The following is a 56,577-nucleotide window of genomic DNA, read 5'->3' as shown; positions in this document are numbered from 1 at the left end:
CACGGATCCCGGTCGTACTGGTCACGGACATTTATGCGAGCGCGGCGCTGCTCGGCGCGGTGTTCGTCGTGTCGTGCAGGCGGCTCGGGTGTCCACCGGTCATCGCGGCCGTGCTGGGCGGCGTCGCCTGCTTTGCGTTGCGGATGGCGGCGGTGCGCTTCGGCTGGCAATTGCCGAAAATTGCCACGGGCGCGTGAGCGTTCGGCTCACGCCCCCTTCGTCGCCGCCGGCACGTCGAATACGCGATCGAACGCCCACTGGAACACGAACGCGTAGCAGAAGAAGAACGCGAACAGTCCGATATCGACGACGAAAGCGTCGAACCACGAGATTCGGAGCCACCACGACACGACGGGCACGAGGATGAAGATCAGCCCGCCTTCGAATCCGGTCGCATGCAGGATCCGCCGCCCGAGCGTGCGCGCCGGCTGCCGCCGCGACGCTTCCCAGCGCTCGAACAGCGCGTTGAAGATCATGTTCCACAGCATCGCGATCGCCGACATCATCGCCGACAGTGCCCCCGAATAGACGAGATCCTGCTTGAAGATCGCGGCGATCACGGGCGAGATGCAGGAAATGGCGATCGCTTCGTAGAGCACCGCCTGCGTAATCCGGCGCGGTAGGCCTTGCACGTTGTTTCTCCGGGTCGACGACACGCGCCGCGGCACCGTGCCGCGACGTCCCGCAAGGCTATCCGCGTTGCACGCCCGCTTCAATTCACCTAATCTCACCCCGATTGAATCGAATTCAACCCGGCCGCATCCGGCCCGCGAGGCCCCGTGTTCTCGAAAATCCCCCTGACCGCATTGCGTGTATTCGAGTCTTCGGCGCGGCTCGGCGCGTTCAAGGCCGCCGCGGACGAACTGTCCGTGACGCCGGCCGCCGTGTCGCACCAGATCAAGTCGCTCGAAAGCCGGCTCGGCGTGCTGCTGTTCGAGCGCGGCGCGAGCGGCGTGCGGCTCACGGACGAAGGCGAGCGCCTGTTTCGCGCGAGTCACGATGCGCTGCTCGCGTTGAGCCGCGGGCTCGATGCGGTGCGGCCCGAAGCGACCGGCGAGCGCACGCTCGTGCTGACCACCACGCCCGCCTTTGCCGCGATGTGGCTGATTCCGCGCCTCGGCCGGTTTCGTCACGTCGATCCGCACCTGCACATCAAGGTCGAAACCGGCAACACGCTCGCCGATCTTGAACGCGATGCGCGGATCGATCTGGCGATTCGCGCGACGTCGCGCACGTTTCCGGCGCTGAACGAGATTGCGCTGATCGACGAGTATTTCGGCGCGTATGCGGCGGCCGGATTCGACGCGCATCGCACGGACGAGCCGCTCGACCTGATCGAGACCGTGTGGGATACGCCGCTGCCGGTGTCGGTTGACTGGGCGTCGTGGTGTGGCGCAGCCGGTCGCGAATCGTGGCTTGAACGCGCGGTGTTTCGCCACTACGACGACGAGCATTACGCGTTGCAGGCGGTGCTGCACGGGCAGGGTATCGCGCTGCTCAGCTCCGTGCTGGCGGCCGAGCATGTCGCACACGGGGCATTGACGCCGATCGAGCCGTCGGTGCGGCTCGACGGCGCGCGCTTCGTCGCGCTGTGCCGGCCGGGGCGGGAACGGGAGCCGCAGGTCAGGTCGTTTCTCGACTGGCTCGAAGCGGAAATTGCGCAGACGCGGCAAGCGGTGGCGCGGATGGCGAGAGGGGGCTGAGCGGGAACGCATGGCCGCACCGCTCGTCATGCGCGGGCGGGTGTGCCGCTCCGGTCATTGCCCGGGGCGTATCGGCTTTGCGAGCTTCGCGTCGCAACGCCAGCTTCGGTCGCGTATCGCTGCGATCTGCGCGACGGCCGGACTGCGCCATGCGTCGGGCAGCTTGCAGGTGCGACGGACGGCGCGTTTCGCGGGCGTTTCGTCGCCAGGGATCGGCGCGTCGCTGTCGTGCACGTCTCCCGTCAATGCATTGACGCTCGTATGGGATTCGCTGCTGCCGCTGCCGTCCCAGCGGAAGTCCCAACGATCCTCATCCCATCCCGCGACGATCCATTGGCCGTTGCGCGTCGTCACGCGCCAGGTTTCGCCCCAGCGCATCGAACTGCCGCCGTCATTCCGCACCAGCAGCGAACCATGGCTGATGTCGAGCGGCTGGTACGGATCGCCCATCACGCCGCCGTCGTCTGGTCCCATCGCGATCGCGTCGTTCGTGAGTACGCGCTTGCCGTCGACGAAGATGCGCAGGCGTCGCGGGCCGTCGGGCTGCCCGCGCAGCACGTCGATGCAGGCGGTGACCGGCTGGGTCGAGCCGAACGCGCCGCGGATGCTGTCGTCGAGTGTGTAGCCGGTGTCGACTTTGCCGCATGGAGCGTCGGTCGTGTTGGTCAGCACAGCGCCATGGGCGGTGGAGGCGGCGAGGGCGGTGAGCGCAAGCAGCGCGCGCAGGCGGTGCGGCGCAGCGGCGAAACGCTCGGGAAACGACCGGAGAAATCGCATGGCGACGGGAGGATGAGAGGCCGGGCGTGCAGTGTAAGCGATTCGGCGGGCCGATCGGGCGGCGTGCGGAGGCGCGGTTTGCCGACGAGCGGGCCACCGCATTTTGCATCGGCTTCGACGTTCCGGAGCGGGCCGGCAACCGGCCCGTCGCCCGTCGTTACCCGAACCTGACGCAATAAACCGGCGGCAAATGCGCAGACACCAGCCGCCAGTTTTCCCCACCGTCGTCGGACGTCCATAACCCGCCCGTCGTCGACGCCATCGCGAGGCGCGTGCCCGAATCGTCCACCGCGAGCCCGTGCCGATACACGAGGTCGTACGCCGGTGCGGGCGGCAACCCGTTCGTGAACTGCTCGAAACTGCGCCCGCCGTCGCGCGTGCGCGTGACGACGAACCGGCCGTTCACCGGAATCCGGCACGCGTCTTTCACGGCCGGCACGAACCACGCGGTATCCGGCTCGCTCGGGTGTACGGCCACCGCGAAGCCGAAGCTCGAAGGCTGCGCCTCGATGCGCCGCCAGTGTTCGGCGCCATCGGTCGAGCGGAAAATTGCGCAGTGATGCTGCGTCCACAGCACGTCCGGGTTGGCCGCGCACTGCACGACGCGGTGCGGATCCTGCATGTTGGGTTCGCCGCGCCGCTCGGGCGGCATGTAGTCGGCTTCCATGCCGTCGGCGGTCACACGCCACGTCGCACCACCGTCGGCGGTCTGCCAGACGCCACCGCACGAGATGCCGATCGTCACGTGCCGGCTGTTGCGCGGATCGACCATCACCGAATGGATGCCCGGCGCATCGTATCCACCGCCGCCCCATTCGGCGCGCTCCGGGCGATCCCACAAGGCCCGGTTGAGCACCCAGGAACTGCCGCCGTCGTCGGAGCGGAACAGCCCGCCGGGAATCGTGCCGGCCCACAGCGCGCCCGGTTCGTCGGCGCCGCCGGCTTCGAGCGACCAGATCTGCTGAAGTGTCCACGTAGGCGGTGGCGGCCCGGGTGGCGCGTCGTCCGCGTCGCCGGTGCCGGCATTCACGCGGGCGCTGGCGGGTGGGGCGTCGGCAGGTTGCGGCGGATAGACGGGAACCGCGCATTCTTCCCAGTCGGCGGCGCCGGCCTGCCTGCGGTGCAGCTTGACGCCGAAATGGCCGAGGTTCAGCGCGGCATACAGCGTGCCGTCGCGCGGGTCGGCCAGCGCCATGCTGACCGGCTCGCCGGCGAAGTGCGGTTCACCGAGCGTCCAGCCGCCGTGGCGGTCGGCCTGCAGGACGAACAGGCCCTTGCGGGTGGCGACGAGCAGTCGATCGTTCATGTGCGATGTCTCCTGATGGCCCGATCTGGCGGTCGGGTGCTGGATCGGGGCGGATGCATGCGTCCCCTTATCCGCCCGTTAGCGCCTGCACGACATAGACCCGGCTGGCATCGCCGAGTACATCGGACAGATGTTGCCGGTCGCGTATCGGCTGGCCGTCGATGAATACCGACAGGTGTTTGCGCAGCGCACCCTGGTCGTCGAGGATGTAACCGCGCAGTCGCGGCTGCTTGCCGAAAACGGTGTCGAATGCTTCGCCGAGCGTGTGCGCGTCGATTTCGCGCTCGGGCGTTTCGATGTGCCGCTGGATCGAAGCGGCGAAGAAGAGGTGCGCCATGGCGGTGGCTGGCAGGAGCCGCGCGGAGGGGACGGTCTGTAGTTTAGGCGATCCTTTGGAGGCGGAAAGGTGACGTCGCGTAGTCGCGGTGCGCCGGTGCGTCGGATGCGTCCGGTCGACACGATCCGGCGATTCGGCAACAATCCTGCCCGGATCGTCATCGCAAGCCGGGTTCGGTTGCAATGCCGGTCGACGGTCGCACGCGTTCCATTTACCGATGAAGGAAACCCTTGCCATGCCGCGATTCGCGCTGTCGATCGTCAAACCCGCCGTCGACGATATCGTTGCGGGCCGCAAGCAGGTGGAAATCCGGTCGTGGGCGCCACCTGACCTGCCGCTGCGCGATCTCGTGCTGGTGCAGAACACGATCTTTCTGCGACTGGACGGGCAGGAGGACCCCGACGGTATCGCGCTCGCGTTGGTCGACGTCGTGGGGATACACGACTGGATGCCGGATGAAGCCCGCGCGCAAGGCAAGCCATGGTGCGCCGGATACGTATGCTGGGAACTGACGAATGTGCGGGCGATCGATCCGCCGTTTCCGTGTGTCGCCTGGCGCGGCATCTATGCGTTGTCGGATGGCTCCGGCAAGGTGTCCTGATGATTGCGCCTGCATTCGGGCTGCGCTGAGTTCCTTCTCGTCACAAGATAGGGCGGTCGCGAAACGAACGGTCACCCGGCGCATGCCGGTTACGTGCGCTAAACCGGAATCGACCGCCCGCGAATCCTGATCCCGAGCCGCACGACGCCGATCACGGCATTCGACAGCCACGTGAGCAGGCGCGGCATCCCGCGCCGGCGGATATCGAGCAGCAGCACGATCCGCACGGCGTCGCTGTCGTTCCACACCTCGTGCATGAACGTGTCGTCCCACAGCAGGAAACGCCCCTCATCGAGCCGGTATTCGTGGCCGTCGACCTTGAGCACGGCGGCCGGCGTGCCGTCCGCGCGCTTCGGCATCGACAGCACGAGATAGCCGCGCAGGATGCCGCGAAACGGCCCGCGATGCGGGGGAATGTGCTTGCCGGGTGCGAGGAACGACAGCGATGCGGACAGCACGTCCGGCGACGCCGCGATGATCGACGCGACGGTCGGGCAGCGCGACAGGTTACGCGGGAACGGCTGCCCGTACGCCTGCATGATGAACATCCGCCAGTCGCGTGCGTCGTTGGCCGAGATGTCGTACTGCTCGCGCATGATCTCGTGAAAGCGCGGGATGCGCGGCATGTCGCGCGCCACGGCGAATGCCTCTGTCTGGATGACGGTCCACGCCCGGACGAAACGCTCGGCGTCGGGAAACACGGCCGTGTCGAGCACTGCACCGCCGTCGATATGGCGGTCGTACAGCATGCGCAGCAGGCCGGCTGCATAGTCGTAAGCGACGGACATGGTCGATCGATGGGCGATCCGTAGGGGATGACGTCAGTCTGCCCGAAGCGCGGCGGGCGCTGCGTTACGTCAGGTTACGCCGGCTGACGAAAGAATGACAGTTTCATGAACGTCCGTCCCGAGCGCGCCCGGCGCCGGAGAAACCGCGTGGTTCGGGCCACGACGCGCGGGAATAAATGCACACGCTCCGTCGTCATACGGGTGTAGCACATCGTCTCGTTGACTTCTCAAGGAGTGGAGCATGAATACGCATTGGCTGGTGGCCGCCGCCGTGGCGGTGATTTCTCTCGCGGGTATCGCGCCGCAAGCGTCGGCACAGGCACTGACGCGCGCACAGGTCAGGCAGCAACTGATCGACGCCGAAAACAACGGGCTGCGCTTCGTGACCGATACGTCGTATCCGGACGTGAGCCCGCTGTTCCGGCGGCAGGCCGAACAGATGCCGCAGCATCAGGCCAGCACGGCGGTCGGCAGCAATCCGGCCGCCTCCTCCGAAGCAGGCAAGCCGGCGACGATGTCGCCGCGCCCAGGTTCTGCCGCGTGTGTCGGCCCCGCAAGCTTCTGCTCGATCTATTTCGGAAGCTGACGCAGCCGCCTGCGTGCGCAGGTCAGGCATTCAAGGCACTCAACAAGGTGGATCGATACGGAACATTGAAGGAGTTCATGATGAAAACATATATCGCAGTCCTGACGATGGTGGGCGTGATCGTCGGTCAGTCGGCTTTCGCGCAATCGGCAGCGCCGCTGACGCGCGCCCAGGTTCGCGACGAATTGATGCGCCTGGAGGCAGCCGGGTATGACCCGGCGAAGGGTGACGAAGGAGAGTATCCGGCGGACATCCAGGCGGCAGAGGCGAAGCTTGCCGAGCAGGACCGGGCGAGGACGGCGGCTGCCGCCGCGCAGGCGCAGGCACCGGCCCCCTATACGCCGGCGCAGACCAGCAACTAGGTGTCGCTATGGTCTTGTGTGACCTCAGGCCGTCGTGTTCGCGGCACGGCAGTACGGCAGCCCTTCGTGCCGCCCGACGCGGCAGAAGGGCGCCGGCAGCGATGCCGGTCATCGCGCGCCGCTTCGCGCGGCGTCGCGACCATCTGGCCAGCCGCGCCAGATGGGCAGGCAGGTCGATCGCGCGATGAACCGGAACGGAAGACGGTATCGGCGTCGGCGGCAACCCGGTTCATGCGCGCGATGGCATGCCGTGCCGCCAGCGTGGCGATCACCAGGGCATCATGCGCTGCACGACCTGATCGCGCAGCACGAAGCGGTGAGCCAGTGCGGCGGCCACGTGCAGGCAAATACCGCCGAACAGTGCCCAGGCGAGGATGCCGTGCACGTCGCCCATCGCGTGGCCGAATCCGGAGCCGGCCGCCGACAGCGCGGGCAACGGCACGATCCCGAGCAGCGTCACGCCCCACGCGCGCGACGACGCGTTGATCCAGCCGAGCAGCGGCACCGCGATCAGCAGCGCGTAGAGCGCGAAATGCGTGACGCCGGACAGCGCACGCATCGCGGGCGGCAGGTCGCTCGCGGGCGGGCGATGCGTCGCGCGCCACAGCACGCGGCAAGCCATCGCGGCGAGCAGCGCGGTGCCCACGAGCAGGTGCGCGGCGATCAGGCCGATAGGCTGCGTGTCGCGATGTACGTCGGGCATCGTCCAGCCGATCGCAAATTGCGCGACGATCAGCGCAACGATCAGCCAGTGAAGAAAGCGCGCAACGGTGTCATATCGGGCGGGCATGGACATGAAGACTCCTGCGGACGACGGGGACGGTATCGGTCGGGTGGATTCTACGGTGGCTTCCTTAACGAAACGTTAAGCAGGCGTCGCCACAATCGGACTCTGCTGGACTTTCGCTTGTCCTGATCGTGACCCACGCGACCTTTCGAATCTTTCAGACCGATACCGGTCGTCCGCACGGGAGACTCTTCACCATGGCATCTTCGACGATCGAGCGATGGCGCGCCCACCTGCTGATCGCCGCACTGGCCGGCATGTTCATTCAGTGTTTCGTGCTGGTGTCGCTGCTTGCGTGGCGCGTACCCGAAGCATTTTTCACCACGATGACGTTTCGCGTCTGGGTCGTCATCGCGGTCGCCACCGCGATCCTTTCGGCCCGCAAGCTTGCCGGCGTCGCGTTCCGGGCCGCGGTCGCATGCGGCTACGTGCGCGTGACAGGAATCGATCGCCGCACGGTAGTCGTGTCATCTGAATGCGCGTATCGTCGCTTGGTCGTCCTTCACATCCGGCTCCACGGGAATCGATACGGCGGCGCGCACGGGTGAACCCGCGTGCGCGCGGCGGCTCCCGGGTGTCGTGGTCGTACGGGTCACCACTGGGGAGAAGCATGGTTTTGCTGCATGTGCTGCGCGCGCTGGCCGGGGCAATGTCGATCGTCTGCGGGCTGGGCGTGTTACTGGGCATTGCATATACGGTCACGGCCAGCGTGCTGGTCGGCCGGTTCTTTTCCCGGGCGACGGCCGAGCCGCGCGATTATCCGGGCGTCACCGTCGCGAAGCCGCTGCACGGGGACGAGTGGCAGCTCGTACAGCATCTTGAAAGCTTCTTCGTACAGAATTATCCGGGGCCGGTCCAGCACCTGTTCGGCGTGCACGATGCGAACGACAAAGCCCTTGCGGCCGTCGAGACGCTGCGTGCACGCTACCCTGATGCGAACATCAAGGTCGTCGCCGATGCGCGGCTGTACGGGCCGAACCGCAAGATCGCCAATCTCGTGAACATGCTCGAACACGCGGAGTATTCGGTGCTCTGTCTCGCCGACAGCGACGTGCTGGTCGAGCGCGATTATTTGCGCGCCGTCGTCGGCGCGCTGCAGCAGCCGGATGTCGGCATCGTGACGAGCGTGTATCGCGGCATCGCATCGCCGGGCTTCTGGCCCGGTGTCGCCGTCGCGATGACGAACTACCATTTCCTGCCGGGCGTGATCACCGGGCTCTTCATCGGGCGCGCGCGTCCGTGCTTTGGCCAGACGATTGCGATCACGCGCGCGACGCTCGAACGCATCGGCGGGCTCGCGCGTTTCGCGCATCATCTGGCCGAGGATCACGCGCTGGGCGAAGCGGTGCGGCAGGTGGGCGCGCAGGTCGTCATTCCGCCGTTCGTCGTCGGGCATGCGTGCGTCGAGGAGACGTTCGCGAAGCTGTACGCACACGAATTGCGCTGGAGTTGCACGATCCGCGCGGCGGACCGGCTCGGCCATGCCGGCTCGGTGCTGATGCACCCGGTGCCGCTCGCGCTGCTGGCGCTGCTGTTCTCCGGCGGCACGACCGCCGCGTGCGGGCTGACGGCCGCCGCGCTCGCCGCACGGGCGCTGTTGATGCTGAAGACGAGCCGGGCGACCGGCGCGGGCCTGCGCGGCGCGCTCTGGCTGCCGTTCGTCGATCTCCTGCAGTTTTTCGTGTTCGTGTCGAGCTTCTTCTCGTCGCATGTCGTGTGGCGCGGCACGCGCTTTCGCGTCGACCGGGAAGGCCTGCTGTCGCCGGTGAGCGAATCATGACGATGCAGACGAACCCCGGCGCCGATGCCGCGGAGCGGAACGCCGCGCGGGGCGACGCACGGCTCCGTCATGCGGGGCAGGTGGCGGCATTGGGCGGGCTCGCGCTCGCCGTGTGGCTGATCTGGCGCGAGCATCCGCTGGAAATCCTGCATCGCCTGCAGATCGCCGGCGCGGGGCTGTTGCTCGCGGCGCTGGCGCACATCCTGCCGATGCTCGCGAACGCATGGGACTGGCGGATGCTGATCCGCGGCCCGCGCCGGCCGTCGTTCGCGACGATGCTGAAGCTCGTGTGGATCCGCGAATCGATCAACGGGTTGTTGCCGGTCGCGCGGATCGGCGGCGAGATCGTGTCGTTCGGCCTGTTGCGGCAGGCGGGCGTGCGGCCGGCAACGGTCGTGGCCAGCCTCGTCGCCGACATGCAGCTGACGCTGATCAGCCAGCTGGTGTTCGCGCTGGTCGCGATCGGCTATGTGCTCGAGCACGTGTCGTCGGATGCCGCGCGGGTGGCCGGCAACCTCGCGATCGGCATGGCCGCGCTGGTGCCGGTGCTGCTGCTGTTCGCGCTGGTGCAGCATGCGCGGCCGTTCGAACGCGCGATGCGCGTGATCAACCGCGTCACGAGCGGCAAGGTGGTGGCGCTGGTCGGCGAGTCGGCGCGCACCGATCAGTCGATCCGGATGATCTGGAGAAAGACCGGCATCGTCGTGCGTTATCTCGCGATCTGGCAGACGCTGCAGTTCGTCGGCTATGCGCTGGAAATCTGGCTCGCGCTGTATTTTCTCGGCGCGGAGCCGACTTTCGCGCAGGCGCTCGCGATCGAGGCGCTGATCCAGCTCGTGAGCAGCATCGCGTTCCTGATGCCGGGCGGCCTCGGCGTGCAGGAGGGCGGGTTCGTGCTGATCGGTGGGCTGCTCGGGTTCGACCCGCCGACATGTCTCGCGCTGGCCGGCGCACGGCGCGTACGCGATCTGCTGTTCTATCTGCCGGGCCTGCTGGCGTGGCAGTGGGCGGCCGGTTCGGCGAACCGGCCGGGCGGAACGAAACGCGCGCCGTTGCCGATTGGGGAATCCGCCCGGCCGCACTGATGCGACCGGGCAGCCGGGGCCCGCGCGGCGGGCGGCGCGATCAGCGTCGCTCGTCGGCGAGATGACTGCGGATCACGTCCGCGAACGACGTGTCGCCCTTCAGCCCGAGCGCTTCCGCGCGCGACGTATCCCAGCGGCCGGGCCAGCTGCCGACGATCTTCTCGACGCGCTCGTCCGGCACATGGCGGATCAGCTTCACGACTTCGTCGCCCGCGACTTCGCGCAGCGCCGCGATCATTTCGTCGACCGACACCGAAATGCCGGGGAGATTGATCACACGCTTGTTGCCGAGCTGCGTGCTGTCGATCTCGCAGCCCGCGACGAGCGCTTCGATCGCGCCGCGCGGCGACAGCAGCCACAGCCGCGTTGTACCGGGCACCGGGCACACGCTTTCCTCGCCGTTCAGCGGTTCGCGGATGATGCCGCTCGCGAACGACGACGCGGCCGCGTTCGGGCGCCCCGGCCGCACGCTGATCGTCGGCAACCGCAGCACGCGGCCGTCGACGAAGCCGCGCCGCGCGTAGTCGCACAGCAGCAGTTCGGCGATCGCCTTCTCGGCGCCGTACGACGATTGCGGGTTCAGCGCGGTATCGTCCTGCACGACGTCGGGCAGTGCGCCGCCATAGACCGCGACGGAGCTCGTGAACACGACGCGCGGCCGATGGCCCCGCGCGCGGCACACTTCGAGCAGCGTGCGCGACGCGTCGAGGTTGATCCGCATGCCGAGATCGAAATCGGCCTCGGCCTGCCCGCTGACGATTGCCGCGAGGTGGAAGATCGCGCCGGTTTGCGTGTCGATCGCGCTGTCGAGCACCGCGCGGTCGGCGATGTCGCCGACGATCGACGTCACGCGCGCGTCGCCGAAATCGCTGCCTGCGACGACGTCGAGCAGTACCAGCTCGTCGATCTGCTGGCTCCGGCCATCGGGGCCGGTCAGTTCGCCGCGCTCGAGCAGCTTGCGCGCAAGACGCTGGCCGAGAAAGCCGGCGCCGCCGGTGATCAGTACTTTCATTTGAGTTGCCCTCTTCGAATGCTTTGAATTACAGATAAGGCTTGAGCCAGCCGAGCCCTTCCGACGTGCCGGCCTTCGGGCGGTATTCGCAGCCGATCCAGCCGTCGTAGCCGAGCGCGTCGATCAGCGCGAACAGATACGGGTAGTTGAGTTCGCCGAGATCCGGCTCGTGACGCTCGGGCACGCCCGCGATCTGGATATGGCCGATGCCCGCGAAGTCGCGCTTCAGCTTCATCGCGAGATCGCCTTCGACGATCTGGCAGTGGTAGCAGTCGAACTGCACCTTCAGGTTCGGTGCGCCGACTTCCGCGCAGATCGCCTGCGCGTCGTCCTGGCGGCTCAGGAAATAGCCGGGCATGTCGCGCTGGTTGATCGGCTCGATCAGGATCGTGATGCCCTGCGCGGCGGCGGCCTGCGTCGCGTGCCGCAGGTTCGACAGGTAGGTGTCGCGATGGCGGGCGCGGTCGGCGCCCGGCGGCACCATGCCGGCCATCACGTGCAGCTTCTTGTTGCCGAGCACGCGCGCATAGTCGAGCGCCTGGTCGATGCCGCGGCGGAACTCGTCCTCGCGGCCCGGCAGCGACGCGGTGCCGCGTTCGCCCGCGGCCCAGTCGCCGGGCGGTGCGTTGAACAGCGCCTGTTCGAGGTTGTGCGTGTCGAGGCGCGCGCGGATGTCCTCGGCGGCGAAGTCGTACGGAAACAGGTACTCGACGGCCTTGAAGCCGTCGTAGGCGGCAGCGGCGAAGCGTTCGAGGAACGCATGCTCGGTGTACATCATCGAGAGGTTGGCGGCGAAGCGTGGCATGGCAGCGGGTCCTGTGAATGAATGGGGCGGGGCGCACGGCACCCCGCGTCGAATGGCGGCCGGTTCGGCAGATCAGCGGTTCACGAGTTTCGCGGGCGTGAGCCATACGGCGATCGCGCCGATCACGAGCATCGCGGCGAGCACGTACATGCCGGACGCCGTGCTGTGCGTGACGTCCTTCAGGTAGCCGATCACGTACGGGCTCGCGAAACCGGCGAGGTTGCCGACCGAGTTGATGATCGCGATCCCGGCCGCGGCGGCGGAGCCCGCGAGGAACGCGGTCGGCAGCGACCAGAACAGCGGGGCGCAGGTCAGCACGCCGCCGGCCGCGAGCGACAGGAACACGATCGACACCGCTGTATTGTGCGAGTACGACGCGGCGACCGCAAACCCGACCGCGCCCATCAGTGCGGGCACGATCAGGTGCCAGCGGCGTTCGCGGCGCTTGTCCGCGCTGTGGCCGAACAGGTTCATCACGACGATCGCGACGAGGAACGGAATGGCCGACAGCAGGCCGATCTGCAACGTATCGGTGATGCCGGTCGATTTGACGAGCGTCGGCATCCAGAACGTGAGGCCGTACTGGCCCGTGACGAACGCGAAGTAGATCAGCGACATCCACCACATGCGCGGGTCCGAGAACACGGCCTTCAGCGAATGACCGTGCTTCTGCTGTTCCTGCGGCTGCGCGGCGATCTCGTCCTCCAGCAGTTGCTTCTCGCGCTCGTCGAGCCACTTCGCGCTGCGGATGCTGTTGTCGAGATACAGGATCGTCGCGATGCCGACCAGCACGGCCGGCACGGCTTCGATCATGAACATCCATTGCCAGCCGTGGAAGCCCGAGCCGCCGTGGAAGCGCTCCATGATCCAGCCCGACAGCGGGTTGCCGAAGATGCCCGACACGGGAATCGCGGACATGAACACCGCGATGATCTTCGCGCGGCGATGCGACGGGAACCAGTACGTGAGATACAGGATCACGCCCGGATAGAAGCCGGCTTCCGCGAGGCCGAGCAGGAAGCGCAGCACGTAAAACTGCGTCGGCGTCTTCACGAACGCGAACAGCGCGGACAGCAGGCCCCACGTGATCATGATCCGCGCGATCCAGATGCGTGCGCCGATCCGGTGCATCAGCATATTGCTTGGCAGTTCGAAAAGAAAATAGCCAAGAAAGAAAATGCCGGCGCCGAGCCCGAACACCGTTTCGCTGAATGCGAGATCCTGCGACATCTGCAGCTTCGCGAAGCCGACGTTCACGCGGTCGAGATACGCGACCACGTAGCAGAGCATCAGGAACGGCACGATGCGCCAGAACACTTTCTTGTAGGTGCGGTCGAGTTCCGCGGCATGGGCGGGCGCGGCGGGCGAGCGGCCAGCGGCCGCGTCGAGAGCAGTCATCGTCGTCTCCAGGGTGTTGTCTGCCGGCGGCGCGACCGCCGCCGGATCATGTGTGTGCTGACGGAAGGGCCCGCGCACACGGCGGGCATGGGAATCGTTGCCGGGCGCGTCGCTACCAGCGCGCGCCGAAGCTGTTGCGCAATTCGTCGAGCGCGGCGTCGTCGAGCGGCTCGGGTTTCGGGTGCGTCATCAGCCACAGCCGCGCCGTTTCCTCGAGCTCTTCGAGCGCAAACGATGCGTGCGACACCGACGGCCCCCACATCACGGGGCCGAGGCGCTCGAGCAGCACGCCGCGTACCTGGTCGGCGAGCGCCGCGACTTCGGCCGCGACCGCCGGGTCGCCGGGGCGGCGGTAACGGATCAGCGGAACGTGGCCGACCTTCATCACGTAGTACGGCGTGATCGGCGGCAGCACGTCGGTGTCGCACCACACGCCCGCGAGCGTCAGCGCGACGAGATGCGTCGAATGCGTGTGGACGATGCCGTTCGCTTCGGCGTTGCGCGCGTAGATGCCGCGATGCAGTGCGAGCGTCTTCGACGGCTTGCCGCCAGACAAGTGCTGGCCGTCGCGGCCGACTTTCGCGATGTCGTTCGGATCGAGCCGGCCGAGGCATGCGTCGGTCGGCGTGATCAGCCAGCCGTCGGCGAGGCGCGCGCTGATGTTGCCGGCGCTGCCGACCGCGTGGCCGCGCGCATACAGGCTCGCGCCGACCACGCAGATCTCTTCGCGCAGTTTCGCTTCGTCGCTCATCGTGCGGCTCCATCCAGCGCGCGCAGCGCCTTGTCGAAAAAGTCCGTGGTGCCGAAGTTGCCGGACTTCAGCGCGAGGCCGAGCGGCTGCGCGTCGATGGTGGCCGTCGCCGGCACGCCCGGATCGATCTGCGCGCCGATCTGCAGCGACTTCACGTCGAGCGCCTGCACGACCGCGCCGGAGGTCTCGCCGCCCGCGACGACGAACTTGCGCACGCCGAGGTCGCGCAGGCCGCGCGCGATCGCCGCGAGCGTGGCTTCGACGAGATGGCCGGCCGCGTCGACGCCGAGTGCCTGCTGCACGGCCTTCACTTCGTCGGGCGTCGCGGTCGCGTAGATCAGCACGGGCTGCGGCAGGTGCGCGCGCGCGAACGCGAGCGCCTGGTCGACGACGGGTTCGCCGCGCGACGCCGCGAGCGGATCGACGCGGAAGCTCGGCCGCGTGGCGCGCCAGGCGGCGACCTGCGCGTTGGTGGCCTTCGACGCGCTGCCGGCGAGCACTGTCGAGAGCCCTTCGATGCGTGGCAGCGACGCCGCGTTGTCGCGTTCGGGCTGTTGCTCCGCGCGACGGAAATTCGCCGGCAGGCCGAGCGCGATGCCCGAGCCGCCGGTGACGAGCGGCAGGCCCGCGCACGCTTCTCCGAGCACGTAGAGGTCGCGATCCGACAGCGCGTCGGCGATCGCGAAGCGCGCACCTTCCGCGCGCAGCTGGTCGATCCGCGCCCGCACGGCGGCCGCGCCCAGCGCGATCGTGTCGTAGCGGATCAGGCCGACCGGCGACTGCGTTTGCCGCTGCAGCACGCGCACGAGGTTCGCGTCCTTCATCGGCGTGAGCGGATGGTTCTCCATCCCCGATTCGTTCAGCAGCACGTCGCCGACGAACAGGTGGCCGCGATAGATCGTGCGGCCGTTCTCGGGGAATGCCGGGCACGCGATCGTGAAGCCGCCGCCGGCCGCATCGAGCAGCGCATCGGCGACGGGGCCGATGTTGCCCGCGTCGGTCGAATCGAACGTCGAGCAGTATTTGAAGAAGAACTGCCGGCAGCCTTGCGCGCGCAGCCATTCGTAGGCGGCGAGCGATTGCGCGACGGCGTCGGCCGCGGGGATCGTGCGCGACTTCAGCGCGACGACGATCGCGTCGGCGTCGAGCGTGGTGTCGGCGGCGCCGTCGGCGGGCACGCCGATCGTCTGTACGGTGCGCATGCCGCTCTTCACGAGCATGTTCGCGAGATCGGTCGCGCCGGTGAAATCGTCGGCGATGCAGCCGAGCAGGGGACGGGAAGCGGAAGCGGTCATGGCAGGGGCGTCGGTCGAATCAGCGGGCAGGCGGCAGCGTGATGCCGGGGAACGTCTTGATCACGGCGGAATCGTCCTCGCCGCCGTGGCCGGCGCTCGACGCGCTCATGAACATCTGGTGCGCGGTGGCCGACAGCGGCAGCGGGAACTTGCTGCGTCGCGCGGTATCGAGCACGAGGCCGAGATCCTTCACGAAGATGTCGACGGCCGACAGCGGCGTGTAGTCGCCGTTCAGGATGTGCGGCACGCGGTTCTCGAACATCCACGAATTGCCGGCGCTGTGCGTGATCACGTCGTACAGCGCATCGGCATCGACGCCTTCGCGCAGGCCGAGCGCCATCGCCTCGGCCGCCGCCGCGATGTGCACGCCGGCCAGCAGCTGGTTGATGATCTTCACCTTCGAGCCGATGCCGTGCGCGTCGCCGAGGCGATAGATCTTGCCGGCGATCGCGGCGAGCACGTCCTCGCAGCCCGCGTACGCGGCGGCCGGGCCCGACGTCATCATCGTCATCTCGCCGGAGGCCGCGCGCGCGGCGCCGCCCGACACCGGCGCATCGAGCATCTGCAGGCCGGCGGCCTCGATGCGCGCGCCGAGCGCGACCGCGAATTCGGGCGCGACGGTCGCGCTGGCGATCACGACGCCACCCGGCTTCATCGCCGCGACCGCGCCGTGCTCGCCGAACAGCACCGTTTCGGTTTGCGCGGCATTGACGACGAGCGTGACGACGACGTCGCACTGCGCGCCGAGTTCGGCCGGCGTCGCACAGGCGATGCCGCCTTCGGCGGCGAACGCCTGCAGCACGGTGTCGCGCACGTCGCATGCGTGCACGCGCAGGCCGGCGCGCAGCAGCGAGCGGGCGACGCCGAGGCCCATCGCGCCGAGGCCGATGACTCCAACATTTCGTGACATGGTCAACCTTGATCGATTCGGGAGAGGGGCGGCGCTGCCGCTGCCGGGTTCAGCAGATGCCGGCTTCCGCGAGACGGCGGGCGGCGTTGTACATGTGCGTGCGTGCTGCGTTGCGTGCGGCCATCGGGTCGCGTGCGCGGATCGCGTCGGCGATCGCCGCGTGTTCCTCGCGCACCTGGCGCGAGAAGTCCTCGCGCGTCGCTTCGTTGCGCCGCGTGACCTTCACGCCGGCTTCGAGGTACTGGTTCAGGAACTGCAGCGTTTTCAGGAAATACGGGTTGCCGGTGACGGCCGCGATCGTGCGGTGGAACGCGACGTCTTCCGCGACGCCGTCGCGTCCTTCGGCTACTGCATCGTCGATCTTGCGCAGCGCGTCGTCGATGTCGGCCATGTCTTCATCGGTGTGATTCAACGCGGCTTCGGCCGCGACCTCGGCCTCGATCGCGCGGCGCACCGCGAGCAGGTGCGGCAGCGACGTGGCCTCGACCGCTTCCGCGTAGTCGATCCGCAGCGGCCGGATCGCGCCGTGCTGGTTCACGTACACGCCGCTGCCCTGGCGCGGCTCGACCACGCCTTCGTTCTTCAGCCGCGAGATCGCTTCGCGAATCACGGTGCGGCTCACGCCGAATTCCTGCGCGAGCACGGCCTCCGTCGGCAGCTTGCCGGTGGCGGAGAAACTGCCGACTTCGATCTGCTTGAGCAGTTGCTGCGCGACATGGTCGCTCATTGCACGGGCGGGAATTTTCTCGAACATGGTGCTCTGGTTTGTAAGGTTATGTGGTCATCATACAAATTTGGAGAGGCGACAGCATCCGGGATAACCCTCGGTTAACGGAGTGCAACGCCGGTTAAATTGATTGAAACCGGTTCCAAATCAAGATAACGTGCGTCGAACGTTCGGGTCTTGGGGGCGCCAGGTGTCGTATCGGTAGCGATGGGGCCGTGACGCACGGTTTTCGATGGCGGAATCCCCGGTACGGAACCGGCCGAAGCACCCCGGCCGATATCCGATCATCGAGCCCTTCGGGCAGCGTACCGATGATCCGCGTCCAATTGTCTTGATCGATTCGGCGAATTCGCCATTTCCATTGGAGCCGTCTCGGGTTTTCCGTGACGCTCGATCCAAAATCGCCGCATGGTATAAAGCCCTGAATTCCGGTGAATAGGTGGCCAGGTTTCCAATCGGCTTTTATTCAATTCGCTTGCGATCGGTGTTCGCCAAGCCGCGGCATGCGATGGGGCAACAAAACAGGAAAGGTGTTCGGGAGACGTTCGTGCCATTCAAATTCGAAGGCGTATCTTTTCGCGCTGTCTGGATCGCGCTCGCGGTCATGCTGGCGGCGTGCAGCAGGCACGACACGCCGGTCAATTATTCGCCGGCGGGTCAATTCACGTCGCTCACCGTGCCGGGGCTACCATTGCCATCCGCCGGCGACGTGAACACGGCGCCTCACGCGATCAAGGAGGATGCGCAAGGCCAGCAGACGAAGGGCGATAGCGCGTTCCTGATTCTTGGGCTGAACACCTACCTGACGGTCGTTCGTTCGCCGGACGACTTGCGTGGCTTCCGGACGGCGAACTACGGGACCGCGCAGCTGCCGCCCGACATCAACCCGGGGCCGGATGATCTGTTGTTGGTGATTTCGCACCAGTCGTTCCTCGACCGCGGGTATGCGGACACGGTTCGGACGGTGCCCGATGCGCCAGGCGGAAGCGATTCACTCACGTTGAGTATCGAGTCGAGCGAAGACCGGACGCCCGGCATGATGCCCACCACGGGCGTGATCAACAACAATGTGTTCGTCATCAAGCGCGGGAAGGCATCGAAGGTGATCGTGACTTTCGGCGACCTGCAGAAGACCTATGATCTCGGGCCCGCTGTGCGATAGCGTTTCGTTTGCATCGCGGGCACGAAACGGTCCAATCGCCGGAAGCGCGCGATATTCGAATAATCCATTCCGCGACATGCCGTCATTCACGCAATGCCGAAATGATCGGCAGTCGCTGCCAACACGGTTGCGTGATGCACTCGGCCTGAATAATCGACCGCGTTCAGTCGGAGGAAATGAGCGGGGTTTGAGATAACGGCTCGTTCTCCTCCGCCGCCGCACCGGCTTCCGCCACGTCACCCCCCCGTTCCCGATACGTCGCCGGCGGCACGCCGTACTGCTTGCGGAACTCGCGCCCGAGGTGCGACGCATCGGCGAACCCGCAGCTCGATGCGATATCGGCCACCGTGCGATCCGAGCTCGTCAGCAGCCATGCGGCCGTACGCAGCCGCACCTGCTTCGCGAACGCCTGCGGGCTCTTGCCCGTTTCCGCCTTGAACAGCCGCTCGAGTTGCCGCGTGGACAAATCCAGCTTGCTCGCGAGCTCGTCGAGCGACAGCGCACGCCCGACATGCTGTTCCATCAGGAGAATCGCGCGCTTGACCTTCGGATGCGTGGCCGGCTCGAGCCCCGGCGGATGCGGCTGCGGCGCATTGCCTTTCTGCATCTCGCCGACCAGCAGGATGCGCAGCGCCTTCTGCACGGTCGCGTGATCGAAATGACGCAGCAGGATCGCGGCGGCGACGTCGATCGACGCACGGCCGCCTGAACAGGTGATGCGGCGCCGGTCGATCACGAACAGCCGGTCGGCGATCAGCAGATCCGGGTCGGCGGCCGGAAAGCGCTCGATGAAATCCCAGTAGTGGAACCAGCTCACGCAGGTGCGGTGCCCGTCGAGCACGCCCGCGCGCATCAGCGTGAACACGCCGGTGCAGATGCCGACCACCGTCGCGCCGTCGGCCGCCGAGCGGCGGATGAAGTCGAGCGTCTCGGGGCCCGCCTGGGGGCCTGAATGCAGCAGCCCGCCGACCACAACCACATAGTCGAACGGCTCGGCCGCGTCGAGGGTTTCCCACGGCGTGATCTGGATCCCGCAGCTCGCGCGCACCGGCGCGAGGGTCTCGCCGATCACGCTCCACGCGCAGCGCACGGGCTTGCTGTAGTCGCCGTCGTCCGCCGACAGCCGCAGCATGTCGACGAAGCCCGAGAAGGCCGTCAGCGTGAAGTTCGGCAGCAGCACGATGCCGAAGCGGATACGCCGCGGCGCGGGTTCTGCGAGGGGGGAAGCGGGGACGTCGGTTGTCATTGCGGCCAATCTCTTCACGCCGGGCGGGCGGTCTCACTCAGTCTGTTGATACGGGTAATGCGGGTACGGCGAGCGGGCGGGGCCGGGCGGCGCGGATGTAGCCAGCGTCGCCGATCGGTTCCGGCCCGACTTGTGGTTTTCCGTCGCCAACCATCGCCAAAACGCACTTTCGGGGCCGCCGAAGTGGTGCTTGGCGGCGGTATCCCACGCCGATGCCGTTTTTGTTCTATCGGCCGATTTTACGCTTTGATGTACTGGCGCCAACGTCATTTCACGTGTGTCCCACCCAGAGGAAGCCAGATGAACGTCAGCGTCTTCGACCTGTTCAAGATCGGCATCGGCCCGTCCAGTTCGCATACGGTCGGCCCGATGATCGCCGCGTGCCGCTTCGCGTCGCACGTGGAGGACGCGAACCTGCTCGGGTTCGTGCGCCGCGTGCGGGTCGAACTATACGGCTCGCTCGGCGCGACCGGCAAGGGCCATGGTACCGACAAGGCCGTGCTGCTCGGCCTCGAGGGCCACCTGCCCGACACGATCGACCCGGACCTGATCGAGCCGCGGCTTGCCGCGATCCGCGCGGAGAAATCGCTGTCGCTGCTCGGCAAGCAGACCGTCCGCTTCGAGGAGAAGGAGCACATCGGCTTCTATCGCAAGCTGATGAGCGGCACGAGCATCGTGCACCCGAACGGCATGCGCTTCCAGGCCTTCGACGAGCACGGCCAGCTGCTCGTCGAGAAAGAGTATTACTCGGTCGGCGGCGGCTTCGTCGTGAACCGCGACGGCGATCGCGTGAACGGCGTGCGTGCGGCGGTCGAGGTGCCGTATCCGTTTCGCACCGGCGACGACTTGATGCGCCAGTGCCGCGAGCACGGGCTGTCGATCGCCGAGCTGATGATGCGCAACGAAACCGCGCTGCGTCCCGCCGACGAAGTGCGCGCCGGGCTGCTCGCGATCTGGCGCACGATGGCCGCCTGCGTCGAGCGCGGCTGCAAGGTCGAGGGCGACCTGCCGGGCCCGATGCGCGTGAAGCGCCGCGCGGCCGAGCTGAATGCCCGCCTGCGCGAGCGCTCGGAGGAATCGCTGCGCGATCCGCTGTCGATGCTCGACTGGGTCAACCTGTATGCGATGGCCGTCAACGAGGAGAACGCGGCGGGCGGCCGTGTCGTCACCGCGCCGACCAACGGCGCGGCCGGCGTGATTCCCGCGGTGCTGCACTACTACGTGAAGTTCGTGCCGGGCTCGAACGAAGCCGGCATCGTCGAATTCCTGATGACGGCCGCGGCGATCGGGATCATCTACAAGGAAACCGCGTCGATCTCCGGCGCGGAAGTCGGTTGCCAGGGCGAAGTGGGCGTCGCGTGCTCGATGGCCGCCGCCGCGCTCGCCGCGGTGATGGGCGGCACGCCCGACCAGGTCGAGAACGCTGCCGAGATCGGCATGGAGCACAACCTCGGGATGACCTGCGACCCGGTCGGCGGGCTCGTGCAGATCCCGTGCATCGAGCGCAACGCGATGGGCGCGATCAAGGCGCTGAACGCATCGCGGATGGCGCTCAAGGGCAATGGCCAGCACTACGTGTCGCTCGATTCGGTCATCAAGACGATGCGCGAGACGGGCGCCGACATGAAGACGAAATACAAGGAAACGTCGCGCGGCGGTCTGGCCGTGAACGTCATCGAATGCTAAACGAAGGATCACTAACATGAGCCGCTACTCGATATTCAGCCTGTTCCGCAACGGCCTCTCGTATCACGAGAACTGGGAAAAGCAGTGGAAGAGCCCGGAACCGAAGAAGGAATACGACGTCGTGATCGTCGGCGGCGGCGGCCACGGCCTCGCGACCGCGTACTACCTCGCGAAAGAGCACGGGATCACGAACGTCGCGATTCTCGAGAAGGGCTGGATCGGCGGCGGCAACACCGCGCGCAACACGACGATCGTGCGCTCGAACTATCTGTGGGACGAATCGGCCGCGCTGTACGAGAAGGCGATGAAGCTGTGGGAAGGGTTGTCGCAGGACCTGAACTACAACGTGATGTTCAGCCAGCGCGGCGTGATGAACCTGGCCCACACACTGCAGGACGTGCGTGACACCGAGCGTCGCGTGAACGCGAACCGGCTGAACGGCGTCGACGCTGAATTCCTGACGCCCGCGCAGATCAAGGAAATCGAGCCGACCATCAACCTGAACAGTCGCTATCCGGTGCTCGGCGCATCGATCCAGCGCCGGGCAGGTGTGGCGCGTCACGACGCGGTGGCCTGGGGCTTCGCGCGCGGCGCCGATCGCGCGGGTGTCGACATCATCCAGAACTGCCAGGTGACGGGCATTCGCCGCGAAGGCGGTGCAGTCGTCGGCGTCGATACGGTGAAGGGCTTCATCAAGGCGAAGAAGGTTGCGGTGGTCGCAGCCGGCAACACGACGACGCTCGCCGACATGGCCGGCGTGCGCCTGCCGATCGAAAGCCACCCGTTGCAGGCGCTGGTGTCCGAGCCGATCAAGCCGGTCGTCAACTCGGTGATCATGTCGAACGCGGTGCACGCGTACATCAGCCAGTCCGACAAGGGCGACCTCGTGATCGGTGCGGGCATCGACCAGTACACGGGCTTCGGCCAGCGCGGCAGCTTCCACATCATCGAAAGCACGCTGCAGGCGATCGTCGAGATGTTCCCGGTGTTCTCGCGCGTGCGGATGAACCGCCAGTGGGGCGGCATCGTCGACGTGTCGCCGGACGCGTGCCCGATCATCACCAAGACCGACGTGAAGGGCCTCTATTTCAACTGCGGTTGGGGCACCGGCGGCTTCAAGGCGACGCCCGGCTCGGGCTGGGTGTTCGCGCACACGATCGCCCGCGACGAACCGCATCCGCTGAACGCGCCGTTCGCGCTCGACCGTTTCTACACGGGCCACCTGATCGACGAGCACGGCGCTGCCGCCGTCGCGCACTAACCCCCGCACTGAAGGAGAAGGAAACATGTTGCTGATCGAATGTCCGTGGTGCGGGCCGCGCGCCGAATCCGAGTTCACGTGCGGCGGTGAAGCCGACATCGTGCGCCCGGTTGCGAACGAGAATATGACCGACCGCGAATGGGGCGAGTACGTGTTCATGCGCGAGAACAAGCGCGGGCTGCACAAGGAGCAGTGGCTGCACGCGCAGGGCTGCCGCCGCTGGTTCAAGGCCACGCGCGACACGGTGACCTACGATATCAAGGGCTACGAAAAGTTCGGCGAAGCTGCCGGCAACGCACACGAAGAGGGCACGAGCAAATGAGCCAGAAAGACCGCCTCGGCACCGGTGGCCGCGTCAATCGCGCGATTCCGTTGACGTTCACGTTCAACGGCCGCACGTATCAAGGCTTCCAGGGCGACACGCTCGCGTCCGCGCTGCTCGCGAACGGCGTGCACTTCGTCGCGCGCAGCTTCAAGTACCACCGTCCGCGCGGGATCGTGACGGCCGACGTCGCGGAACCGAATGCCGTCGTGCAGCTCGAATCGGGCCCGTACACGGTGCCGAACGCGCGCGCGACCGAGATCGAGCTGTATCAGGGGCTCGTCGCGTCCAGCGTGAACGCGGAGCCGACGCTCGAGAACGACAAGTACGCGATCAACCAGAAGCTGTCGCGCTTCCTGCCGGCCGGCTTCTACTACAAGACCTTCATGTGGCCGCGCAACATGTGGCCGAAGTACGAAGAGAAGATCCGTGAAGCAGCCGGCCTCGGCAAGGCGCCGGAAGCGCTCGACGCCGATCGCTACGACAAGTGCTACGCGCACTGCGACGTGCTCGTCGTCGGCGGTGGCCCGTCGGGCCTCGCCGCCGCGCATGCGGCCGCCACGGCCGGCGCGCGCGTGATCCTCGTCGACGACCAGCGCGAACTCGGCGGCAGCCTGCTGTCGTGCCGCGCCGAGATCGACGCGAAGCCCGCGCTGCAGTGGGTCGAGAAGATCGAGGCCGAGCTGCGCAAGCTGCCCGACGTGACGATCCTGTCGCGCAGCACCGCGTTCGGCTATCAGGACCACAACCTCGTGACGGTCACGCAGCGCCTGACCGATCACCTGCCGGTGTCGATGCGCAAGGGTACGCGCGAGCTGCTGTGGAAGGTCCGCGCGAAGCGCGTGATCCTCGCGACCGGCGCGCACGAGCGGCCGATCGTGTTCGGCAACAACGACCTGCCGGGCGTGATGCTCGCCGGTGCGGTGTCCACCTACGTGCATCGCTTCGGCGTGCTGCCGGGCCGCAACGCGGTCGTGTTCACGAACAACGATCGCGCCTACCAGACCGCGCTCGACCTGAAGGCGTGCGGCGCGAAGGTGACGGTCGTCGATTCGCGCGCGTCGTCGAACGGTGCGCTGCCGGCCGCTGCGAAGCGGCAGGGCGTGACGGTGATGAGCGGCGCGGTCGTGACGGGCGCATCGGGCAAGTGGCGCGTATCGTCGGTCGACGTCGCGTCGCTCTCGAACGGCCAGGTGGGCGGCAAGCTGCAGACGCTGCCGTGCGACCTCGTCGCGATGTCGGGTGGTTTCAGCCCGGTGCTGCACCTGTTCGCGCAGTCGGGCGGCAAGGCCTGCTGGAGCGACGAGAAGGCCTGCTTCCTGCCGGGCAAGCCCGTGCAGGCGGAAGCGAGCATTGGTGCCGCAGCCGGCGAATTCGGCCTGGCGCGCGCGCTGCGGCTCGCGGTCGATGCGGGCGTGGAGGCCGCGAAGGCGGCGGGCTTCACGGCTGCGCAGCGCGCGGTCGCACCGCAGGTCGCGGAAGCCGTCGAAGGCGCACTGCAGCCGCTGTGGCTGGTCGGCAGCCGCGAAGCCGCGGCGCGCGGGCCGAAGCAGTTCGTCGACTTCCAGAACGACGTGTCGGCCGCGGACATCCTGCTGGCCGCACGCGAAGGCTTCGAGTCGGTCGAGCACGTGAAGCGCTATACGGCGATGGGCTTCGGCACCGACCAGGGCAAGCTCGGCAACATCAACGGGATGGCGATCCTCGCGGGCGCGCTCGGCAAGACGATTCCTGAAACGGGCACGACGACGTTCCGCCCGAACTACACACCCGTGTCGTTCGGCACGTTCGCGGGCCGCGAGCTCGGCGATTTCCTCGATCCGATCCGCAAGACCTGCGTGCACGAGTGGCACGTCGAGCACGGCGCGCTGTTCGAGGACGTCGGCAACTGGAAGCGGCCGTGGTACTTCCCGAAGAACGGCGAGGATCTTCATGCGGCCGTGAAGCGCGAATGCCTGGCGGTGCGCAACAGCGTCGGCATTCTCGACGCATCGACGCTCGGCAAGATCGACATCCAGGGCCCGGACGCGGTGAAGCTGTTGAACTGGATGTACACGAACCCGTGGAACAAGCTCGAAGTGGGCAAGTGCCGCTACGGGCTGATGCTCGACGAGAACGGGATGGTGTTCGACGACGGCGTGACGGTGCGCCTCGCCGACCAGCATTTCATGATGACGACCACGACGGGCGGCGCGGCGCGCGTGCTCACGTGGCTCGAACGCTGGCTGCAGACCGAATGGCCCGACATGAAGGTGCGGCTGTCGTCGGTCACCGATCACTGGGCGACGTTCGCGGTGGTCGGCCCGAAGAGCCGCAAGGTCGTGCAGAAGGTGTGCCAGGACATCGACTTCGGCAACGAGGCGTTCCCGTTCATGAGCTACCGGAACGGCACCGTCGCGGGCGCGAGGGCGCGCGTGATGCGGATCAGCTTCTCGGGCGAGCTGGCCTATGAAGTGAACGTGCCGGCGAATGCGGGCCGCGCGGTGTGGGAAGCGCTGATGGCGGCCGGTGCCGAGTTCGACATCACGCCGTACGGCACCGAGACGATGCATGTGCTGCGTGCGGAGAAGGGCTACATCATCGTCGGCCAGGATACCGACGGCTCGATCACGCCGTACGACCTCGGGATGGGCGGGCTCGTCGCGAAGTCGAAGGACTTCCTCGGCAAGCGTTCGCTCACGCGCTCGGATACCGCGAAGGAAGGCCGCAAGCAGTTCGTCGGCCTGCTGACCGAGGACGAACAGTTCGTGCTGCCGGAAGGCGCGCAGATCGTCGCGAAGGACACGCAGGTGTCGGCGGTCGATCCGACGCCGATGATCGGCCACGTGACGTCGAGCTACTACAGCCCGATCCTGAAGCGCTCGATCGCGCTCGCGGTGGTGAAGGGCGGCCTGAACAAGATGGGCGAGAGCGTCGTGATTCCGCTGGCCAACGGCAAGCGCATCACCGCGAAGATCTCGAGCCCGGTTTTCTACGATACCGAAGGGGTGCGTCAGCATGTGGAATGAAACCAGAAACCAGACGCAGGTGGCGGGCGCGGGCGGCGTGACGCTTGAATCGCCGTTCGTCGGCGCGGCCGACGTGCTGAAGCCGCACCAGGCGCGCGCCTCGAAGAAGTTCACGCTGCGCGAGCGGCCGTTCCTCGATCTCGTCAACGTGCGTGGCGAGTTGAGCGATCCGGCGTTCGTGAGCGCGTTCGAGCGCGTGGTCGGCTGCCGGCCGCCCGCAGCGCCGAACACGGTCGCGCGCGGCGCCGAGTACGACGTGCTGTGGCTCGGCCCGGACGAATGGCTCGTGCGCTCGAACGGGCCGGTGCAGGCCGGCGTGCTGGAGGCGCAGCTTGCGGAGGCCGTGCAGGGTTCGTATGCGGCGGCCGTCGATGTCGGCAGCGGCTACACGGTTGTCGAGATCAGCGGCGAACGCGTGCGCGACGTGCTCGCACGCGGCTGCCCGCTCGATCTCCATCCGCGCGCGTTCAAGCCGGGCCAGTGCGCGCAGTCGCACTACTTCAAGTCGTCGATCGTGCTGATCCCGACCGGTGACGATGCGTTCGAGATCGTCCTGCGTCGCAGCTTCGCCGACTATTTCGTGCGCATCATGCTCGACGCCGCGGCGCCGCTTGCATCATGAAGCCGTTCGACGAACCGTTCGTGGCGATCGACGCGCCGCGCCTGCGCGGGCGCGGCTGGAGCGTGTTCGTCGACGAACTGAAGGTGCCCGCGCGGATCGGCGTTCATGCGCACGAGCATGAAGCGCCGCAGCCGATCGTGATCGATGCGCGGCTCGGCTATCGCTGCGAGCCGAGCGAGCAGGGCGAGTGGATCGATTACGACGGCTATTGCGCGCGCCTTGCCGCGTTCCTGTCGCACAAGCCGCATACGCGGTTGCTGGAGACGCTCGTCGCCGATATCGCGGTGCTGTCGTTCCGTGAATGGCCGGCGCTGGAGTCGCTGACGCTGTCGGTGTACAAGCCGAAGATCCGGCCCGGCACGAAGCGGGTCGGCGTGTCGCTCGACTGGACGCGCGGCGATTATTTGCGGTGGACGGGGGCGGCGGGGCAGTTTTGATGGGGGAGAGGCGGTCGACGAGCGCGTCGCAACGATGCCGGTCGGCCGCCAGCGTGGCACTTGTTGGCCTGTATAGTTCCTGAAATATGAGAATAATGTGTCAACCTTGAGTGTGTTGGCATTTATTCCTGAAATATGAGAACAATTGGCCTTCATCGGCGTTCAAGCCTATAATTCCGATATTCTCGTAACAATGCCCTCGATACACGTTCGTCGGTGTTTTGTTCCTGGTATCTCGGAATTATGGCCCGCACCTTACCCCGCCCGATTGCATCACCCGACCCGCTTGCGCAGGATCTCGCGGCGTTGGGGGCGCTCGTCCGCAACCGGCGGGCGCAGAACCAGATGCGGATCGACGACGCGGCCGATATGCTCGGCGTCTCCAAGGATGTGCTGTCGCGGCTCGAAAACGGCCGGGCAGTGAGCCTCGACAAGTTGTTCAAGGTACTCGACGGTCTAGGGCTCAATTTGCTCGTCGTACCGAAACGCGACGTGCCGGTCGCGCGCAAGGCGCTGCATGAACTGGCTGAGCCGACTGTTCTGGCGGGGTCGAGGGAAGGCGCGTGATGGTTCATCGCCTGCGCATCTCGACCAACGGTTCGCTCGTCGGGCAACTGACCTACGACGCCCGTCAGGATGACTACGGTTTTTCGTATGACCCGACGTGGCAGGCGCGCGCTGATGCGTTCGCGTTGTCGCCGTGCATTCCGCTCGACGGTCGTTCGCTTCCCGTGGGTGCGGTGCAGCGCTTCGTCGGCAATTTGTTGCCCGAGGGGCGTGCGCTCGAAGTGGCCGCGGCGATGTATCAGCTATCGAAGGACAACGTGTTCGGCCTGATCCGGATGCTCGGCAAGGAGCCGGTCGGCGCGCTGAGTTTCCTGCCGGACGACGGAGCGCGCGCGCAGGCACCGGATGCCCTCGAGTCGGAACGTCGCGTGATATCCGCGGAGGAGTTGACCGACCGCATTCGCAAGCGCGACACGATCCCTTTTCCGGTGTGGGACGGCCAGGTCCGGCTGTCGATTGCCGGCCATCAGGACAAGCTGCAGGTGCTGGTCGAGGGGGAGCAATTTGCACTCGTCGAAGGGGCGCTCAGCAGCACGCACATTCTGAAGCCGGAGTCGGGCAACCCGCATGCGCCGTTCATGGTCGCCAACGAGCATTTCTGTATGACGCTGGCCGCTCGAATGGGGCTGCCAGTGGCGCCCGTCGAGATTCGCCGCATCCCGGAACCCATTTTGCTCATCGAGCGCTTCGACCGGATCGTGACGACCGAGCCGGACGATCCGACGCGCGTCAGTGCGGTGCGGCGCCTTCATGTCATCGATGGATGCCAGGCATTGGACTTGCCGGCGACGCTCAAGTACGAACGCAACCTCGGTAACAACGCGGACGTGCGCAATATTCGCGAAGGCGTGAGCTTCGAGAAGCTGTTCTCGCTGACGCCGTGCCTCGAGACCCCGGCGGCCGCGCGCACGGCAATGCTGCGCTGGGCACTGCTGCAACTGCTGATCGGCAACAGCGACGCGCATGGCAAGAACATCTCGTTTTTCGTCAGCGGTGGCGGGCTTGCACCGGCACCGCTTTACGACCTCGTTTGTGTCAACGTGTATGGCGACGCATACGTCCAGGATATGGCGATGGCCTACGGGGATGTTTTTCGCACGGAGGAACTGACCGCGTTCGCTCTTGCGGATTTTGCGCATCGCACGCAGATCCGGCCATCGTTCGTCGCGCGCGAAATGTCGAAGATGGCAAGTCTGGCGAGGACGCTCGCCCCCGAATTGGCGAAGTCCGATGTTTACGCGGGCGACGAACGTGGCTGGGTAGGCAATATTTCGGAGTACGTGTGTGCCCAGGCCGACCGCGTGCTGCGTATTGCGCCCATGGTGTCCCGGGTGAACGTCGACCTGCTTTGAAATCGGGCTTTCCACGGGCGATCGCCGCAACACGCGTTCCAGCGTGTCACGGCGATCGCCCTGATCCGAAGCGTCAGGCCGCAGCCGCCCCATCCAGCGCCGGATAGTCGACATACCCGCGCGCATCGCCGCCGAAGAACGTGTCGCGCTGCGCGTCGTTCATCGGTGCGCCCGTCTTCAGCCGCGTCACGAAATCCGGATTCGCGAGCACCATCTGGCCATACGCTTCGAGATCGGCGAGCCCCGTCGCGACATCCGTGCCGATCGCGTCACGCGCGCGGCCCGGCCGGTTCACGATCAGCGTGCCGTTCCAGCGTGCGCGCAGGTCCGCGAGCAGCGGCTCGTCGCCCCCGTGCATCACGTGCAGGTACGCGAGGCCGAGCCGGTCGAGTCCCGTCGCGAGGTAGCGATACAGGCCGGCGCTTTCCGGGCCTTCGTCGATGCCCCACAGCGTGGTGCCCGGCGACAGGCGGATCGCGGTGCGGTCCGCACCGATCTCGTCGGCGATCGCTTCGGCCACCTCGATCGCGAAGCGCGCGCGATTCTCGATCGAGCCGCCGTACGCGTCGGTGCGCGTGTTGGCGTTCGGCGCGAAGAACTGCTGGACCAGATACCCGTTCGCGCCGTGGATCTCGACACCGTCGGCACCCGCCTCGATCGCGCGGCGCGCGGCAATGCGGAAGTCGTTCACGGTGGCGCGCACTTCATCCGTCGTCAGCGCGCGCGGCGCGGGAATCTCCTGCATCCCTTTCATCGTGAACATCGGCACGCCCGGCGCGATCGCGGCAGGCGCGACGCCCTGGCGATGATGCGGCGTATTGTCGGGATGCGACATGCGCCCCACGTGCATCAACTGGATGAACAGCCGGCCGCCGCGTGCGTGCACGCGGTCGCTGACTGTCTTCCAGCCGGCGACGTGCGCATCGGTGTAGATGCCGGGCGTCATCAGGTAGCCCTGGCCGTCGTCCGACGGCTGCGTGCCTTCGCTGACGATCAGGCCGAGGTCCGCGCGCTGCGCGTAATACTCGGCGGCCAGCGCGCCGGGCGTGCCGTCGAATGCGGCGCGGCTGCGCGTCATCGGCGCCATGACCAGGCGGTTCTGCAGGTCGTATCGGCCGACGCGGACCGGGGCGAACAGGCGCGGCGCGTCCTGGCCGGCTTGAGCGGGAACGAAAAGATGTTTCATCGCGTATTTCCTCATCGAAGTTCGGGTGACGGCACCGGGGAGTGCCGCATCGGGCGAGGGTCGCGCACGTTGCGCCGGCCGTGACGCCATACCGGAATCATCCATTGATCCTTTTTCGGGATAAAGTGGGTGTCATGGAGAACATTGATCCATTGGTGGAGCAATCGATATGGAACTGCTGAACGACATGGCGCTGTTCGTGGAAGTCGTGAAGGCGAAGGGTTTTCGCAGCGCGGCCGACACGCTGGGGATGCCGAATTCGACGCTGTCGCGGCGGATCGGCGCGCTGGAAAAGGCGATCGGCTTGCGGCTGCTGCACCGCACGACACGCCGCATCGAGCTGACGGAAGCCGGGCAGCTGTATTTCGAGCGCTGCAAGCGCATCGTCGACGAGGCGCGGCTCGCGCACGAGCAGCTCGGCGGGTTGCTGGCCGAACCGGCGGGCGTGCTGCGTGCGTCGTTTCCGGTCGATTTCGCGGTGATCTACCTGACGCCGCTGATCGTCGAATTCGCGAACCGCTACCCGAAGCTGACCTTCGATTTCGAGCTGACGTCACGGCGCGTCGACCTCGTGAGCGAGCCGTTCGACGTCGCGATCCGGATCGGTGAATCCGCGGATTCGCAGCTCGTCGCACGGCGGCTCGCGACGTTCCGCAACTACCTGTATGCGTCGCCGCGCTATCTCGAACGCGCGGGCGAGCCGCTCGAACCGGGCGACCTGGCGCGGCACCAGTGCATGAGCGTGCAGCGCCTCACCGCGTGGACGCTGCGTCGCGGCGAGCAGGCGGTCGACGTGCCGGTGGGTGGGCGGTTCGTCGTGAACAGCGTGGGCATGAACCGGCAACTCGCCGTGCATGACGCGGGGATCATCCAGTTGCCGGAGGAAGTGGTGGCCGACGATGTCGCCGCCGGCCGGCTGCGGCGCGTGCTGCCTGAATGGGAGGGCGCGCTGGTGCCCGTCTTCGCGATGACCGAAACGCGTTTGCTGCCCGCGAAGACGCAGGTTTTCATCGAGTATCTGCGCGCGCATTTCGCGCAGGCGTGAGGGTTTTTGGCGCGTCGGTTACTGTTGCGCCGGTGGCGGCGCGTCCGCTTGCGCTTCCCATTTCTTCAGGATGCGCACGCGTGCCTGGCTGAAGTCGACCCAGCAGCTCACCCACGCGTCGCTCGGGATCATCTGCTGAGGATTCGCGGCTTTCACGTAGTCGCAGGTGTCGCCGGCGAAGCGGGTCCAGCTGGCCTGCGACTTCGCGAGCGCGCTGGCCGCATCGGGGTTGCGCTGTTTGAGCTTGCGCTCGAGCGACTGATACGCGTGGTCGACGGACTGATGGTTGTTTTCGAGTATGCAGGCTCGCACGGGGTCCATCGTCAGGCCCTGGTGTTCGCAATCGACTTCGGCGAAAGCGTGGCCGGTTGCCAGCGTGGTGACGGCAAGGAAGGGGATCGTGTGTCGGATCGCGTGGCGCATGCGCGGCACCGTCAAAAGGGGGCGCTTACTGACTGTCGCGCGCCGACGCAGGAGGGGAAGTATCGCTGACCGGTATCAGGCGACCCTTTGTGTCGCTCGGCGATTTGGCGGCTTTCGCATCGTCATCGGGTTCGAGCACGAACCGGAACGATTCGACCCGCTGCATCACCTTCGCCGCATACGCACTGGATCCGCCGCTGTAGCTCTTCAGCCCGGCCTGCACGTTGCCGCCGGCCGCTTTCACGTAGCCCGACAGAATTGCGGAGCCGACTTCGACGTTCGCGTTCGGTTCGGTCAGGTCCTTCACGTTGCGCACCAGGCCGCGGTGCGCGGCCGGCACGACCTGCATCAGCCCGGTCGCGCCATGCTGGCCGCGCGCCTTTTCCTGGAAGCGCGATTCGATCGAAATGATGGCGTAAACGAGTGCGGGCGGCAGCGAATATTTCGTCGCAGTGACGCTCACGATATCGGCGAGCTTCGCGGCGCGTTCCCGCGCGACACCGAATTTCTTCGTCAGGTAGGACGTGATGCGGCGGTTTGCTTCGTTCGGCTGATCGTTGGCGTCGGCGAGCGGTGCGGATGCGACGGTCGGTGCCGATGCGGCCGCTTCGGGCGCGAACGCAGGCAGTGCGGGCGCCTGCTGCGCCGATGCCTGTTGCGCAATGCCGAGCGAAAGCACGATCAGCCAGAGAAACCGTCGCATGGTGGAGTGCGGGGAATGGGAAGGCGCCTAGTATATCGGCCAATTGCCGCAGGTGGTCGAAGGCTGGCTCGAATGAAAGCGGCATGTAGGCTTGTGTCGACCCGCGTCGGGCAGCGAGCCAATCGTTGCGCGGACACGCATCGGAGTCCGGATGAACGTCGCCAGGCGTTGCGTGTCGGTCGTTTTTACAGGCACCGGTGCGTGACAGGATGTGTCCCCACGCGCATTACGTGCGCCGGGCGGCCGCTACCCGTGCAATCGCGCCGATCGCATCGCTGACGAGCACCGCGAGCAGCCCGACGATCACGCCGCCCTGCAGCACGAACGCGGTGTTCGACGTCTGCAGCCCCGCGATGATGACGTCGCCGAGCCCGCGCGCGGCGACCGTCGAGCCGATCGTCGCGGTGCCGAGATTGATCACGACCGCGAGCCGGACCCCGTTGACGATCACCGGAAACGCGAGCGGCAGCTCGACCGACACGAGTTGCTGCCAGCCGCTCATGCCCATCCCGCGCGCGGCGTCGACGACGTCGCGCGGCACGTCCTCGAGCCCGGCGATCGTGCTTTCGAACACGGGCAGCAGGCCATACAGCACGAGCGCGATCAGCACGGGCTTCAATCCGAAGCCGACGGCCGGCACCGCGAGCGCGAGCACCGCGACGGGCGGGAAGGTCTGGCCGATGTCGACGACGCTGCGCGCGACCGGCAGGAAATCCGCGCCCCACGGCCGCGTGACCGCGATGCCGGCCGCGACCGCGACGATCGTGCCGATCACGCTCGACAACGCGACCGTGCCGAGATGTGCGAGTGTGAGGTCGAGCAGGCTCGCGCGATCGTAGATGACCGGTGCGCCGTTGTCCGCGAACGGCGCGAACAATCCTTGCAGCGATGCGGGGCGCAACAGCAGCACGAGCAGCAGCGCGAGCGCGGCGGCGCGTGCGACGGTCGCAAGAAGCGCCGACCGCTTGGGCTGCACGCTGCTGCGCGTCGTCATGCGGGCTTCCTGGCGTGCGCGCGGATCGCATCGAGCGTGATGCGGCGCGTGTTGTGGCCGTTGCCATCTTCCACTGGCAGCACATCGACACCGCGCCACAGCAGCTCCGACACCGCATCGCGCAGCGTGCGCGTCGCGGCGATCGGTTCGCCGTCGGCATGACCGGCTTCCGCCACCAAGTCGATCGGCGTCAGCGCGAGCAGGCGCAGCGGCCGGTCGACGCCCGCGACGAGCTGCTCGACGACGCCGGCTGCCGGCTTGCCGAGAATCTCGGCCGGCGAAGCGACCTGCAAGAGCCGGCCGCCGTCCATCACCGCGATCGTGTCGCCGAGCTTCAGCGCTTCCTCGATATCGTGCGTGACGATCACGACCGTGATGCCGAGGCGGCGCTGCAGCGCGAACAGGTCGTCCTGCGCCTTGCTGCGGATGATCGGATCGAGCGCGCCGAACGGCTCGTCCATCAGCAGCATCGCGGGCTCGGCCGCGAGCGCGCGCGCGACGCCGACGCGCTGCTGCTGGCCGCCCGACAGTTCGTGCGGCAGCTTGTCCGCGAACTCGGCCGGTGCGAGATGGAACAGGTCGAGCAATTCGTTCACGCGCGCGTCGATGCGCTCGGCGGGCCAGCCGAGCAGGCGCGGCACGGTCGCGATGTTGCGCGCGACGCTCCAGTGCGGAAACAGTCCGTGCCCCTGGATCGCGTAGCCGATGCCGCGCCGCAACTGCTCGGGTGCAACGGTGGCCGTATCGACGCCGTCGATGCGGATCGTGCCGCTGGTGGGCGCGATCAGCCGGTTGATCATGCGCAGCAGTGTCGACTTGCCGCTGCCCGATGCGCCGACGAGCGCGGTGATCGTGCCGCGCTTCATCGTTAGCGAGACGTCGTCGACGGCGACGATGTCGCCGAAGCGTTTGCCGGCCCGTTCGATCTCGATCATCCTGCACGCCCTTTCGCGAGCGTGGTCGCGGCTTCAAACATGACGGCCGCCACCAGCGCGAGCGCGATCGTCGGGATCGCGCCGAGCAGCACGAGATCGGCGGCCGATTGCCCGATCCCCTGAAAGATGAAGGTGCCGAAGCCGCCGCCGCCGATCAGCGCGGCGACCGCGGTCAGCCCGATGTTCTGCACGAGCACGATGCGCACGCCGCTCAGGATCACCGGCAGCGCGAGCACGAGATCGACACGCAGCAGCCGCTGCGTGCGCGTCATGCCCATCGCGCGCGCCGCTTCGGTCACGTGCGGCGGCACTTGCCCGAGCCCGACCACGACGCTCGATGCGATCGGCAGCAGCGAATACAGGAACAGCGCGAGCACGGCCGGCGCGACGCCGATGCCGCGGATGCCGAGCGCAGCCGCGAGCGGCACGCGTGCGGCGAGCAGCCCGAGCGGCGCCATCATCAGCCCGTACATCGCGATGCTGGGAATCGTCTGCACGATGTTGAGCACCGGCATCGCGACGGTACGCACGGCCGCGATGCGCGCGCACGCGATGCCGAGCGGCACGCCCGCGATGAGCGCAGCAGCCACCGAGCCGCCCGCGAGCGACACGTGCCGGATCGCCTCCCGCCAGAAATCGTCGCTGCGCACCGCGTATTCGCGCATCACGGAGAGGCCATCCCACCAGCCGCTCGCGAGCGGCACCGAAATCGCTGCTATTGCAACGACGAGCGCGGCGAGGCGTCGCCACGGGCCGAATGCGAGCCGTGCGAGCGCGTCTGCGACGAACACGGCCCACGCGAACAGCAGCAGCCAGACGCCGGAGGAGGGCGACACGCGGGCGAGCATGTCGTCAGGTGCGACGACGTGCGTCGCGGCCGCGCCGACCGCGTACGCGAGCGTCGCGAGCCACGCGCAGCCGGCCGCGAGCCGCCACGTGGGGCGGCTCGCCGTCATCGCCCACAGCGCGCCGACGATCCACAGCGTCGCGAGCGCGGCTGCCTGCGGGGCCGGCAGCGCGGCGAACACCGACAGGTCGGTGCCGGCCGCGATGCGGTTCGGCCGCAGCACCGCGAACGGCAGGCCGAGCACGGCGACGATGGTCAGGATGCCGATCAGAATGCCGACCTTGTCCGCCGTGATGCGCCGCGCGGACGCTGCCGCGCGACCGGTCATTTAACGAAGCCCTTCGATTTCAGGTAGCTTTTCGCGACGCCGGCGGCCGGTTCGCCGTTGATCTGGATGCGCGCGTTCAGCGTCTGCAGCGTCTTCAGGTCGAGGCTCGCGAACACGGGCTTCAGGTAGTCGGCGATTTGCGGATGCGCTTTCAGCACGGCTTCGCGGATCACCGGCGCGGGCGCGTAGACGGGCTGCACGTGCTTGTCGTCGTCGAGCACCGCGAGGCCGCTCGACGAGATCCCGCCGTCGGTGCCGTAGACCATCGCGGCATTCACGCCGTCGGTCTGGTTCGCGGCGGCCTTGATGGTCGCGGCCGTGTCGCCGCCGGACAGCACGACGAGCTGGTCGGGCTTCAGCTTGAAGCCGTATGCCTTCTCGAACGACGGCAGCGCCGACGCGCTGTTCACGAATTCGGCCGACGCCGCGAGCTTCACCTTGCCGCCGCCGGCCACCCACTTGCCGAAATCGGAGAAGGTCTTCAGGTGCTGCGACTGCGCGACGGGCGCGAGCACGGCGACGCCCCACGTGTTGTTCGCGGGTGCCGGGGTGAGCCAGACGAGATGGTTCGCCGCGTAGTCGAGTTGCTTCGCGGTGTCATAGCCCTGGCTTGCGTTCTTCCACAGCGGATCGTCGGCCTTGTTGAAGAAGAACGCGGCGTTGCCGGTGTATTCGGGGTAGATGTCGATCTCGCCGCTCGTGAGCGCCTTGCGCACGATCGGCGTGGTGCCGAGCGCGATCTTTTCGGTGACGGGGATGCCGTGCGCTTTCAGCACCTGCGCGATGAGGTTGCCGAGCAGGTTGCCTTCGGTATCGATCTTCGACGACACCACGACGGGCGTGTCGGCATGCGCGCCGGGCGCGACGAGGGTAGCGGCGAGCGCGAGGCCCAGGATCCGGGCGGGCAGGGCGAGCTTCATCGGGCCAATCTCCAGGGCGAGGGCGTACGCCGAAAGTTACTTGACTGAGCCGGCTTTGGCAAACCGCGTGCGGCGGCGTGCCCACAGCCCGTGTGGGGATAACCCGCATCCGTGTTGCAGGCTTGTTACACTGAAATCCGTTCCCGCCTTGCAGACACTTCCTGACATGAAGCCCGAGTTGCTGGTTCTGATCGCCTTGCGCGGCGACGCGCATCGCGAGATCGCCGCGTCGTTCGACGTGCGCTACGCCCCGACATCCGAAGCACGCGAACGCGCGATCGCCGAACACGGCGACACGATACGCGCGGTGCTGACCAACGGCAGCACGGGGCTCACTGCCGCCGAGATCGATCGTCTTCCGCAACTCACGTTCGTCAGCGCGCTCGGCGCCGGCTACGAGCACATCGACGTTACGCATGCCAGGGCGCGCGGCATTGTCGTGGTCACGGGCGCCGGCACCAACGACGATTGCGTCGCCGATCATGCGTTCGCGCTGCTGCTCGCGGCCGTGCGCAACGTCGTGCAGCTCGATGCGAAAACCCGCGCGGGCGTATGGCGCGACGGACTGGCGATGCCGCCGAACGTGTCGGGCAAGAAGCTCGGCATCGTCGGGCTCGGCAAGATCGGCGAGAAGTGCGCACGCCGCGCGGCCGGCTTCGACATCGAGATCGGTTACCACAACCGGTCGGAGAAGAACGTCCCCTACCGCTATTTCGAGCGCGTCGACGCGCTCGCGCAGTGGGCCGATTTCCTGATCGTCGCAACGCCGGGCGGCGCGGGCACGCGGCACCTGATCGATCGCGCGGTGCTCGATGCACTCGGCCCCGGCGGGTTCGTCGTCAATGTGTCACGTGGCAGCGTTGTCGATACCGCTGCTTTGGCGGAGGCGTTGCGCGACGGGCGCATTGCGGGCGCGGGGCTCGACGTGTACGAAGGCGAACCCGAGCCGCCGCGCGCGCTGACGGATCTCGACAGCGTCGTGCTGACGCCGCACATGGGCGGCTGGTCGCCCGAGGCGCTCGATCGTTCGGTGCGGCAGTTCATCGAGAACGCCGAGCGGCACTTCGCGGGGCAGCCGGTGTTGACGCCGGTGTGATTGCGGAAGGGCGGGCGCGAATCAGTCCGCCTGCCTGCAGAATGTCCAATAGAAGTCCGGCAGGTTCGCCGGCTTGTCGGCATCGAGGTCGATCCAGGCGAACTGGTTGTGCTCGTCGCTCAGGACGATTTCATGACGATCGACCTGGCACTGGAAGCACACGATGAGTACGCGCTTGCCTGGCACGACCTCGCACGAACGGCTCGCCACGTAGCGGATCGTCGAAGCGACGATCCCGCATTCTTCCTGCACTTCGCGTATGACGGCTTCTTCGAGCGATTCGCCGGCTTCGGGCCAGCCGCCCGGCAACTCCCATTCGTCGCGCGGATTGCGCAGGAACAGGACCGAGCGTCCGTCACGGACGATGGCTTTCGCGCTGATGGGAATCATTCGGGTTCACCGTTGGCGTTCGACTTTCGCAGCCTAGCGCAGGTGTTCCCTTCTTGCAGCGATCCCCCGCCTGCGCCGACGGGCGCGCAGGTGGGGGAGGCGGTGCCGTTGTGCCGGAAGCCGGCGTGCGGCTACGCGCCCGTTGGCGACGACACCAGCGGCACCGTCACCGACGTGCCGGCCGGATCGAGCGTCAGGCCCGTGCCCGGCGTCGGCCGCAGCGTGGCCTCGTTGTCGCTCGACAGGACGACGAGCCCCAGCCGGTGGCCGGCTTCCAGCTTGTAGTCACGCGGCATGAACGTCAGCTTCAGGTCGTACGGCATCCCGGGCAGCACCGGCTCCGAGCGCCACTCGGAGAACCGGTTGCGCGGATCGGTCCATGCACGCGTGACGATCGTGGCCGTACCGTCCGGCGCGCGATCGACCAGCAGGGCCGTCACGTTGGCCACCGCCGTAAAGGTTAGCCTGACGCGTGCGGTCGCGGAACCCGACAGGCGTGTCGCGGCCGTGAGCGGCGCGGTTTCGAACCGGCTGCGGTTCTCGCCTGTCGGCGCGTTCGCCAGCGTGAGCGCGGTAATGCGCGCATCGTCGGTGAAGCGCGCGAGCGGGCCGCCGCTCGGCAGCCGCAACAGCGTGCCGGTGCCCGCGCCGTCGCCGCCCGCGAAATACGTGACCGGCGTGGCGCGGCGTGCGGCCCAGTCCGCTTCCTTCAGCAGCGTGCCGTCCGCCTGCTCGATCACCGCGCGCGGATCGCGTTCGACACCGTTGTCGAAACCGATCAGGTAGCGCGTGAACCAGCGGTTCACTTCCGCGGTCCACGCATCGGCCATCGCCGGCACGCGGGTCGGGTCGGTGTGCTTCAGGCGATGCAGCCACAGCTGCGTCGGCACGCCCTGGCGCCGCATCGCGAGATGCCACGCCGTCGACTGGTCGACGCGCACGTTGTCGTCGGTCAGCCCCTGCGCGACGAGCGCAGGCGCGACCGCGTACGCGGTCGGGATGTCGCGCGCGGCCCAGAACGGCGAATAGTCGCCGGTCTTGCGGTCTTCCTGCTGCAATGCTTCGTCGATCAGGTGCGTGCAGCGCTCCGGATGCGCGTTCGTCAGCAGCGCCTTGATGTACACATCGACGTCTTCGCCCTGATAGCCTTCCGGCGCACGCACGAGCCCGCCCGAGCGGTAGTAGCCGTACATGTTCGTCAGCCCGGCGACCGGCACGATCGCGTCGAGCCCGCGCGTGCGCAGGCTCGCGACCATCTTCGGCAGCGTGCCGTCGTACGACACGCCGTACATGCCGACGTGGCCCGTCGACCAGTTCGCGACGACCGTCTTGCCGTTCGTGTCCTTCGCGGTTGCGTCGCGGCCGAGCCAGCGGATCACCGATGCCATCGCGACCGATTCGTCGCGCGTGAGGATCGTCGGGCAGCCGTCCGAGCCGGCGGTGCCGAGCGAATCCGCGTAGACGATCGTGAAGCCGCGCGGGATGAAGTAGCCCTCGATCCACGAGCGTCCGGCGGCGGCAGCTTCGACCTGCTGCAGCATCCGCACCTGCGGCGCGGCGGCCATGATCCGTGCGGAGGCGCCGGTCGCCGCCGTTGCCGCAGTGGCGGCCGGATGCGGGGTGCCGTCGAGTTCGACGTCGACGTTGTGGTCGGGGCTGTCGGCGAGGCCCGCGTAGTACGGGCTTGCGAGCACGATGACGGGCGTGCGCGCGCCGTTCGCGGTTTCGGTGGGGCGCACGATGCGCACGTGGATGCGGTCGCGCGCGCCGTCGCCGTCGGAATCGACCGGCGTGTCGACCCACGCGTTCTCCTCGATCGTGCCGCCTGACAGCGACGGCTGCACCTGGCCGTTCGCGATCACGGGCCGGTAGCGGCCGCCGCTGGCCGGATTGGCGTACGGGACGCCGGACGGCGAGATGCGCGATGCGAGCGACTGCTTGTCGGCCGCCGATGCGGCGGCCCCCTCCTGTTGGCCCTGTGCGAGTGCGGAAACGCCCGCGACGCTGCCGCCGTCGTCGCCGCCGCACGCGGCGAGCGTCGTGGCTGCAACGAGCGCGGGAAGCCACGCGCGACGCAATCCGGTTCGATGAATGTCCATTGTCGACCTCTTGTTGTGATTGTCTGGAACCGGACGGCCCGCGATATGCCCCCTGCGGCCCGGCCGGGTGCTGCATCGGATGAAACGGAACGGCACCTTCGAAAGCGCCGGGCGTGATGCCCGGGTGTCACGGCTGGTGTCGAGGCGACTGCATCGCCCCGACCGGAAAGCGTCAGCGCGGCGGCTGATTCGTGCCGCCCGGTCGATGCGCGGCCGGCGGCGCGAAATGAATGCAGGAGTGCGAATCAAATGCGGGCATGCCCGATCTTCCTTCAGGTTTCAGACGAAACGGAACGGCACGATGCGATGAGGCGGGGATGTTGCGAACGGCGGTGCTGCAACGGCAGGAAAGTGCGACGCGAGTCGGCGGGGCTGGCCGGAATGCTTTCCGGAAGCTTGCGCCAAACTTATCTCAGTGAAATCTTGGTGTCAAACTTTTTTAGTTTTAGTCAAACAAAGTTTTGATGCGCGCCCAGCGATTGACGTGAGACCGGTCTAAATTTCCGGGAAATCTTTCCGTAAACGGTAAAAAACGGAATGAAAGGAGAGAGAGGGCATGACGACTTCAGTCACGGCAGCGAGCGGCCTTTCGCTCGTGCAGATGGCGCAGCAAGCGGCGCTCGACGGGCGCCCGCAGACGGACGCGGCGTCCGGGCAGCAGGACACGCCGATCACCATCCGGGCGCTGGATCAGGACGCGATGCACGCGGCGCGCATGAAGCAGATGTCGATGCTGGGCGACCTGTCGACGAAGCTGCGCGGCGTCACCAGCCAGCTCGCGACGAGCCTGCACGAGATCATCGCGAAGCGTCCGGATCTGGCCGACGCGCAGTTCGATTTCAAGACCGGCAACGGCCGGATCGAGGTCGTGTCGAAGACGATGACGGAAAGCGATCGCGCGTGGGTGGAGTCGACGCTGAACGCGAACGCGGGCCTCGTGCTCGCGACGCGCGAATTTCACCGGCAGGCCGTCGACTTTGCCGAGCAGGGCGCGGCCGCCGTGGGCGAGACGTTCACGGACGACGATCGCAAGGTGGCCAGCCAGCGCGCCGACGCGGACTTTCTCTTCATGAAGGAGATCAATACGTCCGTCGCGCGCAACCAGAAGTTCGAAGAGGCCGGCGGGCATTTCATCACGCAGGACGGCACGCCGCTGAAGTTCGAGCAGTCGGCCGGCAGCGCGCGCGGCACGCTCGCGCTGCTCGATACCGATCGCCAGCTGTCGTCGGGCGCGGCGATCTTCGTCGACGATGCGGGGCAGAAGACCTACGGCAGGCGCGCGGGCCTGATCGACGTCGGCCTGGAGGCTGCGTTCGAGGACATCCTGAACGGCCGCAACAGCATCGGTTTACACGAGATCGCATAACGGCGCGCGTCGCAGAGCCGTGCGCCGCGCGCCTATTCGTCGCGCAGCGCTTCGGCCGGACGTACCCGTGCGGCACGCCAGCTCGGGTAGAGCGTCGCGACGCACGACATCAGGAACGCGGCCGCGGCGATCTCGATCACATCGGTCATCGCGAGCTTCGACGGTAGCGAGCTGAGGAAGTACACGGACGGCGTCAGGAAGCGGATGCCGAGCAACTGCTCGATCGCCGGCAGCACCCACGGGATGCTCACAGCGATCGCGCAGCCGAGTGCGACGCCCGCCAGCGTGCCGGCGAGGCCGATCGTCATCCCCTGGATCGCGAAGATCTTCATGATCGACCCCGGCGGCGCGCCGAGCGTGCGCAGGATCGCGATGTCGCCCTGCTTCTGCGTGACGGTCATCACGAGCGACGACACGAGGTTGAACGCGGCGACCGCGACGATCAGCATCAGGATCAGCGACAGCATGCGCTTTTGGAGCCGCTCGGCTTCGAACCACGTGCGGTTCTGCCGCGTCCAGTCGCGGATATAGAGCTCGCCCGACAGCGTGCGCGACAGTTCCAGTGCGATGTCCGGCGCGCGCTGCAGGTCATCGAGGCGCAGCCGGATGCCGGTGGGCGCGCGCACGTTGAACAGCGTCTGCGCGTCGCGGAGATGGATATACGCGAGCGCGCTGTCGTACTGGTAGTGGCCCGATTCGAATGTGCCGACCACGTTGAACTGCCGGAACTGCGGCAGCGCGTCGCCGATGCGCGCGGTATTGCCGGGCGCGAAGAACGTGATGCGGTCGCCGATCTTCACGTGCAGCGCGTCGGCCAGCGCCGAGCCGAGCACGATCCCCATCTCGCCCGGCACGAGTGCATCGAGCCGCCCGGTCTTCAGCTTGCGCGCGATCTCGGACACGCGCGGCTCCAGCACCGGATCGATGCCGCGCAGCGCGACGCCCGTCACGCTGCCCGCGTTCGTCAGCAGCGCCTGCGCATCGACATAGGGCGCGACGGCGCGCACCGCCGGATTCCGCAGCGATTCGTGCGCGGTGAGCCGCCAGTCGGGCATCGTGCCGGTCGGCGAGAAGATTTCCACGTGCGCGAGCACCGACAGCATCCGGTCGCGCACTTCGGTCCGGAATCCGTTCATCACCGACAGCACGACGATTAGCGCGGCGACCCCGAGCGCGATGCCGGCCATCGCGGCGCCGGCAATGAATGACACGAAGCCGTCGCCGGCCGAGCGCCGGCCGCCGCGCGCATAGCGCAGCCCGATTTGCCATTCGAACGGGAGTTTCAAGCGTTTTCCTTTCATTTCGATTCGAATCATGCCGAGCCGCGCATTCTAGCGAACGCCGCGCGACCGCGCGCAGCGGTTGGCCGGCGAGCCGAAATCCGGCCGACCGGCCGGTTATCCGGCAGCGTTGCGCGTCGGCACGCCGATATTTCCATCGTTTCGGGTCTGATCGATAATGGCGCCCAGCATCCGGTCGAACATACCAAGTATTTACGGCGCAACCGGGCCGCGCCGTCACAAGACCCATAACGATTCGGGGAAGGTTGCCGCACCCGGCAGCATGTCCTTGACAAGGAAATAACAATGGATTTGCTGCGCTTTCTGCTGCTCCTGCCCGTTCGCGTGGCGGGCTTCGTCTGGTGGCTGCTCGGCTGCGTGCTGCGGCCGCTGGTCGGCGACGTGTCGTGGACGGCGCCCGCGTGGATGGGCGTCACCGTCGCGGCCGTGCGCCGCCGCCCGTGGCATGCCGGCGGCCTCGTGCTGCTCGCGGCCGCGCTCGGCTACGGCGGCTACTGGTTCAAGCACCGCCCGAAGCCGCCCGAGCCCGAGACCGTCAGCTTCACCGTGAAGGCGCCGGCGATCACCACCTATGAGGTGGACGAGAGCGACAAGCCGAAGATCACCGTGCATCCGCTCGAAGTCGTGTTCGCGCAATCGGCCGCGCCGATCGAACAGGTCGGCAAGCCGGCCGGCGACGGCATCGAGATGACGCCCGCGCTGAAGGGCGCGTGGGAGTGGGTCGACGACAAGACGCTGCGCTTCACGCCGGCGGCCGACTGGCCGGTCGGCGCGCACGTCGAGGTGCGTTTCGCGGTGCACCGGGTGTTCGCGCCGCAGGTGACGATGCACGACGACCGTTTCGCCTTCGACCTGCCGGCGTTCGCCGCGACATTCGGCAACAATGAGTTCTATCAGAACCCCGACAATCCGGCGGAGAAGCAGGCGCTGCTGCAGTTGCGCTTCAACTACCCGGTCGATCCGGCCGAGTTCGAGAAGCGCATCGGCCTCGTGCTGGTCGGCCGCGACGGCAAGAATTCGACGCCGCTGCGCTACACCGTCAGCTACGACAAGATGAAGACGAGCGCATGGATCCACTCGCAGTCGCTCGAGATCCCGCTTGACTCGATGGCGGCACGGCTCGACGTCGACAAGGGCGTGAAGAGCGCGCGCGGCGGCAACGGCACGCCGGACGTGCTGCACGCGTCGGTTGACGTGCCGGGGCTCTACAGCCTGTCGATCGACAACATCGCGCCGACGCTCGTCGACAACGAGCGCTACGAGCCCGAGCAGGTGCTCGTCGCGGAAGCGTCCGACGGCGTGCGCAGCGCCGACCTGGCCGCGCGCGCCAAGGCGTGGGTGTTGCCGAAACGCAAGCCGGGCGTCGATCAGTCGGACGACGATCCGCCTTACGAATGGAACGTGGCCGACATCAGCGACGCGGTGCTGAAGCAGTCGAAGCCGCTGCCGCTCGACGTGGTGCCGACCGAGAACGACTACGCAACGCTGCAAAGTTTCAAATATCACGCGACGCCGGGCGATCGCATCTTCGTGCGGTTCGCCGAAGACCTGAAATCGGCAGGCGGCTACCTGCTCGCCGAGCCGGCGACGGCCGCGTTCACGGTGCCCGACTATCCGAAGCTGCTGCGCTTCATGGCCGACGGTTCGCTGCTGTCGATGAGCGGCAGCAAGCGGCTGTCGGTCGTGTCGCGCAACCTGCCGGGGATGAAGGTCGAGATCGGCCGCGTGCTGCCCGACCAGCTTCAGCATCTGGTGAGCTTCAACAACGGCACGTACGCACGGCCCGAGCTGTCGTATTCGTTCAGCGAGGATCACATCGTCGAGCGCTTCGTGCAGACGCGCGCGTTCCCGGCCGGCGAACCCGGCAAGGCGCATTACGAAGGCATCGATCTCGGCCAGTACCTGAAGGGCGGCAAGCGCGGCGTGTTCCTGCTGCACCTGACGAAGTACGACCCGGCCGCCGAGAAGAAAAAGGCTGACGACGCGAAGGACGGCGATGCCGCGTCCGACGGCAGCCAGGATCAGTCCGACAACGCCGATTCGAGCGACAGCAACGGCAACGGCAACGGCGACGACAGCGGCAATGCGCTCGGCGACACGCGCCTGATCGTCGTGACCGATCTCGGGATGCTGGTCAAGAAGGCGCTGGACGGCAGCCAGGACGTGTTCGTGCAGTCGATCCGCAACGGCCGCCCGGTTGCGGGCGCAACCGTGTCGGTGCTCGCGGTGAACGGCCAGGCGCTGTTCACGCAGACGACCGGCGCCGACGGCATCGTGCATTTCCCCGCGTTCAAGGGGCTCGACCGCGAGAAGCGGCCGCAGCTGTATGTCGTGAAGAAGGACACCGACCTGTCGTTCCTGCCGGTGGCCGGCCGCGATCGCCAGCTCGATTTCTCGCGTTTCGACGTCGACGGCGAGCGCAATGCGACGGGGCAGGGGCAATTGTCCGCGTACCTGTTCTCGGATCGCGGGCTGTATCGCCCTGGCGACCCGTTCCACATCGGCCTGATCGTGCGCGCGGCGAGCTGGGCGCGCAGCCCGGCCGGCGTGCCGCTGCAGGCGGAGATCGTCGACCCGCGCGGGATCACCGTCGAGCGCAAGCCGGTGACGGTCGATGCGACCGGTTTCACCGAGCTCGGCTATACGACGGCCGAAACGGCGCCGACCGGCACATGGACGGTCAACCTGTATATCGTCAAGGACGGCCAGCCCGGCGCCGAGCCGATCGGCAGCACGACAGTGCAGGTGAAGGAGTTCCTGCCCGACCGGATGAAGGTCGATGCGAAGCTGTCGCAACAGGTCGTCGAAGGGTGGGTGAAGCCGAAGGGGCTGAAGGGCATCGTCGATGCGCAGAACCTGTTCGGCACGCCGGCGGAGAAGCGCCGCGTCGCGGCGACGCTGACGCTGCGCCCGGTGTGGCCGTCGTTCCGCAGCTGGCAGGGCTATCACTTCTTCGACGCACGCCGCGCGAAGGAGGGCTATACGACGACGCTGCAGGACGGCACGACCGACGACAAGGGCCATGCCGAGTTCAATCTCGATCTCGACAAGTATGCGGACGCGACCTACCAGCTCTATTTCCAGGCGAAGGCCTATGAGGCGGAAGGCGGGCGCAACGTCGCCGCGAACGCGCAGACGCTCGTGTCGAACAACGACTGGCTCGTCGGCTACAAGTCGGTCGACGATCTCGGCTACGTGAAGCGCGGCAGCCCGCGCACGGTGCGGCTCGTCGCGATCGATCCGAACGCGAAGGCGATCGACGTGAAGGGCCTGCGGGCGCAGCTCGTCGAGGAACGCTACGTATCGGTGCTGACCAAGCAGGATTCCGGCGCATACAAATACGATTCGCGGCTGAAGGAAGTGCCGGTCGACGAGAAGCCGCTGACGATTCCGGCAGCCGGGCTCGACTTCACGCTGCGCACCGACAAGCCGGGCAGCTACGCGCTCGTGATCCGCAACGCGGACGGCGCCGCGGTGAACCGGATCGAGTATTCGGTCACGGGCGATGCAAACGTCACGCGTTCGCTCGACCGCAACGCGGAGCTGCAGGTGAGCCTCGCGAAGCACGACTTCAAGCCGGGCGAGCAGGTCGAGATCGCGATCCGCGCGCCTTACGCGGGCAGCGGCCTGATCACGATCGAGCGCGACAAGGTGTATGCGCACGCGTGGTTCCATGCGGATACGACGAGCTCGATCCAGCACATCACGGTGCCGGCCGGGTTCGAGGGCAACGGCTACATCAACGTTCAATACATCCGCGATCCGTCGTCCGACGAAATCTTCATGAGCCCGCTGAGCTACGGCGTCGTGCCGTTTTCGGTGAACCTCGACGCGCGCCGCAACGCGGTGTCGGTCGATGCGCCGGCGCTCGTGAAGCCCGGCGAGACGGTGAATTTCACCGTGCATTCGGCGAAGCCCGCGAAGGTCGTGGTGTTCGCGGTCGACGAGGGCATCCTGCAGGTCGCGCGCTACAAGCTCGGCGATCCGCTGAAGTTCTTCTTCCGCAAGCGGATGCTCGAAGTCGGCACGTCGCAGATCCTCGACCTGATCCTGCCGGACTTCGAGAAGCTGATGGCGATGGCCGCACCGGGTGGTGACGCCGACGATGCGATCGGCCGTCAGCTGAACCCGTTCAAGCGCAAGCGCGACAAGCCGGTCGTCTATTGGTCGGGGATCGTCGACGTGAACGGCGACACGCGCCTGAGCTACACGGTGCCCGACTATTTCAACGGCAAGCTGCGCGTGATGGCCGTGTCGGTGTCGCCGGACCTGGTCGGCACATTCGAAGGCGCGACGACCGTGCGCGGCGATTTCGTGCTGTCGCCGAACGTGCCGACGACGCTCGCACCGGGCGACGAAGCCGACGTCAGTGTTGGTGTCGCGAACAACCTGACGGGGGTCGGCAACCAGCCGGTGCCGGTCGCGGTTACGCTGAAGACGGGCCCGCAGCTGCAGGTGATCGGGCCGGCCACGCAGAACGTCGCGCTCGCGCCGCAGCACGAGGGCGTCGCGATGTTCCGCGTGAAGGCGACTGACACGCTCGGCTCGGGCGCGCTGTCGTTCGGCGCGCGCTACGGCGCGAAGGGTGCGCAGCAGCGCGTCGACGTGTCGGTGCGCCCGGCCGCCGCGTTCCGCACGCAGCTCGATATCGCGCGGCTCGATCCGGGCAAGAAGGCGAACGTGCCGAACCTGAGGTCGATGTACGACGCGTATGCGTCGCGCGACGCGAGCATCTCGACCGCGCCGCTCGTGCTGTCCGAAGGGCTGTCGTCGTATCTCGTCAACTTCGAGCACTACTGCAGCGAGCAGATGGTGAGCGCGGCCGTGCCGCGCGTGTTCGCGGCGAAGTGGCTGTCGGTGCGCGCGCTGACGAGCGCGATGCATGCGACCGACCCGGGTGCCGACGCGACGAACGCAGCGGCGATTACGCAGTTCCTCGGCGTGCTGCGCAGCCGGCAGAACGCGCAGGGCGGGTTCGGCCTGTGGAGCGCGACGCCCGATGCCGATCCGTTCGTGTCCGCGTACGCGATGCACGTGCTGCTCGACGCGCGCGAGCGCGGGATCGCGGTGCCGAAGGACATGCTCGACGCGGGCAACCAGTATCTGCAGAAGCTCGCGGCGAACGATTCGCTCGGCTCGCTCGACCTGCTGCGGCAGCGCGCGTACGCGGTGTATCTGCTGACGCGCCAGGGCAACGTGACGACCAACAGCCTCGCGGCCGTGCAGAAGCGGCTGCAGGATGCGTATCCGAACGACTGGAAGAACGATCTCGCGGCCGCGTGGCTCGCCGCGTCGTATCAGTTGCTGAAGCAGGACAAGGAAGCGGCGGCACTGATCGCCGGCCCGCAGGCGCTGCTCGAGCGCAAGCGCGCGTCCGACGGCGGTTACGTGACCGGCTACTACCTCGATCCGCTGACGCGCGACGCGAGCGTGCTGTACCTGATCGCGAAGCACTTCCCGGAGCGCGTGCGCAAGCTGTCGCCGCGCGCGATGGACAACCTCGCCGCGCCGCTCGTCGACAACCGCTACAACACGCTGTCGTCGGCGATGACGATCCTCGCGCTCGATGCGTATGCGGCGTCGAGTGCGGGCCAGCTCGACCAGCTCGCGATCGACGAGGTGCGTGCGGGCGCCGCGCCGAAGGACGTGTCGTCGATCCAGGCGAACCTCGTGCGCTCGGGCACGTGGTCGGGCGGTGCGTCGCGTGTCGACTTCGTGAACGGCAGCACGCTGCCCGCGTGGTGGGTCTCGAGCCAGTCGGGCTACGATCGCGGCACGTCGACGAAGGCGATCAAGAACGGGCTGGAGATCGTGCGCGACTACACCGGCACGGACGGCAAGCCGCTCGACAAGATCACGCTCGGCCAGGAGATCGACGTGCACCTGAAGATCCGTGCGACGGGCTCGGCGAACGTCGGCAACGTTGCGATCGTCGACCTGCTGCCGGGCGGCTTCGATCCGGTGATCGCGCCGCCGCCCGTGACCGACACGCAGGACGGTGACAGCAACGGCGATGGCGGCGCGTCGGCGCCGGTGGCCGATGCACCGTGGCGTTCGCCGATCGGCGTGAAGGGTTCCACGTGGCAGCCGCAGTTCGCGGACGTTCGCGAGGATCGCGTGGTGATCTACGGCACCGCGACGACCAACGTGCGCGAGTTCGTCTACCGGATCAAGGCGAGCAACGCGGGCCGCTTCATCGCGCCGCCGGCATACGGCGAGTCGATGTACGACCGCCGCGTGCAGGCGCAGGCGCCGGGCGGCACGACGCTGACGGTGGAGCGCGTGCGATGACGATGAGGACGCCACGTCGTGACCTGCCGCGCCGGGGGCGAGGAGCGCCCGCGCGTGGCTGACGACGTTTCGGTGCTCCGGCGCGCGCTGCACGGCGCCGGCCGCTGGTTGCATCGCTGGCAGAACTGGATCGCCGGCGCGCTGCTCGTATTCGGCGCGCTGGCCGCGTGCCGGATGTGGCCGCATCCGCCGCTGCGCGACTGGAAGCCGTCGTCGGTTGCGGTGACGGACGCGCAGGGCCGGTTGCTGCGCCTGACGCTCGCGAAGGACGACCGCTACCGGCTGTGGGTGCCGCTCGACCGGATGTCGCCGCAGCTCGTCGAAGCCGTGATGCTGCATGAGGACCGCTGGTTCTGGTGGCATCCCGGTTTCAACCCGTACGGGCTCGCGCGCGGCGCATGGATCACTTACGTGCGCGGCGGCAATCCGCAGGGCGGCTCGACGCTGACGATGCAGCTCGCGCGCTCGCTGTGGCGGCTGAACACGCGCACGCCGACCGGCAAGCTCGAGCAGGTCGCACGCGCGGTGCAGCTCGAACTTTTCTATTCGAAACGGCAGATCCTCGAAGCGTATCTGAACGACGCGCCGTACGGCCGCAACGTCGAAGGCGCGGGCACCGCGAGCGTCGTCTATTTCGACCGGATGCCAGATGCGCTGACGCTGCCCGAGGCGCTCGCGCTCGCGGTGATTCCGCAGGACCCGGCGCGGCGCGTGCGCGGCGGGCAGGACGAGATCAATCGCGCGCTGGCCGCGTCGCGCAACCGGTTGTATGCGCGCTGGCTGACGAAGCATCCGGGCGATGCGTCGCTCAAGCCGCTGTTCGCGTTGCCGCTTGCGATGCGGCCGCTGTCCGCGCTGCCGTTCGACGCGCCGCATGCGGTCGATCAGGCGCTCGCCGCACGCAGCGCGTGGCGCACGACCTCGGGCGGCGCGTCGAACGACCACGACGCTGGCACGCGGCTCGTGACGACGCTCGATCTCGACCTGCAGCGCACGCTCGAACGGCAGATCGCACGCTATGTCGCGCGCAACGATACGCGCGGCGTGCGCAACGCGGCGGCGATCCTCGTCGATACGCGCGACATGGGCGTGAAGGCGCTCGTCGGCTCCGCGAACTTCTTCGACCGCACGATCGACGGGCAGGTGAACGGCACGCTTGCGCGGCGTTCGCCGGGCTCGACGCTCAAGCCGTTCATCTATGCACTTGGCTTCGACCAGGGCGTGCTGCATCCGCAGACCGTGCTGCGCGACGTGCCGACTGCGTTCGGCCCGTATGCGCCGGAGAATTTCGACGGCCATTTCCTCGGGCCGATCACCGCGACCGATGCGTTGAACCGCAGCCGCAATGTGCCGGCCGTGTGGGTTGCGTCGCAGCTCAAGTCGCCGGACCTGTACCGGTTCCTGCAGGAAGCCGGCGTGCGCCGGCTCGCGAGTGCGCAGCACTACGGGCTTGCGCTCGTGCTCGGCGGCGGCGAAGTGACGATGCAGGATCTCGCGGCGCTTTACGCGATGCTCGCGAATCGCGGCGAGTTCCGGACGCTGCGGCTGCGCGCGGACGAACCGGCGCTGCCCGGCCGGCGCCTGTTGAGCGCCGAGGCGAGCTACATGACGATGGACATGCTGCGCCAGCACCTGCGCCCCGACGAGACGAGCGGCGCGCAGCCATCGAGCGTGCCCGTCTACTGGAAGACCGGTACGTCGTGGTCGTTCCGCGATGCGTGGACGGCGGGTGTGTTTGGCCCGTACGTGCTGGTCGTGTGGGTCGGCAATTTCGACAACTCGACCAATACGGCGTTCGTCGGCGTCGATGCGGCCGCGCCGCTGTTCTTCCAGGTCGTCGATGCGCTGAATGCCGAGCGCACGCTCGTCGAGCCGCCGCGCGCGCTGCCGCCGAAGCTGAAGCGCGTGCGGATCTGCCTCGCGAGCGGCGATTTGCCGAACGAGTGGTGTCCGCAACAGGGCTGGACGTGGTTCATTCCGGGCACGTCGCCGATTCGCGTGAGCACCGTGCACCGGCCGGTCGTGATCGACGATGCGACGGGGAAGGCCGCGTGTCCGCCGTACGACGGCAAGCGCACGCATACGGAGATCTTCGAGTTCTGGCCGTCGGATCTGCAGCAGGTGTTCGCGCAGGCCGGCATTCCGCGCCGGCGGCCGCCGCAGAATGCGGACTGCCGCGACGCGGGGCAGGTCGAGGGTGATCCGCCGCGCATCACGTCGCCGCTGCGCGGCAGTACGTATGCGATGCGCGTGAGGAGTACGGAGGAGACGCGCATCGCGTTCAACGCGACGGCCGATGCGAGCGCGCATGCGCTGTACTGGTTCGTCAACGATGCATTTGTCGGGCGCAGTGCGCCGGGCGATGCGTTGTTCTGGCAGCCGCGGACGGCCGGCAGTTTTACGGTGCGCGTGGTCGACGATCACGGGCGCAGCGATCAGCGGCCGCTGGCGGTCGGGTTGGAGCAATAGCGGTTGCGCGCCTGTCACGTGGGTGGCTGTCGTGTGACTGCGTCGACCTCTTTTGTGCGGAGTGGATTTCCGCGGACATGGGGCAGACGGTCGGCATTCGGCCGGCGCCATCGTTCGACAACAGTGCAGCGAGAAATGAAATGATTGCAATCGACGTCGCGTGGAAGCACGTTTTCGAGGCGGAGCCGGTCCGACTCGTTTCGGTGCTGGATCGGGATCGCTATGAGGTGCGCAAGCTCGAATTTTTTCGCGACGGCCGGGTGGGATTTGCCGACGAAGCGAGGTCGTCGCATGGAACGGAGCTTGGAACGGTTCCGGTGCCGCCACTGGTCGAGATCAACGCCGATCCTGAATTCGATGGAAGAGAGATCACGTTGGAAGATTTCGAAACGCTATGGTCGTGCCATGTGACACGTATCGATCGCGTCGACTGAGTGTGCGGCGTTGGGCCGCAATCAGTCGCTCGACATCGGCGCGTAGATCGCCGACCATCGATAACGAGAGCGTCGAACGTCATCGTCCACCGTGATCGGCAACATCGGAAGCGTGTCTGCACGATGCGGTTGGGTGGAATCGTGCAGTCCGAGCCCCATTCGTCACCCGCAACAGGAATTTTCATCATGACGGCCACACCGCCGGAACGCATCGCAATCAATCATGACGAGTTCGACGCGAAGTACGTCGGCCGAACGATTAACGGCAGCCAGTTCTTTTTGACTACGCCGTTTGTACCCGAATCCTCGAAACGACCGGGCGCGGAATATGTCGCGCTTTATCTGTTTGATGCCGGAGGCACCTTGCAGGAGGCGCGAATCGAAGCCTTTGGTCCGCGTGCCGCCATGGATCTGACGGCACGCAATGCCTGCTGCGAACGGTATCTGGCCGAGCTTGGCGAAGTGCAGTACGGTCGCATCGAGATCGCCCCTTTCTCTGTCGAACGTTTCGGCGTCACGTTTGGACTCTTGGCGGACGACAGGGACGAAGATGACGACGCGGCGCTATACATCATGGAGCCAGGAAACTATATGGCTTTCTTCGAGCCGTGGGACAGCGGCGACTACGACACCTGATTGCTTGCTGGCGGCAGCAGGGCAGGCGTACCTGCCTGACGACCTCGTGGCGAGTTGCCGTTGCCGGTGAAGCCGGTGGACTGCTTCGGGGCGTCAGGCGACCTCCACGGAAATCCCCGCATCCATCTCCAGTCCTCTTTCCCGATGCCGGTCACAGCGGCGCACGGGCAGCCTTCCATCACCCATATCCGCCTTCGCCTGCAGCCCCTTCAACCCCTGGATCGCGACCAGCAGCGCGCACCCGTGCGCGTCCGACCCCTATCACGGGCGTAGCGATCAGCCGCCGCTCGCGGTGGGGTTGGAGCAGTAGCGGCCCGCCCGCGCCGGTTCAGACGCTGTAGCCGATCCTCAGGACCCCCCATGGTCGTCCGCCGACGACGATCGGCGCGGAAACGTCCTTCATCAGCGCGAATTGACCATTGCCCATATCGCGCCGATAGGTCTGCAACAGGAACGGCTTGGTATGCGACACGGAGGTGCGCGCCGTCCGGTCGGTGTAGATCCGGCGGTTCCGGCAATTCGCCGCGTTCCAGGTGGCGTCCGTGCGCTGAGGCAGCGAGAATTTCCGGTTGTGGGTAGGCAGGTAGCACTGCCTGTCGAAGCTGGCGCAATAGACGATGCGCTCGTCGAACCCGAGCACCGGCTCCTGGATGGCCGGCAGCACGCGATCGGTGAAGGCCGTGAAGCGTGTCACGAACTGCTGCGGATCGGTGCCGGGAATCGGCTCGTAGTGCGCGTCGAAGAGCGCGTCGAGCGCGATGTCGCCGCGGCTGACCGCCTCCTCGAAGAGCTTGCTGATCGCGGCGGCGGTGTTCCGTGCGGTTTCGATCAGGCGCGTGTCGGGCGATTCGATGCCGGTCGCGGCCGTGAGTTCGATGAGGGTCTCGGAGACGGAGAGCAGATTGCCGAGCCGATCCTTGGCCTGTGAGAAGTTGTCGCTCGAGTTTTCGACACCGGACGCCATCTCGCCCACCTGTTCGTCGAGGCGGTGGCACTGCGTCTCGATCTCGTCCGTCAGCGACGCGATCTGTTCGGCTTCGCCGGCGAGCTCGGTGATCGCGTGCCCGGTCGCGTGCACGACTTCGCCGATCGTGCGCGTGCCCTCGCGTACGCGGTGTGCGCGCGCGGCGTTGTCGGTTCCGTCCGCGATCAGGTGCTCGGTCTGCTCGGCGAGGCGGGCAAGGGTCGTTTCGATCTGGGCCGTGGCCTGCCCGGTCTTGGCGGACAGGTTCTTGACCTCGGCTGCGACGACGGCGAAGCTGCGGCCCGACTCGCCAGCGCGCGCGGCCTCGATCGCGGCGTTCAGCGCGAGCAGGTGGGTCTGGCGAGCGATGACGGAGATCTCCTCGGACACGGCCCGCACGTGATCGAGCGCGTCGCGTAGCGCACCCATCTGGCTGCCGATCGCAGTGACGCCCTCGACGAGGACGTGAATGTCCGCGAGCGATGCCTCGATCGTCTGCTGCGACTGCAGGACCGCGCTCGATGCGTTGGCGCTGACATTGCGCACCTGCTGCGCGGCCTCGGCGATCCGGTGGTTGCCGCGCAACGTAAGGGCCGCCGATTCGCGCAGCGTATGGCAGACCTCCGCCTGCCGGGCGACGCGGGCGGCGACTTCCTCGACGTGCCCCGACACATCGCAGATCTCGATGCCGAGCCTGCCGGCCTGCTCGGCGATGTCGCCGACGAGTGCGCGTGATGAACGGCGGCCGCGACCGATTCCGAAAAGGTTCACGTTGCTGGGTCTCCTTGAGGGCGCACCCGCCCGGTTCCCGGCGGATAGTGGGCGTGCGCTCCTGACTTGACGGCAGCGCGGCCGCAGACTTGAGGTCGGGTAAACATCGAGGCTGAATGGTCGGCGCGACGCCGGGCGCAGCACGTCGTTCCCCGTGCTCGCGGCGTGCGGGGACGGCCGTGTGCCGGCCGTCCGCAGGCTGCGTCAGAATACGTGGTGGATGCCGGCATTGACACCGACCGTCGTGCCCGGCAATCCGAACAGCGCGCCGCCCGTTATGCCGAGGCCCGTATCCATCGCGCCGTGGTTGTTGACGACGCCGACCTGCGCATACAGGCCGGTTCGCTTCGACAGGCTGTAGTCGGCGCCGATCGCGGCAAGCAGCGAATGATTGTGCGAATCGTTGCGGTCGGTCGTGTACCACGCGCCGGTGTTCAGGTCGAGGGCCGGCGTGACGCGATAGTCGAGACCGGCGCTATACACGTTGTTGCTGAACGAGCCGGCGACCTTGTAGCTCGTGAACGACGCCTTGCCGGTCACGGGCCCGAATGTGTAGGCGGCGCCGATCGTGCGGCCGACGAATGCGACCGTGCTCGGAACCGGCGTCGGCGACGTGCCGCCGTTGCCGTCGTAGAGTGCCGCGTTGAGCATGAATGCGCCATTCGTATAGGTGAGGCTGCCGGAATACTGGCGTCCCGCCTGGAAATCGCCGGCCTTTCCGCCGAATCCGAACATCGCGCTGCCTGTCAGCCCGGCGATCGTCGGGCTCGTGTACGAAATCGCATTCGGGTTAAAGAGGCCCGTGACGAGCACGTTGTCGACGTAAGGGATCAGCGCGGCGCCGAAGTGCGAGATATTGCGGGGATCCGATCCGAGTACCGCGAGCACGAATGGCGAGAACTGCAGGCCGACCTTCGTCTCGCCGAATCCGCCGTCGATTCCGACCCACGCCTGGCGGCCGAAGAAGTTGCCGTTCGAATGGCCGAACGCGCCGTCCGTGATGTTGAAGCCGCTTTCCAGCTTGAATCTCGCATGCAACCCGCCGCCGAGATCTTCGGTACCCGTCATGCCGAAATTGGTCGGCGTCATGCCGGTGTCGGTCAGCGCGAACTGGCGTCCGGCGTTGCCACCGGTTGCGGAGTCGAGCGATCGGCTCGTATAAAGCAATGCGGCGTCGAGGTCGCCGTACAGCGTGATGCTGCTCTGAGCGAAGCTGCTCGTGCTTGCCGCTGCGCCCAGCAGTGCCGCGCAAATCATCCGTGTCCTTCCGTTCATCGTCTGTCTCCGTTTTGTTGAGTTCTGTAATACGTATAACTAATTAAAAATGCGGCGACGGAATCGATTCGAGCCGCCTGCATGCCGTGCCGTCGGGGAACGCACGGCGATGCTTCTCGCGGGCCGGATACGGCCGCGCTCCGGCGCCGCGGCGATGCGGAACGCACGCCGCGGCGGGTGGTGTCACATCGAGCGGTTCAACTGCTCGAGGATGGCCGGATTCTCGAGCGTGGACGTATCCTGCGTGATCGCCTCGCCCTTCGCGAGCGAGCGCAGCAGGCGACGCATGATCTTGCCCGAGCGCGTCTTCGGCAGGTTGTCGCCGAAGCGGATGTCCTTCGGCTTCGCGATCGGCCCGATCTGCTTGCCGACCCAGTCGCGCAGCGTCTTCGCAAGCGCCGCCGCTTCCTCGCCTTCCGGACGCGAACGTTTCAGCACCACGAACGCAACCACCGCCTCGCCCGTCGTATCGTCCGGACGGCCGACCACGGCCGCCTCGGCCACGAGTTCGTGCGAGACCAGCGCCGATTCGATTTCCATCGTGCCGAGCCGGTGGCCCGACACGTTCAGCACGTCGTCGATCCGGCCCATGATCGTGAAGTAGCCGGTGTCCTTGTCGCGCACGGTGCCGTCGCCGGCCAGATACAGGCGCCCGCCGAGTTCCTCGGGGTAGTAGCTCTTCTTGAAGCGTTCCGGGTCGCCCCAGATCGTGCGGATCATCGCGGGCCACGGGCGCTTGACGACGAGAATGCCGCCTTGCCCGTTCGGCACGTCCTGGCCGGTTTCGTCGACCACCGCGGCCATGATGCCCGGCAGCGGCAGCGTGCACGAACCGGGCACGGTCGGCGTCGCGCCCGGCAGCGGCGTGATCATGTGGCCGCCCGTCTCGGTCTGCCACCACGTGTCGACGATCGGGCAGCGCTCCTGGCCGACGTGCTTGTGATACCACATCCAGGCTTCCGGATTGATCGGCTCGCCGACCGTGCCGATGATGCGCAGGCTCGACAGGTCGTAGCTCTTCGGATGCACCTTGTCGTCGGCTTCGGCCGCCTTGATCAGCGAACGGATCGCGGTCGGCGCGGTGTAGAACACGGTGACCTTGTGGTCGCCGATCATCTTCCAGAAGCGGCCTGCGTCCGGGTAGGTCGGCACGCCTTCGAACACGACCTGGGTGCCGCCGCACGCGAGCGGGCCGTACGTGATGTACGTGTGACCGGTGACCCAGCCGATGTCGGCCGTGCACCAGAACACGTCGGTGGGCTTCCAGTCGAAGGTCCACTTCATCGTCTGCGCGGCCCACAGCAGGTAGCCGCCCGTGCTGTGCTGCACGCCCTTCGGCTTGCCGGTCGAGCCCGACGTATACAGGATGAACAGCGGATGCTCGGCGCCGACCCATTCCGGCTCGCACTGGTCGGATTCGGCGGCCGTCAG

The 56,577-nt window shown here is 67.1% G+C and carries 51 protein-coding genes (1 of these 51 only partly in view); 24 read left to right on the top strand and 27 right to left on the bottom strand.

Annotated features, from left to right (window positions below; genetic code table 11):
- Positions 1-197: the 3' end of a trimeric intracellular cation channel family protein gene (locus BDO18943_RS26205; protein ID WP_175024622.1), read on the top strand. The gene continues 430 nt to the left of window position 1, outside the view; only the last 197 of its 627 coding nucleotides appear in the window; its start codon lies off the left edge, out of view; the stop codon is at positions 195-197.
- Between the two features lie 9 nt (positions 198-206).
- Here BDO18943_RS26205 and BDO18943_RS26200 read toward each other — a convergent pair whose 3' ends face one another.
- On the bottom strand, positions 207-632 hold the full coding sequence (locus tag BDO18943_RS26200; RefSeq protein ID WP_175024621.1) for a PACE efflux transporter: 426 nt from the start codon (positions 630-632) through the stop codon (positions 207-209).
- 147 nt (positions 633-779) lie between these two features.
- Between BDO18943_RS26200 and BDO18943_RS26195 the strand changes: the two genes are divergently transcribed.
- Positions 780-1,703: a LysR substrate-binding domain-containing protein gene (locus BDO18943_RS26195; RefSeq protein WP_175024620.1), complete on the top strand. Its 924-nt coding sequence runs from the start codon at positions 780-782 to the stop codon at positions 1,701-1,703.
- 54 nt (positions 1,704-1,757) lie between these two features.
- On the opposite strand, the gene BDO18943_RS26190 is transcribed toward BDO18943_RS26195, so the two are convergent.
- From BDO18943_RS26190 to BDO18943_RS26180, 3 genes are all read right to left on the bottom strand, one after another.
- On the bottom strand, positions 1,758-2,480 hold the full coding sequence (locus BDO18943_RS26190) for a hypothetical protein (protein WP_175024619.1): 723 nt from the start codon (positions 2,478-2,480) through the stop codon (positions 1,758-1,760).
- Positions 2,481-2,637: 157 nt separating this feature from the next.
- Positions 2,638-3,786 carry a WD40/YVTN/BNR-like repeat-containing protein gene (locus BDO18943_RS26185; protein ID WP_175024618.1) on the bottom strand — a complete coding sequence of 383 codons (1,149 nt, stop codon included), beginning with the start codon at positions 3,784-3,786 and terminating at the stop codon, positions 2,638-2,640.
- Positions 3,787-3,853: 67 nt separating this feature from the next.
- Positions 3,854-4,123: a MoaD/ThiS family protein gene (locus tag BDO18943_RS26180; RefSeq protein ID WP_175024635.1), complete on the bottom strand. Its 270-nt coding sequence runs from the start codon at positions 4,121-4,123 to the stop codon at positions 3,854-3,856.
- A gap of 235 nt (positions 4,124-4,358) precedes the next feature.
- On the opposite strand from BDO18943_RS26180, the gene BDO18943_RS26175 reads away from it, so the two are divergent.
- Entirely contained in the window at positions 4,359-4,724 is a 366-nt protein-coding gene (locus BDO18943_RS26175; RefSeq protein WP_175024617.1) for an ASCH domain-containing protein, read from the top strand.
- A 98-nt stretch (positions 4,725-4,822) separates the two neighbouring features.
- Here BDO18943_RS26175 and BDO18943_RS26170 read toward each other — a convergent pair whose 3' ends face one another.
- Positions 4,823-5,512, bottom strand: coding sequence for an aspartyl/asparaginyl beta-hydroxylase domain-containing protein (locus BDO18943_RS26170; RefSeq protein ID WP_175024616.1), 690 nt, complete (start codon positions 5,510-5,512; stop codon positions 4,823-4,825).
- A 241-nt stretch (positions 5,513-5,753) separates the two neighbouring features.
- On the opposite strand from BDO18943_RS26170, the gene BDO18943_RS26165 reads away from it, so the two are divergent.
- Together BDO18943_RS26165 and BDO18943_RS26160 are read left to right on the top strand one after the other, a co-directional pair.
- Positions 5,754-6,098, top strand: a complete 345-nt coding sequence (locus tag BDO18943_RS26165; RefSeq protein WP_175024615.1) for a DUF4148 domain-containing protein — start codon at positions 5,754-5,756, stop codon at positions 6,096-6,098.
- Between the two features lie 80 nt (positions 6,099-6,178).
- Positions 6,179-6,460 (top strand): DUF4148 domain-containing protein, encoded by a 282-nt coding sequence (locus BDO18943_RS26160; protein ID WP_175024614.1) that lies wholly within the window; start codon positions 6,179-6,181, stop codon positions 6,458-6,460.
- Between the two features lie 268 nt (positions 6,461-6,728).
- On the opposite strand, the gene BDO18943_RS26155 is transcribed toward BDO18943_RS26160, so the two are convergent.
- The gene (locus tag BDO18943_RS26155) at positions 6,729-7,256 is read right to left on the bottom strand and encodes a cytochrome b (protein ID WP_175024613.1); all 528 of its coding nucleotides are present in this window, start codon (positions 7,254-7,256) and stop codon (positions 6,729-6,731) included.
- Positions 7,257-7,378: 122 nt separating this feature from the next.
- Here BDO18943_RS26155 and BDO18943_RS26150 point away from each other — a divergent pair, with 122 nt between their 5' ends.
- The 3 genes from BDO18943_RS26150 (at position 7,379) to BDO18943_RS26140 (ending at position 10,112) form a co-directional block, all read left to right on the top strand.
- On the top strand, positions 7,379-7,795 hold the full coding sequence (locus BDO18943_RS26150; protein WP_175024612.1) for a hypothetical protein: 417 nt from the start codon (positions 7,379-7,381) through the stop codon (positions 7,793-7,795).
- A gap of 62 nt (positions 7,796-7,857) precedes the next feature.
- The gene (gene hpnI, locus BDO18943_RS26145) at positions 7,858-9,027 is read left to right on the top strand and encodes a bacteriohopanetetrol glucosamine biosynthesis glycosyltransferase HpnI (protein ID WP_175024611.1); all 1,170 of its coding nucleotides are present in this window, start codon (positions 7,858-7,860) and stop codon (positions 9,025-9,027) included.
- The gene (locus BDO18943_RS26140; protein WP_175024610.1) at positions 9,024-10,112 is read left to right on the top strand and encodes a lysylphosphatidylglycerol synthase domain-containing protein; all 1,089 of its coding nucleotides are present in this window, start codon (positions 9,024-9,026) and stop codon (positions 10,110-10,112) included. The genes hpnI and BDO18943_RS26140 overlap by 4 nt, the downstream gene beginning before the upstream one ends.
- A gap of 40 nt (positions 10,113-10,152) precedes the next feature.
- On the opposite strand, the gene denD is transcribed toward BDO18943_RS26140, so the two are convergent.
- The 7 genes from denD to BDO18943_RS26105 form a co-directional block, all read right to left on the bottom strand.
- The gene (gene denD / locus BDO18943_RS26135; protein WP_175024609.1) at positions 10,153-11,124 is read right to left on the bottom strand and encodes a D-erythronate dehydrogenase; all 972 of its coding nucleotides are present in this window, start codon (positions 11,122-11,124) and stop codon (positions 10,153-10,155) included.
- A 28-nt stretch (positions 11,125-11,152) separates the two neighbouring features.
- Positions 11,153-11,929: a 2-oxo-tetronate isomerase gene (otnI, locus tag BDO18943_RS26130; RefSeq protein WP_175024608.1), complete on the bottom strand. Its 777-nt coding sequence runs from the start codon at positions 11,927-11,929 to the stop codon at positions 11,153-11,155.
- Between the two features lie 72 nt (positions 11,930-12,001).
- The gene (locus BDO18943_RS26125) at positions 12,002-13,327 is read right to left on the bottom strand and encodes an MFS transporter (RefSeq protein ID WP_175024607.1); all 1,326 of its coding nucleotides are present in this window, start codon (positions 13,325-13,327) and stop codon (positions 12,002-12,004) included.
- Positions 13,328-13,439: 112 nt separating this feature from the next.
- Positions 13,440-14,078: a 3-oxo-tetronate 4-phosphate decarboxylase gene (gene otnC / locus BDO18943_RS26120; protein WP_175024606.1), complete on the bottom strand. Its 639-nt coding sequence runs from the start codon at positions 14,076-14,078 to the stop codon at positions 13,440-13,442.
- Positions 14,075-15,373, bottom strand: coding sequence for a 3-oxo-tetronate kinase (gene otnK / locus BDO18943_RS26115; RefSeq protein WP_175024605.1), 1,299 nt, complete (start codon positions 15,371-15,373; stop codon positions 14,075-14,077). The genes otnC and otnK overlap by 4 nt, the downstream gene beginning before the upstream one ends.
- Positions 15,374-15,392: 19 nt before the next feature.
- Positions 15,393-16,283, bottom strand: a complete 891-nt coding sequence (gene ltnD, locus BDO18943_RS26110) for an L-threonate dehydrogenase (RefSeq protein WP_175024604.1) — start codon at positions 16,281-16,283, stop codon at positions 15,393-15,395.
- A 49-nt stretch (positions 16,284-16,332) separates the two neighbouring features.
- Positions 16,333-17,037: a FadR/GntR family transcriptional regulator gene (locus BDO18943_RS26105; protein WP_011354089.1), complete on the bottom strand. Its 705-nt coding sequence runs from the start codon at positions 17,035-17,037 to the stop codon at positions 16,333-16,335.
- A 412-nt stretch (positions 17,038-17,449) separates the two neighbouring features.
- Here BDO18943_RS26105 and BDO18943_RS26100 point away from each other — a divergent pair, with 412 nt between their 5' ends.
- Complete coding sequence (locus tag BDO18943_RS26100) at positions 17,450-18,172, top strand: hypothetical protein (protein ID WP_175024603.1); 723 nt, start codon at positions 17,450-17,452, stop codon at positions 18,170-18,172.
- A 163-nt stretch (positions 18,173-18,335) separates the two neighbouring features.
- On the opposite strand, the gene BDO18943_RS26095 is transcribed toward BDO18943_RS26100, so the two are convergent.
- Positions 18,336-19,418, bottom strand: a complete 1,083-nt coding sequence (locus tag BDO18943_RS26095) for a GlxA family transcriptional regulator (protein WP_175024602.1) — start codon at positions 19,416-19,418, stop codon at positions 18,336-18,338.
- Positions 19,419-19,718: 300 nt separating this feature from the next.
- On the opposite strand from BDO18943_RS26095, the gene BDO18943_RS26090 reads away from it, so the two are divergent.
- The 8 genes from BDO18943_RS26090 to BDO18943_RS26055 all read left to right on the top strand — a co-directional run bounded on the left by BDO18943_RS26090 (position 19,719) and on the right by BDO18943_RS26055 (position 28,673).
- Entirely contained in the window at positions 19,719-21,104 is a 1,386-nt protein-coding gene (locus tag BDO18943_RS26090) for an L-serine ammonia-lyase (RefSeq protein WP_175024601.1), read from the top strand.
- A 16-nt stretch (positions 21,105-21,120) separates the two neighbouring features.
- Positions 21,121-22,365, top strand: coding sequence for a sarcosine oxidase subunit beta family protein (locus tag BDO18943_RS26085; RefSeq protein WP_006480591.1), 1,245 nt, complete (start codon positions 21,121-21,123; stop codon positions 22,363-22,365).
- Positions 22,366-22,390: 25 nt separating this feature from the next.
- Entirely contained in the window at positions 22,391-22,687 is a 297-nt protein-coding gene (locus BDO18943_RS26080; RefSeq protein ID WP_175024600.1) for a sarcosine oxidase subunit delta, read from the top strand.
- On the top strand, positions 22,684-25,695 hold the full coding sequence (locus BDO18943_RS26075) for a sarcosine oxidase subunit alpha family protein (protein ID WP_175024599.1): 3,012 nt from the start codon (positions 22,684-22,686) through the stop codon (positions 25,693-25,695). Before BDO18943_RS26080 ends, BDO18943_RS26075 begins: the two co-directional genes overlap by 4 nt.
- Positions 25,685-26,317, top strand: a complete 633-nt coding sequence (locus tag BDO18943_RS26070) for a sarcosine oxidase subunit gamma (RefSeq protein ID WP_043180612.1) — start codon at positions 25,685-25,687, stop codon at positions 26,315-26,317. Before BDO18943_RS26075 ends, BDO18943_RS26070 begins: the two co-directional genes overlap by 11 nt.
- Positions 26,314-26,754 (top strand): dihydroneopterin aldolase, encoded by a 441-nt coding sequence (locus BDO18943_RS26065; protein WP_175024598.1) that lies wholly within the window; start codon positions 26,314-26,316, stop codon positions 26,752-26,754. The genes BDO18943_RS26070 and BDO18943_RS26065 overlap by 4 nt, the downstream gene beginning before the upstream one ends.
- A 243-nt stretch (positions 26,755-26,997) precedes the next feature.
- Positions 26,998-27,321, top strand: a complete 324-nt coding sequence (locus BDO18943_RS26060) for a helix-turn-helix domain-containing protein (RefSeq protein WP_175024597.1) — start codon at positions 26,998-27,000, stop codon at positions 27,319-27,321.
- The gene (locus tag BDO18943_RS26055; protein WP_175024596.1) at positions 27,321-28,673 is read left to right on the top strand and encodes a HipA domain-containing protein; all 1,353 of its coding nucleotides are present in this window, start codon (positions 27,321-27,323) and stop codon (positions 28,671-28,673) included. The genes BDO18943_RS26060 and BDO18943_RS26055 overlap by 1 nt, the downstream gene beginning before the upstream one ends.
- Before the next feature lie 73 nt (positions 28,674-28,746).
- Here the strand turns inward: BDO18943_RS26055 and BDO18943_RS26050 are convergent, their stop codons facing one another.
- Positions 28,747-29,859, bottom strand: coding sequence for an alkene reductase (locus tag BDO18943_RS26050; protein WP_175024595.1), 1,113 nt, complete (start codon positions 29,857-29,859; stop codon positions 28,747-28,749).
- Between the two features lie 169 nt (positions 29,860-30,028).
- Between BDO18943_RS26050 and BDO18943_RS26045 the strand changes: the two genes are divergently transcribed.
- Positions 30,029-30,904 carry a LysR family transcriptional regulator gene (locus tag BDO18943_RS26045; protein WP_175024594.1) on the top strand — a complete coding sequence of 292 codons (876 nt, stop codon included), beginning with the start codon at positions 30,029-30,031 and terminating at the stop codon, positions 30,902-30,904.
- A gap of 18 nt (positions 30,905-30,922) precedes the next feature.
- Here the strand turns inward: BDO18943_RS26045 and BDO18943_RS26040 are convergent, their stop codons facing one another.
- From BDO18943_RS26040 to osmF, 6 genes are all read right to left on the bottom strand, one after another.
- Positions 30,923-31,327: a lysozyme inhibitor LprI family protein gene (locus tag BDO18943_RS26040; RefSeq protein ID WP_175024593.1), complete on the bottom strand. Its 405-nt coding sequence runs from the start codon at positions 31,325-31,327 to the stop codon at positions 30,923-30,925.
- A 25-nt stretch (positions 31,328-31,352) separates the two neighbouring features.
- Positions 31,353-32,030: a lytic transglycosylase domain-containing protein gene (locus BDO18943_RS26035; RefSeq protein ID WP_175024592.1), complete on the bottom strand. Its 678-nt coding sequence runs from the start codon at positions 32,028-32,030 to the stop codon at positions 31,353-31,355.
- 226 nt (positions 32,031-32,256) lie between these two features.
- Positions 32,257-33,024 carry an ABC transporter permease gene (locus BDO18943_RS26030; protein WP_175024591.1) on the bottom strand — a complete coding sequence of 256 codons (768 nt, stop codon included), beginning with the start codon at positions 33,022-33,024 and terminating at the stop codon, positions 32,257-32,259.
- Positions 33,021-33,959, bottom strand: a complete 939-nt coding sequence (locus tag BDO18943_RS26025) for an ABC transporter ATP-binding protein (protein ID WP_175024590.1) — start codon at positions 33,957-33,959, stop codon at positions 33,021-33,023. The genes BDO18943_RS26030 and BDO18943_RS26025 overlap by 4 nt, the downstream gene beginning before the upstream one ends.
- On the bottom strand, positions 33,956-35,134 hold the full coding sequence (locus tag BDO18943_RS26020; RefSeq protein WP_043180595.1) for an ABC transporter permease: 1,179 nt from the start codon (positions 35,132-35,134) through the stop codon (positions 33,956-33,958). The genes BDO18943_RS26025 and BDO18943_RS26020 overlap by 4 nt, the downstream gene beginning before the upstream one ends.
- A complete protein-coding gene (gene osmF, locus BDO18943_RS26015) occupies positions 35,131-36,054 on the bottom strand; it encodes a glycine betaine ABC transporter substrate-binding protein OsmF (protein WP_043180592.1) in 924 nt (307 codons plus the stop codon). Before osmF ends, BDO18943_RS26020 begins: the two co-directional genes overlap by 4 nt.
- Before the next feature lie 166 nt (positions 36,055-36,220).
- Between osmF and BDO18943_RS26010 the strand changes: the two genes are divergently transcribed.
- Positions 36,221-37,150, top strand: a complete 930-nt coding sequence (locus tag BDO18943_RS26010) for a 2-hydroxyacid dehydrogenase (RefSeq protein ID WP_175024634.1) — start codon at positions 36,221-36,223, stop codon at positions 37,148-37,150.
- Positions 37,151-37,171: 21 nt separating this feature from the next.
- On the opposite strand, the gene BDO18943_RS26005 is transcribed toward BDO18943_RS26010, so the two are convergent.
- Positions 37,172-37,540, bottom strand: a complete 369-nt coding sequence (locus BDO18943_RS26005) for an NUDIX domain-containing protein (protein ID WP_175024589.1) — start codon at positions 37,538-37,540, stop codon at positions 37,172-37,174.
- Positions 37,541-37,671: 131 nt separating this feature from the next.
- Positions 37,672-39,639, bottom strand: a complete 1,968-nt coding sequence (locus BDO18943_RS26000; RefSeq protein ID WP_175024588.1) for a Xaa-Pro dipeptidyl-peptidase — start codon at positions 39,637-39,639, stop codon at positions 37,672-37,674.
- A 556-nt stretch (positions 39,640-40,195) separates the two neighbouring features.
- Between BDO18943_RS26000 and BDO18943_RS25995 the strand changes: the two genes are divergently transcribed.
- Complete coding sequence (locus tag BDO18943_RS25995) at positions 40,196-41,005, top strand: hypothetical protein (protein ID WP_175024587.1); 810 nt, start codon at positions 40,196-40,198, stop codon at positions 41,003-41,005.
- Between the two features lie 32 nt (positions 41,006-41,037).
- Here BDO18943_RS25995 and BDO18943_RS25990 read toward each other — a convergent pair whose 3' ends face one another.
- On the bottom strand, positions 41,038-42,306 hold the full coding sequence (locus BDO18943_RS25990; protein ID WP_175024586.1) for a lipoprotein-releasing ABC transporter permease subunit: 1,269 nt from the start codon (positions 42,304-42,306) through the stop codon (positions 41,038-41,040).
- Between the two features lie 285 nt (positions 42,307-42,591).
- Between BDO18943_RS25990 and BDO18943_RS25985 the strand changes: the two genes are divergently transcribed.
- The 4 genes from BDO18943_RS25985 to BDO18943_RS25970 all read left to right on the top strand — a co-directional run bounded on the left by BDO18943_RS25985 (position 42,592) and on the right by BDO18943_RS25970 (position 52,136).
- On the top strand, positions 42,592-48,597 hold the full coding sequence (locus BDO18943_RS25985; protein WP_175024585.1) for an MG2 domain-containing protein: 6,006 nt from the start codon (positions 42,592-42,594) through the stop codon (positions 48,595-48,597).
- Between the two features lie 54 nt (positions 48,598-48,651).
- On the top strand, positions 48,652-51,066 hold the full coding sequence (gene pbpC / locus BDO18943_RS25980) for a penicillin-binding protein 1C (RefSeq protein WP_175024584.1): 2,415 nt from the start codon (positions 48,652-48,654) through the stop codon (positions 51,064-51,066).
- 77 nt (positions 51,067-51,143) lie between these two features.
- Positions 51,144-51,500: a DUF6881 domain-containing protein gene (locus BDO18943_RS25975; protein ID WP_235996194.1), complete on the top strand. Its 357-nt coding sequence runs from the start codon at positions 51,144-51,146 to the stop codon at positions 51,498-51,500.
- Positions 51,501-51,686: 186 nt separating this feature from the next.
- Positions 51,687-52,136 (top strand): hypothetical protein, encoded by a 450-nt coding sequence (locus BDO18943_RS25970; protein ID WP_175024583.1) that lies wholly within the window; start codon positions 51,687-51,689, stop codon positions 52,134-52,136.
- A 328-nt stretch (positions 52,137-52,464) separates the two neighbouring features.
- Here BDO18943_RS25970 and BDO18943_RS25965 read toward each other — a convergent pair whose 3' ends face one another.
- The 3 genes from BDO18943_RS25965 to BDO18943_RS25955 form a co-directional block, all read right to left on the bottom strand.
- Positions 52,465-53,871, bottom strand: a complete 1,407-nt coding sequence (locus BDO18943_RS25965; protein WP_175024632.1) for a methyl-accepting chemotaxis protein — start codon at positions 53,869-53,871, stop codon at positions 52,465-52,467.
- A 204-nt stretch (positions 53,872-54,075) separates the two neighbouring features.
- Positions 54,076-55,146 (bottom strand): porin, encoded by a 1,071-nt coding sequence (locus BDO18943_RS25960; RefSeq protein WP_175024582.1) that lies wholly within the window; start codon positions 55,144-55,146, stop codon positions 54,076-54,078.
- A gap of 183 nt (positions 55,147-55,329) precedes the next feature.
- Positions 55,330-56,577: acetate--CoA ligase (locus BDO18943_RS25955; protein ID WP_175024581.1), on the bottom strand; the 1,248-nt coding region annotated here is incomplete at its 5' end.

Source organism: Burkholderia aenigmatica, from assembly GCF_902499175.1.
Classification (GTDB): Bacteria; Pseudomonadota; Gammaproteobacteria; order Burkholderiales; family Burkholderiaceae; genus Burkholderia; species Burkholderia aenigmatica.
Note: the sequence above shows the minus strand (reverse complement) of the source record. Positions and strands in the feature narration are given on the sequence as shown.

What these genes read in the sequence shown, in the direction of transcription:
- BDO18943_RS26190 (WP_175024619.1), bottom strand. Translation starts at nt 2,480, where the DNA reads ATGCGATTTCTCCGGTCGTTTCCCGAGCGTTTCGCCGCTGCGCCGCAC.
- BDO18943_RS26185 (WP_175024618.1), bottom strand. Translation starts at nt 3,786, where the DNA reads ATGAACGATCGACTGCTCGTCGCCACCCGCAAGGGCCTGTTCGTCCTG.
- BDO18943_RS26180 (WP_175024635.1), bottom strand. Translation starts at nt 4,123, where the DNA reads ATGGCGCACCTCTTCTTCGCCGCTTCGATCCAGCGGCACATCGAAACG.
- BDO18943_RS26175 (WP_175024617.1), top strand. Translation starts at nt 4,359, where the DNA reads ATGCCGCGATTCGCGCTGTCGATCGTCAAACCCGCCGTCGACGATATC.
- BDO18943_RS26170 (WP_175024616.1), bottom strand. Translation starts at nt 5,512, where the DNA reads ATGTCCGTCGCTTACGACTATGCAGCCGGCCTGCTGCGCATGCTGTAC.
- BDO18943_RS26165 (WP_175024615.1), top strand. Translation starts at nt 5,754, where the DNA reads ATGAATACGCATTGGCTGGTGGCCGCCGCCGTGGCGGTGATTTCTCTC.
- BDO18943_RS26160 (WP_175024614.1), top strand. Translation starts at nt 6,179, where the DNA reads ATGAAAACATATATCGCAGTCCTGACGATGGTGGGCGTGATCGTCGGT.
- BDO18943_RS26155 (WP_175024613.1), bottom strand. Translation starts at nt 7,256, where the DNA reads ATGTCCATGCCCGCCCGATATGACACCGTTGCGCGCTTTCTTCACTGG.
- hpnI (WP_175024611.1), top strand. Translation starts at nt 7,858, where the DNA reads ATGGTTTTGCTGCATGTGCTGCGCGCGCTGGCCGGGGCAATGTCGATC.
- BDO18943_RS26140 (WP_175024610.1), top strand. Translation starts at nt 9,024, where the DNA reads ATGACGATGCAGACGAACCCCGGCGCCGATGCCGCGGAGCGGAACGCC.
- denD (WP_175024609.1), bottom strand. Translation starts at nt 11,124, where the DNA reads ATGAAAGTACTGATCACCGGCGGCGCCGGCTTTCTCGGCCAGCGTCTT.
- otnI (WP_175024608.1), bottom strand. Translation starts at nt 11,929, where the DNA reads ATGCCACGCTTCGCCGCCAACCTCTCGATGATGTACACCGAGCATGCG.
- BDO18943_RS26125 (WP_175024607.1), bottom strand. Translation starts at nt 13,327, where the DNA reads ATGACTGCTCTCGACGCGGCCGCTGGCCGCTCGCCCGCCGCGCCCGCC.
- otnC (WP_175024606.1), bottom strand. Translation starts at nt 14,078, where the DNA reads ATGAGCGACGAAGCGAAACTGCGCGAAGAGATCTGCGTGGTCGGCGCG.
- otnK (WP_175024605.1), bottom strand. Translation starts at nt 15,373, where the DNA reads ATGACCGCTTCCGCTTCCCGTCCCCTGCTCGGCTGCATCGCCGACGAT.
- ltnD (WP_175024604.1), bottom strand. Translation starts at nt 16,283, where the DNA reads ATGTCACGAAATGTTGGAGTCATCGGCCTCGGCGCGATGGGCCTCGGC.
- BDO18943_RS26105 (WP_011354089.1), bottom strand. Translation starts at nt 17,037, where the DNA reads ATGTTCGAGAAAATTCCCGCCCGTGCAATGAGCGACCATGTCGCGCAG.
- BDO18943_RS26095 (WP_175024602.1), bottom strand. Translation starts at nt 19,418, where the DNA reads ATGACAACCGACGTCCCCGCTTCCCCCCTCGCAGAACCCGCGCCGCGG.
- BDO18943_RS26090 (WP_175024601.1), top strand. Translation starts at nt 19,719, where the DNA reads ATGAACGTCAGCGTCTTCGACCTGTTCAAGATCGGCATCGGCCCGTCC.
- BDO18943_RS26085 (WP_006480591.1), top strand. Translation starts at nt 21,121, where the DNA reads ATGAGCCGCTACTCGATATTCAGCCTGTTCCGCAACGGCCTCTCGTAT.
- BDO18943_RS26080 (WP_175024600.1), top strand. Translation starts at nt 22,391, where the DNA reads ATGTTGCTGATCGAATGTCCGTGGTGCGGGCCGCGCGCCGAATCCGAG.
- BDO18943_RS26075 (WP_175024599.1), top strand. Translation starts at nt 22,684, where the DNA reads ATGAGCCAGAAAGACCGCCTCGGCACCGGTGGCCGCGTCAATCGCGCG.
- BDO18943_RS26070 (WP_043180612.1), top strand. Translation starts at nt 25,685, where the DNA reads ATGTGGAATGAAACCAGAAACCAGACGCAGGTGGCGGGCGCGGGCGGC.
- BDO18943_RS26065 (WP_175024598.1), top strand. Translation starts at nt 26,314, where the DNA reads ATGAAGCCGTTCGACGAACCGTTCGTGGCGATCGACGCGCCGCGCCTG.
- BDO18943_RS26060 (WP_175024597.1), top strand. Translation starts at nt 26,998, where the DNA reads ATGGCCCGCACCTTACCCCGCCCGATTGCATCACCCGACCCGCTTGCG.
- BDO18943_RS26055 (WP_175024596.1), top strand. Translation starts at nt 27,321, where the DNA reads ATGGTTCATCGCCTGCGCATCTCGACCAACGGTTCGCTCGTCGGGCAA.
- BDO18943_RS26050 (WP_175024595.1), bottom strand. Translation starts at nt 29,859, where the DNA reads ATGAAACATCTTTTCGTTCCCGCTCAAGCCGGCCAGGACGCGCCGCGC.
- BDO18943_RS26045 (WP_175024594.1), top strand. Translation starts at nt 30,029, where the DNA reads ATGGAACTGCTGAACGACATGGCGCTGTTCGTGGAAGTCGTGAAGGCG.
- BDO18943_RS26040 (WP_175024593.1), bottom strand. Translation starts at nt 31,327, where the DNA reads ATGCGCCACGCGATCCGACACACGATCCCCTTCCTTGCCGTCACCACG.
- BDO18943_RS26035 (WP_175024592.1), bottom strand. Translation starts at nt 32,030, where the DNA reads ATGCGACGGTTTCTCTGGCTGATCGTGCTTTCGCTCGGCATTGCGCAA.
- BDO18943_RS26030 (WP_175024591.1), bottom strand. Translation starts at nt 33,024, where the DNA reads ATGACGACGCGCAGCAGCGTGCAGCCCAAGCGGTCGGCGCTTCTTGCG.
- BDO18943_RS26025 (WP_175024590.1), bottom strand. Translation starts at nt 33,959, where the DNA reads ATGATCGAGATCGAACGGGCCGGCAAACGCTTCGGCGACATCGTCGCC.
- BDO18943_RS26020 (WP_043180595.1), bottom strand. Translation starts at nt 35,134, where the DNA reads ATGACCGGTCGCGCGGCAGCGTCCGCGCGGCGCATCACGGCGGACAAG.
- osmF (WP_043180592.1), bottom strand. Translation starts at nt 36,054, where the DNA reads ATGAAGCTCGCCCTGCCCGCCCGGATCCTGGGCCTCGCGCTCGCCGCT.
- BDO18943_RS26010 (WP_175024634.1), top strand. Translation starts at nt 36,221, where the DNA reads ATGAAGCCCGAGTTGCTGGTTCTGATCGCCTTGCGCGGCGACGCGCAT.
- BDO18943_RS26005 (WP_175024589.1), bottom strand. Translation starts at nt 37,540, where the DNA reads ATGATTCCCATCAGCGCGAAAGCCATCGTCCGTGACGGACGCTCGGTC.
- BDO18943_RS26000 (WP_175024588.1), bottom strand. Translation starts at nt 39,639, where the DNA reads ATGGACATTCATCGAACCGGATTGCGTCGCGCGTGGCTTCCCGCGCTC.
- BDO18943_RS25995 (WP_175024587.1), top strand. Translation starts at nt 40,196, where the DNA reads ATGACGACTTCAGTCACGGCAGCGAGCGGCCTTTCGCTCGTGCAGATG.
- BDO18943_RS25990 (WP_175024586.1), bottom strand. Translation starts at nt 42,306, where the DNA reads ATGAAAGGAAAACGCTTGAAACTCCCGTTCGAATGGCAAATCGGGCTG.
- BDO18943_RS25985 (WP_175024585.1), top strand. Translation starts at nt 42,592, where the DNA reads ATGGATTTGCTGCGCTTTCTGCTGCTCCTGCCCGTTCGCGTGGCGGGC.
- BDO18943_RS25975 (WP_235996194.1), top strand. Translation starts at nt 51,144, where the DNA reads ATGGGGCAGACGGTCGGCATTCGGCCGGCGCCATCGTTCGACAACAGT.
- BDO18943_RS25970 (WP_175024583.1), top strand. Translation starts at nt 51,687, where the DNA reads ATGACGGCCACACCGCCGGAACGCATCGCAATCAATCATGACGAGTTC.
- BDO18943_RS25960 (WP_175024582.1), bottom strand. Translation starts at nt 55,146, where the DNA reads ATGAACGGAAGGACACGGATGATTTGCGCGGCACTGCTGGGCGCAGCG.